Raw genomic sequence first — 57214 nt, 5'->3', positions numbered from 1 at the left:
TTTTTGGTTTGTCAAGCTTTTTTATAAATTGTTTCAGTAAGTTATCCAGGTTTGTTATATGTAAATTCACATATAAGTTATTCCGTTTGTCTTAATGAGGTGCGTATTATAGACGTTTAATTCAGTAAGTCAAGAAGTTATTTTATTTTAAATGAATCTAAAATTAGAAATAACTTACTTAAAGCTGGTTAGAATTATTTGAATGACAAGTCATTCTCAATCCGCCTTCCCTTCGACTGGGTGGCATTATACGCGGTTTGATGTGGGGGTCAAGGGGGTTTGAAGGTTTATTTCAGCAGTTATCTGCCATTATCATTAATACCACCTATTTATCAGTCAGTTAAGATTAAAAGTATTTTTACCTTTCATCATAAATAACCTTTTTGGTTGAAATCGCTTACCTCTTATGTATAACAGCCATCTATATAAACCTCTATATATGAGGCTTTCTATAGCTTACCTATTTTTTTAAAGAACTCTTTATAGGCAGCGACTTTCTTATCTAACGCTAAAGGGTATGCGCGTGACGTTGAAGGCAACCTATATAAGATAAGATTATTAACATCTGCTTTTTTGTTATTTTCACTTTGCCACTCATAAGGGTAATCCATACTTTGATTGGTCTTCGGATACTTAGACTTGGCAGGCGGCTGTGCTAATAAGTTCAGTAACACCTCGGTGGCTTTACCGCCCGTGGTAAATAACGTTTCAACCTTTGGTACCTGTGGCAAGATATTATCTAAGTCAACGGGTGTGACGACGGTTAGATTCTTATCTGAGGCATTGCCAGTTTCGCGAATAGCCTGATTAACCGTTGGACAAGAAGCAATGCCGCGCTCGAACATAAAGGCGCGAATACGCTCAGGATCAAAGCGCTTCTCATCCCCTACTCTAAAATAATCCACGTCATCAAAAAAAACACTACCATAGATACGCCACATATCATTATAAAAGTTAGGATAATGAAAGCGCATTGCCCATTTATCAGCGGTCGGTGGAAATGTGCCCATCATCATTACGGTGGCATCGGGTGGTAACACTGGACCGAACGGATGGGTTTCTACTTCTGCTGCGCGGACTTCGGACAATATCGAATTATTATCCATTTCATAAGTATTATCAGGCAGGTTGGATGGTTGTGTAGTCATAAGATTCTTCATCAGAAAAGCGGTTTTTTTGCTATCATAGCAAGCCTAAACACTACTTCATTTATTAGGGCGAGATTATAGTCAAACATAGTCGGCTTAAATAAAACCAATCTTTTTATAAATGCATTTGGCTTACTTTATTATTAAAGCATTTAGCTTACTATTTATGTGCTAGATATAGAGTTGAAGTGCAGTAAGTGTTTGTATCTTTTATACTAATGGCAACCGCATTAACTGCGCAAGCATCAGACCAAAAACCAAGAGAGAACTTATGAGCGACTTAAAAATCACTGTCATCGATCATCCGTTAGTTCGTCATAAACTCAGCCTTATGCGTGAAAAAGACTGTAGTACTTATAAGTTTCGTACATTGACCAAAGAGCTTGCACGCTTGATGGCATATGAAGCAAGCCGCGATTTTGAAATCGAAACCTTTCCAATGGAAGGCTGGTGCGGTGAAATTACTGGTGAGCAAATTATCGGTAAGACGGCAACAATTGTACCTATTTTACGTGCGGGTATTGGCATGTTGGACGGGGTGCTCGATTTAATTCCTACGGCAAAAATATCTGTCGTCGGCTTGCAACGCGATGAAGAAACTTTGCAACCTGTGCCGTTCTTTGAAAAATTTGTCAGCCATATGGACAAACGCCCAGCCCTTATCATTGACCCAATGCTAGCCACCGGTGGCTCAATGGTTGCAACTATTGAAATGCTGAAGAAAAACGGCTGTACCAATATTAAAGCATTGGTATTGGTTGCCGCACCTGAAGGCGTGCGTGTGGTCAATGAAGCACATCCTGACGTAACCATTTATACCGCCGCACTAGACAGCCATTTGGATGAGCACGGCTATATCATCCCAGGTTTGGGCGATGCAGGCGATAAAATCTTTGGTAAGCAACTATTTAACAAGTAAGAAAAAGCAAATAAATCAAGATAAGTCGTCATCATAAAAACTATGACCTAAGCACAAAACATCAATGATAAGGATATAAGATGAACGTATTGATTACAGGAGCAAGCGCAGGTTTCGGTAAAGCGTTGGCCGAACGTTTGGTTGCCAATGGTCATCGCGTGATTGGCTGTGCCAGACGCCTTGATAAGCTCAATGCTCTGGCAGACACTTTGGGCGAGGCATTTTTACCTATGGTTATGGATGTGAGTGACACGGCTGCTATCCCGCAAATCATTGCTGACTTACCTGCTGACTTTAGTCAAATTGATGTCTTGGTGAATAATGCGGGGCTAGCACTTGGCACAGAGCCTGCGCAAAATGCCAATCTTGATGACTGGATGCGTATGACCGATACCAATATTAAAGGTCTGATGGCGGTGACCCATGCGGTCTTGCCAGCGATGGTCGCACGCGATAGCGGTTATATCATCAATGTCGGCTCGATTGCCGGCAGTTGGCCTTACTTCGGTGGTAACGTCTATGGTGCGACCAAAGCCTTTGTCAAACAGTTTAGCCTCAATCTGCGGGCGGACTTAATCGGTACGCAAGTGCGCGTGACCAACCTTGAACCGGGTAATGTGGCTGGTACTGAGTTTTCAAACGTGCGCTATCATGGCGATGATGATAAAGCCGCCAAGGTTTATGATGGCTTTAAAACCATGACGGGCGATGATATTGGCGATATCTTATTATGGCTGATTGAATCGCCTGCCCATATTAACGTCAATCGTTTAGAAGTGATGCCAGTTGCACAAACTTATAACGGGCTGACGATTGCCAAGCAAGATTCTTAAAATTTTAGCCGACCGTTTGGCTCATTAACGTAATTCATAAGACCGAAGCAATATAGTCTCATCTATATTGCTTCTTTTTTTGGCTATGACATTCATCTCATTGACCAAGCGCAAATCCTGAAAGTCTAAAATTAGCACCTCATTACGCAAGCGCTCGCTGGTGCGTTTATTGTGACGTATCGGAAATCCTAAGACGTGCTTACTCTTAATCACTATCTGATTGATAATCATGGTCGAATTATTGATAGTAGATTTTGCACTTAACTGCTGAGCATTAATGATGACGGTGGCAGGGTTGAGCGTTGTGATTAACACCTTTGTCTGGCGTACGCTTTTTGGCATATCACCCGCAAAAAACAATACCTGCTCTAATGGTAAATACTGCGCGTGTCGCATTAATTCCTGACGAAATAGCAAAGGCATATCTGCATTAAAGCTATCTTCTGTTTGCTGAGAGAACGCCGTAAAATTACGATGCAAGTAACGTCCAAATACGCTGGCATTAATCCAGTCTTGATAAATGTCATTTGCTAGTAATTGCTTTGTGAAAGCGTCGGCATCTGCTGTGGTATCTGCCGTGAGCATGGCTAGCAATAGAGCTTCCGCATTGTTAAATATTTGCTGCTGCCAGATTTGTGGATATAGGCTGCTATCAAGCAATGCTAACATCGACTTGTTCATACCTTAATATCCTTATATTTCATTTACTGATACTTAATTCGATTGGTTACAGCGCATAATAAGTCGCTGCTTTTAAATCTAAGCTGCTTTCACCACTAAACGGATTTTATGCTATGGTCAGTTACCTACTCTAATATAACAGTCTTTCATTAGTGGAATAAGTACTTTTAAGATAACGCATTTCAGCTCGATCGGCTTTATAAAACCGTTTAATGAAAACAAGGGTTATCACCTGATGAAAACCAAATTAATTAACTTGCCTGCTAACTACCAGTTGAAAACGATTCATATCGCTTTGTCTGATGGTACTTTGCTACCAGTGTCAGTCATCGGCAGCGGCAAACCTGTAATATTACTGCATGCTTATGGTATGGATGCGCGTGAGTTTTTGCCGTTTATTTTACCCTTGGTTGGCAAATATGCATTTTATCTGCCGCATTTGAGAGGGTTTGGGGCGGCAAAAGATATCAAGCTGACCCAATTTGATTTTGTAAGGCAATATGCCGATGATATCAGTGTCGTGATTGAGCAAGTTTGCTTGGCACGCAATATAGAATCTGTGCCAGTTGCCGCTATCTCGATGGGCGCACAAGTGATGTGGGCTTATTTTGAGCGTTATGGTAGCGAAAGAGTCAGCCGCTATTTAAATATTGACCAAAGTCCTGCTATCCATAATCAGCCTGATTGGCAAGGTGGATTGTTTGGCACGCGGCAGCAAGAAGTATTCGATATCTTTCATGAGGTGATTGATAGGACGTTGCCTTATGCTGACGTCGAAAGCTTCACCCATTTGCCTTTTGCCCTTAAACGCCGTGCAACGGACGTCGAACGGCTATTTTCTCTGTTGTCCGTCAATCGCACGCGCTCAAAAGCTTTTATACAAGTGATGACTTATAAAAACGATCCCAAACTTGCGCTTTATGATCACAGTATTTGGCATCATAAGATGCGTTGCTTGCAAGCCTATTTGACATTGCCCTATGACTTTCGCGGCGCGCTAGAGCGGGTCACCATTCCAGTGGTCAATCTAATTGGCGGACGCTCTAAGCTGTATGATGCTAAGTGGCAGCAAAAAATCACCCAGATGCTACCTAATGCAACTGAGATAGTATTGCCGCGCTCAGGTCATGCGATACCGATGGATGAGCCAATTGGGTTTTATAAAGTATTAAAGAAGTTTTTGGGAACTTAACAAATAACTTTTACTATAACTCAATGAATAAAACCGCGAACAATTCGCGGTCTTATCAATATAAATGGTATTTTTAGTAGTATGGCTTTTCTGAATAGCTTTCATTATTACAGTTTTTAATCTTGATGTCTTTAATAACCTTTACAGAAGTATTACGAGGATAAATTTTTGAAAAAAAACTCATTACAGGATAGTTATATTTTTTTTCGAATTCAAACTCATCCTTCCTATTAATTAATATCGTCCTTTTGTCCATATCAATTTTCCTTCTAAGAATAGCGGAATTTTTTGATAGATTTTAAATGTAGCTCTAACTCAACTCTATCACTAATTTCCACAAAAAATTCTTCACAAACTCTAGTTTCTTCTTCACTGTGAGGAGCACATATTAATTCGCCATAAAGGCAAATTGTAAAAACATATTTAAACTCTCTATTGCCTACCTTCACTACTACAGGCTTGCAAAAAATTGAGCCATAATCTTTTTGAGATCTAGAGCGATCAGAAGAGAAAAACACTTCATTTTTTATGCCTTTTCTCATATCAGCAATAAACAAACTCTGACCATTGTCTAAACAGTAACGTGCTGTTGAGTTATTTTCCATTAATTTCTTTGCAGGTGTAAGCCTTGTTTGGTTGTTGCTTCGTAAAGCATACCACCACTTTCCATGCTCATCACCTTCTATAATAGTTATTGTAAGATTGAGTCGATTTACATCAAATATCGTTGCTACCGCTTCAATCGTTGCATCAAATATTGATTTTAGCTGTTCATCTGGTTTAGTGATTCTTTTAAAACAGTCCGCATTTGGAAGGATGCCAGCTGCTTCTTCATAGAATCGACGTTTCTTGCTGGCGACCAAACTATTAAAAATCTTTATTAAGTTTTTTAGTGCCTCTTCCTTTTTTCTATCTATATTCCTTGAAAATATTTCATACAATGCTTTGAACGCCACTACAAACATAGTAGTAATAAAAAGTAAACCAAATATATATTCATGTAACTGTCTGTAATTAGCAATCCAGCTCCAGTCATCGCCCCAGACATCTAGCGCTAAATAATAAAATGATATTAGTGCTGGTAATACTAGAGTTAAGACTGGATTTCTCAGTAGTTTCGCAAACCACGATTTTGCAAAAAACAGGTATGTAAATCTTTTAATTTTCTCAATCATATTAAGGTGTTATTCCATAGTTCTTTCGGAAAGATCATCTCCCATATGATATAAGAAAAATTAGATATCAATTCTATGGAATTTTTTCACGCTTTTAAAAAGCACGATTATAGTTCTTTAATCAACTTGAATCTAGCTACTTCTTTACCACCTATCATGACTATCTCAGAAAATATCGTGAGCGGCCGAACCCAAACGCCATATTCGCCATAAAGGCAGCGATAAACGACTAATGCTTCTTCGGTTTCAGAATGCTGTGCGGTATGCAAAACTTGGTAAAGATTACCTTTATAATGGCGGTAGATGCCTTGGGGGATGGTTTGAAGTTGTTTAGTCATAATTTTCTTACTTGTATTAATTATTATAAAAGCTTAGTGAGCATCATTAATTTTTTTCGTCAGCTCTAACTTTACTCGTAGCCACTCAGATTTTATTAAGCTATACATCACTGTATCTGAAATAACGCCATCGCGGCAGACTCGGTTGCCTCGAATCACCCCATCCTTTTTAGCACCTAAACGCTCAATGGCTCGTTGTGAGCGATGATTGCCAATATCCGTGCGCCAACCTACTGTCTGATACTCTAAAGCTTCAAATATATAAGTGAGTAGCATAAGCTTACAAGTCGTATTGACATGCGTTCGCCAATACGATTTAGCATACCAAGTATATCCAATCTCTAAGCGTTTGCTAGTTGGTAAAATATCATGAAAACTCGTTGTACCAATCGCTTTACCATTTGATTCATCAATAACGACAAATGCTTGTCTGTCAGGCATTGAATCTGCGGTATTGATATAGTCAATGACCTTATCTGGCTCTGGTACCGAAGTCTCGTTTATTTTCCATAGCTCACCGTCTTGGCAAGCTTGGGCTAAATCATTGGCATGAGTTAACATCAATGGCTTAAGAATAATGCCGTTACTTGATAACGTAGGAAGGTCTAACATCTATCTCTCCTTAAGCCATAATGAACTTACAACTCTCGTTACATAGCTCAATCTCTTAACTAAGCAACCGTGACTTTCGCATACGCCTTTTTACCTGCTTGGATAACCACCGTCTGACCAGAGGTTAAGCTAAAGCCTGCATCGACCACTTCGCCATCTACTTTCACCGCGCCGCGTTTAATCATATCTTTAGCAGATGAACTGTTTTTGGCAAGCTCTGCTTGATTTAATATCTGCGTGATAAATAATGCGTCCTGCCCTTCTAACTCTAACGTCACTTCTGGTAAATCGACTGGTAATTCGCCATCAGCAAGTACGTTACCCGCTGATTTGTGCGCATTAGCAGCCGCATCGGCATCATGGAAACGCTCGATTAACTCTTCAGCAAGAATGCGTTTGATTTCTTGTGGGTTGCGACCGTTTTCCATTTCTGCCATTAACGCTTCGACTTCTTCCATCGGCTTAAAGCTTAAAAATTCAAAGTAGCGACGGATTAAAGTATCTGGCATCGACAGCAGCTTTTGATACATGGTGCCCGGCGCATCGTAAATGCCCACATAGTTGCCAAGTGACTTAGACATTTTATTGACGCCGTCTAGCCCTTCTAAGATTGGCACGGTGATACAAACTTGTGGCTCTTGACCATAACGACCTTGCAAGGTACGTCCCATCAAAATGTTAAAAGTTTGGTCAGTACCGCCAAGCTCGACGTCAGCTTTAAGCGCGATAGAATCATAACCTTGTACCAATGGGTATAAAAACTCATGGATGGCAATTGGCGTTTGCGCCGCATAGCGTTTAGAGAAATCATCACGCTCAAGCATACGCGAAACAGTCAACTGGCTAGAAAGCTGGATCATATCGCCCGCTGACATGTCTTTAAACCATTCAGAGTTGAAGACAATCTTAGTTTTTTCTTTATCCAAAATTTTAAAAACTTGTTCCGCATACGTTTGCGCATTAACTTTGATTTGCTCGTCGGTCAATGGTGGACGGGTAGAGTTTTTACCAGAAGGATCGCCAATCTTGGCAGTATAATCACCGATTAAAAAATAAATCTCATGACCCAAATCTTGAAAATGCTTAAGCTTATTAATCAATACCGTATGACCTAAATGCAAGTCTGGTGCGGTAGGATCAAAACCTGCCTTGATACGTAGCGGGCGATTCAGTTTCAACTTCTTAACTAAATCCTCTTCAGATAGGATTTCTTGCGTGCCGCGCTGAATCAAGGCAAGTTGTTCTTCTAGGGTGTAGGTTTGAGTGGTCATGATGCTCTCTTTATTGTCTTTATTAAAAGGATAACGCATTTGGGCTATTTAGAATCTCGTAGCCAGTAAAAGATGTTAGAATTTGACAGATATACTAGCGTTTTTTAAGGTAAATTGCCATGACCAACCCTGCATCGATTGCTGATACTAATGATAATACTGATTCGACTATAAATTATGATAATGGTTTAGACAACATTTTAGACAATACTTTAGATGATGGTCTAGAAAATAGCTTAGCGCATATTGACGACTTAAATTATGCCACCTTGACCGATGCGCTTGAGCAAACGGTTTTCGAAAACTTCGATGATGGTTTATATATCGGCATGATGTCTGGTACCAGCCTAGATGGTATGGATGCCGTGCTTTGTCAATTTGGTAATAATAGTAGTGCTGAAACAGATACTCAGCAACCGCTGCGACTGTTAGCAACGCTTAGTCAGGACTTCCCGCCGCGACTGCGTGAAGTGTTATTGGCTTTATGTCAGCCAAATGGTGTCCAAGAATTAATACCCACAGTGGGTGAACCAAACAGCGAATTAGACTGGTTCGGTTGGGCTAGTAAAGCATACGCTGAGTTCGCCAGTGAGGTGGTCAATAATTTATTGCAGCAATCCAATACTGATGTAGAGTCGGTACTGGCGATTGGCTGTCACGGTCAAACGGTGCGTCATCGTCCGCAAATGGGTTTTAGCTTACAATTGGTCGATGCCAATATCATCGCCGAGCGTACTGGCATTAGTGTTGTCAGTGATTTTCGCCGCCGCGATATGGCAGTTGGTGGTCAAGGGGCGCCCTTAGTTCCTGCTTTTCACCAAGCATTATTTGCAACGCCTGATAGCACACGAGTGTTATTAAACTTGGGCGGTATTGCCAATATCACCGTCTTGCCAGCCAATGACAGTTCTGTTAATAATAGCTCAGTTATTGGTTATGATACCGGCCCTGCCAATTTATTACTCGATGCGTGGACAGCATTGCATACTGATAAAGACTATGATGCGGGTGGCGCGTGGGCGCAGTCAGGACAAGTCGTTGAACCGCTTCTTAACCAGCTGATAGAGCATCCGTTTTTTGCTCGAACGTATCCTAAAAGCACGGGGCGTGAAGACTTTAACTTAGAATGGCTACAGAATGAACTACAAAAATTCGATCAAGCCTCTGCTCATATTCGCTATTCGTCATCCGATGTACAGGCCACGCTTACTGAATTGACGGCGATGAGTGCCAGTATGCAAATTAATATGTTTATTAATGCGAAAAAAAATAGTTCGGTTTACGTCTGTGGTGGCGGGGCCCTGAATGATTATTTGATGACTCGCTTACAAGCGCATCTGCCCCATTGCACAGTAGAAACCACTGCCAGCTTAGGACTGAATCCCGCTTGGGTCGAAGCCGTCGCCTTTGCGTGGCTGGCACGGCAAACACTGATGGGTGAAACTGGTAACTTGCCAGCGGTGACTGGCGCAAGTAAAGGTGTGGTACTGGGACAAGTCTGTTTTGCTTAATTCCTGATTAATTGGTTAAATTTTAGTTTACATACGTACACTTATGTGTTTTATAATGGCTTCTGAAATAACATCCTCTTAGGACCGTAAGTACAGGATATAGCGCATGAGCCAGCACAGCAGTTTACCGACCGACTCAGTTACCGAGCAAGCGATAAATAATTCCGACACACAGGCGCATAAGCCAAGACGCGAAAAAAGACAGAAGCCACCGCACTACGAGCGCTCTGATGAGTTGCGCGTGGTGGTGACCGGTATGGGCGCGGTGACGCCCTTGGGATTGGATGTTGAAAGCTCGTGGGCAAGCCTGCTTAATGGTGAAAGTGGTATCGCACCGATTACCCATTTTGATGCCACTGACTACCGTGCGCGAATTGCCGGCGTGGTCAAGGATTTTGACGCCAAGCATTATATGAATGCCAAAGACGCGCGCCGCTATGATGATTTTATGCATTATGCCGTTGCGGCGTCTGCCATGGCATTAAAAAATGCTGGCTTTATCGATGAAGTCAGCGCTGCTGATGCGCCTGTGCACAATGTCGACCAAGAGCGCTTTGGCGTGATTTTGGGTTCAGGGATTGGCGGCATTCAAACCATTGAAAACAGTCGCGATACCCTGCGTGAAAAAGGCGCGATGAAAGTGTCGCCCTTTATCATCCCTGGCTCTATCGTCAATATGGCAGCAGGCTTGGTTGCCATTAAACACACTTTAAAAGGTCCAAACCTTGCGACATCGACTGCTTGTACTACCGCGACCCATGCTATCGGTCTTGCAGCGCGTTTGATTGCTTACGGCGATGCCGATGTAATGCTAGCAGGTGGCAGTGAAAAAGGCTCAAGTCCACTTGGTATATCGGGTTTTGGGGCGATGCACGCCCTCTCAACTCGTAATAACGAGCCGACCAAAGCCTCGCGTCCTTTTGATAAAGAGCGTGATGGTTTTGTGCTCGGTGATGGCGCAGGTGTAGTGGTGCTTGAAAGCCTTGCGCATGCTAAAGCACGCGGCGCGACAATATTGGCTGAGCTGGTTGGCTTTGGTATGAGTGATGATGCAAGCCACATTACCGCGCCACCAGAAGATGGTAGCGGTGCAGCACGAGCGATGCGTAATGCTCTAAACGATGCGGGTATTGAGCCATCGAGTGTTGGATACGTCAACGCCCATGGCACCAGTACCCCTGCTGGCGATGTTGCTGAATCCATTGCCATTGAAACCGTTTTTGCGCCCGTTAAAGACAGTATTCTGGTCAGCTCAACCAAATCGATGACTGGTCACTTGCTGGGTGCTGCTGGTGGTATCGAAGCGATATTCACCATCCTTGCCCTACAGCATCAGCATGTACCGCCGACCATTAATTTAGACAACGTCGAAGACAACTGTAATCTTGATTATGTGGCTAACCAATCGCGCAAAGTTGAGAATCTACAGTATGCGGTATCCAATAGCTTCGGCTTTGGTGGCACCAACGGCTCGTTGATATTTGCCCGTTGGCCTGTCAATCAGTAACACTCGAAAGCCTGGATTCTAGCTGTTGTAACCTTGGTGTCAGATTTACTACGTTTGACCACTTGCAGCCCCTTATCGTACTTGCGTATGATAAGGGGTAATTTTTGCAACATTTATGGACGATACCATGTCAAGCTACTCATTTTCTCCTCAATTTTATCAGCGCTGGACGTGTGCGCCGGACCTTATACGCGCCTCTATCATCCAAGAGCTCACCGATATCACCACCCTACTGCAGCATGACACGCCATTTGAAACTTTTGTTTTTAGCACTCATGACTTAGACGCCCATCTTGATAATCTTTATGAAAACCATGAAGCCGAACAAGCGATTGTTAAAGCCATTGCCGACAAAAAAGCCCAAGAGCAAGCGGCTGCCGAAAAACAACGTTTGGAAGCAGAACAGCGTTTAGAAAAAGAAAAACAGGCAAAAGCAGCAGCAGACACTAAGCTTAAAGAAGAAGCCAAATTAAAAGAAGTAAAAGCGGCGCAAAAAGAGCAACTCGCTAATCATAAATCTGCCAGTATTGATGACAAGGATATTAGCAAGAATGTTACTAGCAAAAATGATACTAGCGAATTAGAAAAGTCAGTTACTGATAGTAGAGTTGATAAAAATCAAAGCATTGAAACATCAGATGCAAAATCGGACGCGACGAAAACTGCAGCTGATACCAATGCTGATAAAAGGTCAATTCACGATACCACCAATGCTGTAAATATTGTGAACGATAATAATATGAAAACCGTTATCGATAAAGCGGTTGCAGACGCTGGCATTCATCTGTCTTTAAAAGACGCAAAGCTTGGCGCGACTCCGCCAGAATTAATCCGTGAGCTTGAAATACAAATTGATGATTATCTCAGTGAGCAGATGATGCTGATGTCAGAAAATCTAAAATCTTGGCTGCGTGCCGAAGTGACCCAACATCTCAGCGAAGATAAAGTAGGAACTAACAAAGATTCGAAAAAAAGCTAAATACTGCTTTCCGTTCAGAAACCGATAGCAACAAATTTCTAGCAACAAATCTTTAGAATAGAAAAAGCCTCGTAAATATTACGAGGCTTTTTTTTAATTACAAATCGCTATTTTAAATAGCTTTAGTACGCTCGGTTAGCCAGTCAAGTGCCGCACCTTCAACGCGGTCTTTTAGCTCTGCATAGACTTGGCTATGATAATTATTCAACCAATCAATCTCGACTTGAGTTAATAATGACGATTCAATCAAGCGTGTATCAATTGGGCAATAAGTGATAGTTTCAAAGTTTAAGAATTGACCAAATTCAGTCTCAGTAGGGTTGCCCACGGGCATATTAACCATCAAGTTTTCGATACGGATACCCCATTTGCCTTCGCGGTATAGACCCGGCTCATTACTGGATATCATGCCTTCCTTCATCGCGCGCTCTTTTGGCGTGCTAGCGCTATAAGCAATCACTTGCGGGCCTTCGTGGACGTTCAAGAAATAACCAACACCATGACCCGTGCCATGACCATAATCCATCTGCGCTTGCCATAATGGCGCACGGCAAATAGCGTCAATCAGTGGTGAGGCAATGCCATCAGGGAAATGTGCTTTTGCTAAAGCGATGTGGGCTTTGAGCACGGCGGTGAAATCGCGTTTATGCTCGCTGCTTACTTGACCAATACCGACCACACGCGTGATATCTGTGGTGCCGTTTTGATACTGGGCACCTGAGTCAATCAATAATAATCCGCCCTCGCCCTCAGCGACATCAAGGTAGCTGAATTTTTCTGGCGTCGCACGGTAATGCGGCAATGCGCCATTCTCATTGAAACCTGCAATCGTTGGAAAACTTGGCGAGACATAATGCGGCTGCTGACTCCGTACTTCGATAAGCATACTATCGACATCAAGCTCACTTAAGCGCTCGCCGGCTGCTAGACGCTGCTCAAATGTAGCAAAGAATTGACTTAATGCCGCGCCGTCTTGACGCATGGCTTCACGCACATGATCGATATCCGCAGCAGATTTAACCGATTTGAGCAAAGTACTTGGTGCCATTTGCTCGATAAAGCCAACATCATCCGCCATCTTCGATAGCGTGCCCACTGCCACTTTACTTGGGTCTAGTAATAATAAATCTTCTGGCGTTAATGTTCCTAATGCTTCTTGCACCGCTTCATAATCAGCGAGCGTGATACCACTGTCTTTTAGCGCTTTTTCAATGTCAGCACTAACTTTATTATTATCAATAAACAAGGTCGCTTTATCTCTATCGATCAGCATATGCGCCAAAAAGACAGGATTATAATCGACATCAGCGCCGCGTAAGTTGGTCAACCAAGCAATGTCATCTAAACTTGAAAGCAAATGATGGGTCGCGCCTGCATCCGCCATACCTGCACGCACAGCGGCAAGCTTTGAAGTGGCGGATTGCGCGACAAACTGCGCATCGTGTTGGTATAGTTGTGCTGATGGCAGTGCTGGACGGTCGCTCCATATGTCTGTCAATACATCACGCTCAGTGATTAAAGTAATTTCGTTGGCATCAAAAGCATCAAGCAATCTATCTTGCTCAGCGATAGACAGCACATTACCATCTACTGCCACGCTATCGCCCTCCGCCAAGTGCGCAGCGAGCCAATCAATGTGATTTGGCTGACCGGGAGCAAGTTTCTCTAAAGTAATACCCGTGCCTTCTAGCTGATGCGCGGCGTGTATCCAATAGCGGCTGTCCGTCCACAGTCCAGCAAAATCAGCGGTAACGACCAGCGTACCGACTGAACCTGTAAACCCTGATAACCATAAACGTGCTTGCCAATATTCAGGCAAGTACTCAGATAAATGCGGATCTGCTGACAGCACGATAATCGCCGTTAGGTCTTGCGCCGCAATAGCATCACGCAAGCTGGTAATACGCTGTTGAATTTCAATTTTCGAAGTTACTTCTTGAGTAGACATAACGTCCCTTATTTTATATAAAAATTTAGTATAAAAGCACGAGCACAATGCTGCATAAAACGCTACATAAGTAGGAAAGACTCATCTCACTACAGTGCCGCATAATCGATACGTTCTCGATATATTGTTATTATAAACTGACATCATCAGCTGATTATTAGCGGTTGATTAAGCGGGCGTTGATTAAGTCTGCTACAGATACAACCTAGCGCATATAACGATATGGGGATGATAACTGACTTATAAATACCTTTAACAGCAATACCTATTTAATCGTCAAAGAATTGTGAAAGAATCATAAAAATGACGGATGACTCAAAATAAAAGAAGCTACTGTTTAGTAGCTTCTTTTATTTTATCACTTATCAAGCGACTGCTATAAATAGTGCTAATACTCTTTTGCTTATATTAGCCTTTACTTACATTCTTTGCTTACATCCTGATATTACTACTGTTTTTAATCATATTGCTCATCGGTTTTGACAATGCTAATAAAATCAGCGCGGTCACTACCAAGAACATAGTCATAATAGAGAACAAATCGGGCAATCCTTCGATTTTATCAGCGGTGACATGGCTACCAAAGAAGGCGGCTACCAAATTACCCATCGCAATAGATGCAAAGAACAACCCCATGATTTGACCCTGCATACCCTCAGGTGCCAAGCGTGTCATTGACGACATACCAACAGGGCTTAATGCCAGCTCACCTAGCGTTAGTAAAAACAAACTGCCAACCAACCACAGTGGTGATGCCAAAGCACCAGGAGCAACCAAGATACTTTTTGAAGCCATAATCATTAGCCCAAAACCTGCAGCAGCTAACAACATACCGATAGCAAATTTCACCATACTGTTAGGCTCAAGACCTTTAGCACCGAGCTTCACCCATAAGATACTGATAATGGGCGCTAATAATAAAATAAATAAAGGATTTAATGACTGAAACCAGATACTTGGGATATTAAAACCCATGACTTCTAAATCAGTATAGCGATCAGCAAATAAGTTAAACGAGGTTGGCTGCTGATCAAAACTTGACCAAAACAAGGTCGAACCAATAATCAATAATAAACAAACCAATAGGCGTTTTTTATCAGAAGAGCTCAACCGTGATGACATAAACATCACCGCAAAATATAGCAGCACCACAGCTGCGATGGTATAGGTCATATACTCTGCGACCAATATCGGATTAAATGGCATCAAACCGGTGCTAATGAGCATAATCAATACCACCAAAACAGCAGCAAGGCCTAGTACCCAGCGCCCTATATTTTGGAAGCGGTCATTTGCATGCTCCCAATCAGCGTTGATGTTTTTGGCACGCGCATAACGATTTAATGTCTTTCTGGCTGAAAAACGGTAAATCAGTAAGGAAGCCAGCATACCAAGACCACCGACGCCAAAGCCTGCATGCCACATGCCTTTTTCTCTAAATACCCCAACAATCAGCGCTGCCAATAGCGCGCCGATATTGATGCCCATATAAAACAAAGTAAATCCTGCGTCACGGCGATTGTCTGATTCGGGATATAAAGCTCCAACCATGACTGTAATACAGGTCTTAAACAATCCTGACCCGATAACGATAAACATCAAACCGACAAAGAATAGCACCATGCCAAACATAGCTGACAACGCAATGCATAAATGTCCAAGCGCAATAATGATACTGCCCCACCACAGCGCGCGCTCTTGACCAAGCCAGTTGTCAGCGAGCCAGCCGCCCGGCACTGCCGCCAAATATAATGAACCGGCAAAAATACCGTAGATGGCAGAAGCCGTTGCTTCATCGAAACCAAAACCACCACTGCCAACTGTCGCCACCATAAAGAGTACTAATAATGGACGAATACTATAATAAGAAAAACGCTCCCACATCTCTGTGAAAAACAACGAGCTTAAGGGTTTAGGATGCCCCATAAAGCCATTATCTAATGCTTCTAATTCAGCAGCACTAGCGTTCGATTGTGAGTCTGTGCTCATAACTTTATTCCTTTAAAGACCACTGTAATGACGACCAAACTCCCAATTATTTAGATAAGCGGTCACATAGGCGCATTATTGTTTCACTTGGTTATAATCAAGTAAAGAAAAAGTTATTCAATAATTACACATATACCTACAAAAAAACCTGCGCTCAGTTAACCAAGCGCAGGTTTTTATTTTTAGCTTCTAGAGTGTTTTAACTCTTAGAATAAAGTATCGTCATAACAGTTGTACTTAATTATGGGTATCTAACTATGTTTATAGTTTATATTTCATCTTAATAACAAAATACTTAAGTAAAAAGCTTACTCTTCAGCCTTCAAAGTATGCGTTATTTCTCCAGTCTTACCGGCGTCCAAATCAGCATCGGCTGGCGTAGCGGTTAAGTCAGCATCATCAGCGACTGCTGCTTGATTAACTGTACCTTCAGCAGTTGCCGTACCAGATTCAGCGGCAACCACCGTACCGTCAGTATCTGCAGCTGGCGTTACCGTAGCATCTGCTGGCGTAGCGGTCGCTGCGGCATCCGTCTCTGCGACTGGCGCGGCAGCTGTTTCGGCTGTTGCTGCTTCAGCAGTCGCGTCGGTTTCAGCGGCGGCCGCTGCTTCAGTCGTCTCAGCAGTGATATGCTCACCAGCTGGACGTAAGAAGCCAGAAATACCAATCAATAAGACGATACCTAAAAATAACCCTACACCGCCTAAAGCAAACAAGAACTCTCTTTTAGGGTTGTTTTCGACAATATGTTCTGACATACCTTATCCACCTTGCACAAAATATTTAAAATATTGACCTATTATATCGCAATTTATGTCGATTTGTGAAAACCCTTAACTATTTAAAGGATTTATTAGCGAAAAAATTTAAATCAACTCTTTAACTGACTCTATACTGCCTGCTTTGATAAGCTGCTAATCGCGCTCTAAGCGTTTACGCGGGCTCGCACGCTTGCCAAGATAGCTTAATAATAGCAGAAGCGCAATAATGATTAAAACAGGATAATTACCAACGCGCATAAACGGCGTATTACCGACCCGCGCCTGTACATTACCGCGTAATACCGTGCGCTCAAACTGCGGCGCGCGCTTCACGATACGACCTTTGTGGTCAATGATGGCGGTGACACCGGTGTTGGTGGCGCGCATAAACCAGCGACCATTCTCAAGCGCGCGCATTTGTACCATTTGCAGATGCTGTAGCGGACCTGCCGAGCTACCAAACCATGCATCGTTTGAGATGGTCAATAAAAAGTCGGTATTAATGGCGTTTTTGCGGGTGGTATCAGGATACGCAACCTCATAGCACACTGCCGCGCCCAAGTTATGACCGCGTACCCGTAGCGGCGATTGATTGTCACTGCCCCGGCTATAGCTCATTATATCTTGGCTACCGGCAAGGTTTGGCAAAATATCTAGCATTCCTTCAAAAGGAATATACTCACCAAAGGGTACTAAACGCTGCTTTTTATACATGCCCTCTGCATCGGCACCTAAAGCAATGACACTATTATAAAACGGTGGGTATTTATCGATCTTAGCATCAAAAGCTGCTTCATCCTTATAAGGGATGCCAGTTACCCAAGTGGTATCGGTTTCTTTGGCCATTTTTACCATCTCATTGATAAAGCCTACCGCTTCATCTTGAAACATGGGAATGGAAGATTCTGGCCACAAGATAACATCGCTGCCCCATTCCGTACTGCTCAAAGTCGCATAAATTTTTAGCGTTTCTACCTGATATTCGGTTAACCATTTTAAATCCTGCGGAATATTGCCTTGGATTAATGATACCGATAAATCAGGTGTGCCTTTTGGTTTCGTCCATTGTGGATTTATCAACCATAATGCGCAGCTGACAACCAACAACGCGATGGTAGGAATCATATAACCACCGCGGCGACGCAGCAGCTCAACCAAACTTGCCGCCAGTAATATCGCAACAAAAGAGACCGCAAACACGCCAGCAACGGGCGCTAATGACGATAGCCAATACTGCTCAGTAAACGCATAACCGACAAATAACCACGGAAAACCCGTAAACAGCCAAGTTTTCATCCATTCTTGTAGTACCCAAAGCGCGGCAAATGATAACGGCTGCTTACCAACGACCCGATTGAAAATTAACGCCAAAAAGCCATGGAATAACCCCATACCTAAGCCCATCAGCGCAATCATAATCAGCGCCAGCCATACTGGGGTATCGCCATAAACATGGATAGAGGTATACAGCCAAAACGCTCCGACACACCAAAGCCCAGTGCCATAAGCTTGACCGATAAGAAAAGCACGCTTACCAGTCATATCAGGCATCAATAGCGCATACAAAATAGCAGGCGACACCAAGGCGACTGGCCAAAATCCATACGGCGCGAGCGCAAAGATAAATACTGCGCCTGCCAGCAACGCAATTAATATAGTCAGCACCATAGGTAAGCCCTTTGGCTTATCGGGGTTTAGACGTTTTTGCAAATCAACAGTAGACAGACGCATAGCAGTTATCCAAAACCTTATTATTCAGTCATTTAAAGCTTATAAAACTTAGATATTAACTTTGATTTATTCAGTTAGCGCTTAATTGACAGCCAGCCATGAATTGCTCAATACAGCGCTCAAAAATTAAACCTGCTCATGATACCAGTCTAAATCACTTAATAGGTAAATTTGCGTTGTACAAAAGCATTTTTAAAAGCAAAAAAAAACACGATTCGATCGTGTTTTTTTATGTTTAAGTCCAAAGCTTAAGTGGTAATCAATAATAAATTAATGACTGCCTATTAATATTTGCTGGTCAGGATTGACTTTGGTCAACTCTAAATTTTGAATAAAGCGTCCTTCGACATCGGTAATCGTGATTTGCCAATCATCGATAACCACGCTTTCACCTTCTAAATCACCCACGTAGCCAAGTGCGTGCATAACCAAACCACCCATGGTATCGACATCGGTATCATCAAAGTGACTACCGAGCTCATCGTTACAGTCTTCAATCACCGTCGACGCTTGCACGCGCCAGGTATTTGGCTTTTCGGGGTCGGCGACGATATTATTGATATCACTGTCTTCATCGAAGTCATCATGCTCATCGACGATATCACCAACGATTTCCTCGAGCAAGTCTTCCATGGTCACCACGCCGCCAAAGTTACCAAACTCATCAACGACAATCGCCATATGCACTTGGGTGCGCTGCAAGGAACGTAGCAAGGTATCAGAGCGCGCCGTCTCACTGATATAGAGTGGCTGACGCACAAGATCTCTGAGGCGTTTGCTGTCGATTTTGTCTTCTTGGTTGCGCACCATATGCACAAGGATAGGAATCAAATCTTTTGCCAATAAGATACCGATAACCGCGTCATCATCTTGGCTATCAAATACCGGATAGCGCGAGTGCGTGGTCTCAAGAATGATGTCCATTACTTCAGCAAGACTGGTGCTTTCATGCAGCCCAACCACTTGCGGGCGCGGGGTCATGATTTCGCGAACTTGGGTCGCAGGCAGATCAAGGACGCCTTCTAGCATATCGACGGTATCAGGCTCTAAGAATTGACGCGAGTCCTGTACCAAACGAATCAGTTCATCACGGGTTTCGGGGGCGGTCGATAGCCAGCGTTTTAAGCCGCGCATCGACCAACTACTCGGGCTGGGAGTGTCGTCAGACATGGTGATGTGATTTAACCTCTTTAGTTAATAGTAATTAGTTAATAGCAATAGTGAATATGATGTAAAATCATAAAAAATGTAGATGGGGATTAAAGTAATAAATAAAACAGGTCGTTTATCATTGGATGATTAAATAATAAATATAAATAGACCAGCTTAATAAGTTTCACTTTATCGCAAGGCTTACTGAGATTCAACGACAAATTCACTCAAATTGTATTGTCAGTGTGTTATAAACTTTGCTATGGTCAAAGCCTTTATACCTCAAAGTTAAATCTATGTCGCTACGTGCCTTTTTTTCTCGCCTGCTCACGCCGCTCTCAAATAGCAATCGCGCAGCTCATGGTCGCCAGCAAAAGCGGACTTGGCGCTACTACCTTGTGCAGTTTTTAATCGTTACTACGTTGCTATTATCTGCTATTTGGCTGTTAATGGCGCTTTGGTATCAGTTTGGGATGCGCTCGATCATCACATGGCTGGCAACTATCGTTATTTTTGGCATTTTAGCCACACTGGTTAAAACAGCTTATGGAACAAAAAATTATCGGTCAAAAAACCCAAAAAAACAGGCCGATAATCATTTAAATAACTTAACAACGTACGATAGAAAAACTGCTGCTAAATGGCTCTTAGGTTTATATGGAGCGATTTGGTTCGTCGGTCTTGGCTGGTTTATGTCTATCGAGCCCGAGCAAGATCGCGACTGGATGCCTGAGGTCAGTCAACGGGTTACTTATAGTCGTGATGCCACTAATTCTGATTTGGTTACTTTCAGCAATGTACGTAATTTCGATTGGCATACGGATAAGGAAGCAACCGCACATTGGGACACGCGCACCATTGATATGTCAAAGCTGTCTGGCGTCGATGTCACCAACTCTTATTGGATGGGGCCATTGATTGCGCATACTTTGGTCAGTTTCCGCTTTGAAGATGATAGACCGCTTGCCTTCTCGTTTGAGATTCGTAAAGAAAATGGCGAATCGTTTTCAGCACTGGCAGGATTTTTTAGACGTTTTGAGTTAAGCCTAATTGCCGCAGAAGAGCGCGATATTATCTACACGCGTACTAATGCGCGCGGTGAGCAAGTTTATCTGTTTCCGGTCAGCAACCTACAGCAGCATGAGGTCAAATCGTTATTCGAGTCTTATTTAACGGCTGCCGATGAATTGAATGCCAAGCCAGCTTGGTACAATACGTTAATGAGCAACTGTACCAATATTATTTTTTATATGGCACGTATTGTCAGTGGCGATCGTTTGCCGTGGGATTATCGAATTTGGGTATCTGGTTGGCTGCCAAACTACCTATACGATGTTGGCATGCTAGACGCCAATCCCCAATTAAATGAAGCACAGCAAAACAGACGGCCTTGGTCAATGGACACGTGGTACGAGCGTACTCATATCAACTCAAAGGTTCGCGGCTTTGATAATCAAGCAGGAAATAGCGTTACAAATAGCCGTAAATTCTCTGAGCAGATTCGGCAAGATATTCCTATACCGCCACTGGCTGATTCGCAAGCGGGTGCTGAAGCAAGTGCTAAATTGGCGGCTGATGCTAAGGATTAACCCAGTTGACCACGCGCGTTTCCATTTCTTCATCAGACATGCCAATCTCAGAAACACAGCGCCCTGCTACGCCAATATTGACGGCGCGCATTTGCTGCTGGGTTGCCACCGCATCCCTAGTCAATAACAAATGCCAACTTGGCAAATTTTGACCTTTATGCAAGCGCTTATAGGCACAGTGCGATGGTAGCCACATCATCTGCGGCAAATTCTCCATGGTCAACTGAATACAATCAGGCACGTGCTCTTGGCGCGTGTCGTAATGCTTGCAATAACCCGTCGCACAATCCATCAGCTGACAAGTCACATCGGTATATTCAACCATTTCTGCTTCATGATTATTGTCATCGCTGACGTTCTCATCATCGATATATTTAATGAGACAACAACTGCCACAGCCATCACACAATGCTTCCCATTCGCTATGGTTTAATTCTGACAGCGCAAAACGTGACCAAAACTGTGGACGCAATGTTTCAGTCGATTCGTTATCGCTGTTATTGTCGCTGCTAGTATTGCTAGCAGGAAATAGGCTCACGATTGGTTTTGACCCTGAATCTAGAACAGCCTCTGCAGAAGATTTCAGCGGCTGAACAGAATCAGCATTTAAATTGGCAGCAGATTGATTTAACAAGTTGATAGTCATAGCGTTATAGTCGATTTTTTATAAAGAGACATTTTGATAAAGAGCGTTACAGTATTATAGCTGTTTTTGACTAGATTGGGCGTTAAGGTAGTACGAGTAAGCAAAAGGATTGAGCAAACATACGCATTATTGATATTTATAAAACAACACTCATAACATAAAAAAGGATAACAACATGTCAATTAAGACCTTTGAATTAATCAGTACCACTGAAAATAACGTTCAACTTATCAGCTATGTGGCGCTACCAGAATCTGCCTCAGATGATCATCCGGTAGCAGGTATTTTGGTCGCGCCAGAATGGTGGGGCGTGGTCGATCATCCAAAATCAGTGGTTGAGCGCTTGGCAGAAGCCGGTTATGCCGCCGTGGCGATGGACGTCTACGGTGAAGGCAAACTGACCACCGATGCGGCCATGGCAAATATGTGGATGGAGCAAGTACTTGCCGATCAAGACATGCTGATGGCACGCTGCCGGTTGATTCTTAATGACTTTAGCGACCAGATGGCGGTTGATGGCGATAATCTAGGCGCTATTGGCTTTTGCTTCGGTGGCAAAGTTGTCCTTGATATGGCACGCGAAGGCATGCCATTAAAAGCAGTCGCTACTTTCCATGGTAATCCATCACCCAAGCAACCAGCCGATAAAAACTTCAAAGCCAAAGTATTGGTTGCTCATGGTCGTGATGATTCAATGGTCTCAATGGAGGCGATAGAGGGCTTAAAATCAGAACTAGATGCCGCCGATGTTGATTACACCATCGATGTCTATGACAACGCCAAGCATGGTTTCACCAATCCACATGCCGATGAACGCGCAGCCAAAAATGGGGTGGATTTGGGCTATAACGAAGCCGCTGCCAAGCAAAGCTGGGAAAATATGCTTGAGTTTATGAAAACCAACTTAGCATAAACCTCTGCAAAACACGCCTTATAAAAGATAATTAAAAAAGGGCCGCTTAATAGATAAGTGGCCCTTTTTATTTGTCTTATCGATTCCTATCTGAATGACTTATCTTGTACTTCTGAGTAAATCGCGTCATTATCACTTTACTATTGAGTGAATTGAGTGACGAGGATGCTATATCTATTAATAAACCCGTTGGGTTGGCTGGCTTTTACCATTTTATTAATTATCGTTGTCGTGCTCTACGTGAAAATAACTAGGCAAATTGAGCAGCTGCGCCATGACATGACAGAGCTGCAAGCTGAGCTTGAGCAGCATAAAGATAGCGTGAATATAGCATCACTTTCTCATTCTGCTCATATAAATGCTACTCAAGAGAGTCGTTCTGAATCAGCAGCGCCATCAACGGTAGAATTGGCTCCATCCGCTGTTATTATTTCTGAACCTACAGAGAAGCTGCAATCACAACCAACATCTCCTCCAGAACTGCCAAAACTAGCAGAATCAGTATTATCAAAACCACAAATCTCTACCTCAGCGATAGAGCCTGACGAACACTCCACCCCTATCGTTACCTCATTAATTCACTCTGTTAAAAACTGGTTTTTTGGCGGTAACTTGGTGGTCCGTGTTGGGGTATTGGTATTGCTCGTCGGTGTGGTGTTATTACTACGCTTATTAAGCGACTATATTGAAATTCCGGTTGCCCTGAAGCTTATGAGCATCGGCATCATTGGCTTAGGGCTTGCGGCGCTAGGATTAAAACTAGCCAAAAACCGTTTTGCTTATGGCATTACTCTGCAAGGCGCAGGCTTAGCGATTGCTTATTTAACGACCTTTTTCGCTTATAGCGTCTATCAGGTGCTGGCGAGTGTGCCCAGCTTTATTGGACTTGGCATATTATCAGCCATCACTATTGGCTTAGCTGTACGCCAAAACGCTTTACCGTTGGCACTGTTGGCACTTTCTGGTGGTTTCTTTGCGCCTATTTTAACCAGTAGTGATATCGGTAATTTAGTGACATTATTTAGCTACTATCTATTATTAAACGTAACGATTGCCGTCATTGCTCATTACCGTACTTGGAAAATGCTCAATCTGCTCGGTGTGGTGGTCACTTTTGGATTGGCATACTATTGGGGTGCAACGGAAAACTTAAGTGCTGTTATTGAGGCGCAGCGCTGGTCATTGGTGTCGCTAGTCGCGCTGCATGTACTGCTGTATTTATTTGTCGTCATTCGCTATGCGCAACAACTCATCGCCTATAACGCCCTTAATGAAGAAGGTTTTACTTGCGCAGACAGTGTACATAACATAAATACCGTAGATAAGGTTCACAGAGCAAACAACCTTTATATATTTCCTATTGATACCGGTTTATTGTTTTCAGTACCGATATTGGCCTTTGGTTTATTTGCTGCGCTATTAGAGGGTATTTCTAACGCTTTGACCATTACCAGTGCTGTTTTAGCGGTGATTTATTTGAGCATTGGCTGGGTATTTGTGCAGCGTAGTCAGCGTTATGCCTTAATTACTGAGGGCATGTTGGCGTTAGGGTTTGGTTTTTTGGCCTTGGTGATTCCGCTAGCATTCGATGCTGAATGGATTGCCTTCGGCTGGTCAGTGCAAGGGCTGGCTTTGGTATGGTTTGGACGGCGCTCGCTACGTGCATGGTCAGTACTATTTGGGTTGTTATTACAGCTACTTAGTATCGCCATGCTAATGATAAATATACTCTTTACTATCAAAGACTATCCAACGCTAGCCTTGACGATTTCGGCGCTCAGCTATCTAGCAACGATGTTTATTTTACGCGCCAGCAACTCGCCTGCCGTTTTAGACGATACTGAAAATCTTCCTGCACAGCAAAATACAACTGCAGCTTCAATGTCTGACTCAACAACAACCGTCGCTCAATCGATAGGTATTAGTAGCCAAGCCGCTCAGCAATGGCTGACCAGTATTGATAGCCAAAGCGTGGTGTTTAAGGTAATGTGGCGCAGTCCAATTTTGAGTCGTTTTTTGACCTTTACCGCGATGGGTTGGCTGCTGTATGTATTGATCATCGATTTTGACCAATGGTTTGTAAGCTGGCAATTGGCAACAACGGCGCTACTAGGATTAGCCACGTTAACCAGCCTAATTATTTATCAGGCAATTAATCACTATCATTCGTGGCGCGAGATTAGGCAGTTTAGTCATGGGTTATTGCTGATATTTTATGCGATGCTAATATTTCAACTGCCGCAAAATTATGAGTTTAGCTATCAATGGACAGCCTTTCATTGGCCGATATTTATCACGCTACTCATAGGGTGGTTGGTGGTTGGGCAATTGTGGTTAAGAACATGGCATAAAGAAGCGGAATTGAAAGCCTACGATAGCGCGAGCTGGCTTGGGGCGGGAATCATCCTATTGGCAGAAGCTATGCATTATGGCTTGCCTGATTCAAAAGGCGTCATGACTATTTTGGTTCCGGTTGCCTTTATGCTAATAGGACTGTATGTAACTTATCGACATATCCAATCTCAAAAATTTAAAGACGATAATATAGAACCAAAAACTCCTTCGTCAGCATTTGCACCTTATTGGTTTGATTGGCATCAAGCACTGTTAGACAGTGCCAAAATCTTTGTACCTATGACTTTAGGCTGGGCTATTTTTACCAACTTCACTTACGATGGCGTGATTTGGAGACTACCCTATTTTCCCTTATTTAACTTGTATGATGTGACGTTATGGTTGGTGGTGTTTTACGGCTTGAGCATTTATTTGCTCCGTCAGCCACATGGAATGCAATCGAGAAACCTATTAGGCGCCATTCCTAAAAACGATATGCTATTAATTATCTTAGCGCTGATTGGCCTTTGGATAGGCTCTAGTATGCTAGTCAGGACGCTGCATGCATTTATCGGTACGCCGTTATGGATTGGCGGTTTATACAACGTTACAGGAGGCGCTTGGAATAGCGAGAAAGTACAGACGGGACTAACCATTTTATGGACGCTTATTGCTTTGGTCGCCACTATTATTGCTAGCCGCTATGGGCAGCGTACGCTATGGTTTATGGGTATTGGCTTATTGGGTATTGTGGTCTTAAAATTGGTCTTGGTAGATTTGTCACAGACTGAGGCAATTTGGCGAGTAATTTCCTTCCTTGGCGCGGGTAGCTTAACCTTGGTCATTGGTTATTTAGCACCGCTGCCGCCAGCACGCGAGGATTTAGCAGACGAGCCTGAATGATAGTATGCTCTGAGCATTAAATGAAATGTTAACGTGAGCAATTTTAGCATCATTACTTTGCTTATGTAGTAAACTGGACGCCATTAAAAAGTAAATGACGATCGTCTTACTTTTAGCATTTTTTATAAAAGGTTATAAAAGCAGATGGATAAGAGAGCAAGTATTCAGTGGTTCCCTGGGCATATGAACAAAGCCCGTAACGAAATCAAAGAAATCATGCCGCAAATGGACGTCGTCATTGAAGTGATTGACGCGCGTATTCCTTATAGTAGCGAAAACCCCATGGTTGCGGCATTACGCGGCGAAAAACCGGTCATCAAAATCTTAAATAAAGCCGACCTTGCTGATCCGGAATTGACCAAAGCGTGGATGGAATACCTTGAGCAACAAGATGGTGTTAAAGCCATTGCTTGTGACGATAATAAAGCAGACGACGTCAAGCGTATCATCGCAATCTGTAAACACCTGGTGCCTAATAAAGTTGGCACCGGTCGTCAAATCAAAGCTATGATTATGGGTATTCCAAACGTTGGTAAATCGACCCTGATTAATACCTTAGCAGGCCGCGCGGTGGCAAGAACCGGTGACGAGCCCGCTGTGACCAAGTCGCAGCAGCTGATTAAACTTGACGATGACATCATGCTCTATGACACCCCCGGTATGCTGTGGCCAAAGGTTGAAAACGAAAACTCTGGCTATCGCTTGGCTGCAACCGGCGGCATTCGTGATACCGCTTTTGACTTCGCCGATGTGGCCAGTTATACCGCTGAGTACCTAATGCAAGCCTATCCTGAGCTTCTAAAAACCCGCTATAAAATTGAAGAATTACCTAAGACAGATTGGGAGTTTTTTGAAATCGCTGGGCGTAATCGCGGCTGCGTACGCTCAGGCAATAAAGTCGATACTTACCGGATGTCTGAGATTCTCGTGAATGAATTACGTAGCGCTAAAATTGGACGCATTACGTTAGAAACACCAGCAATGACTGAAGCTGAAGAGCTTGTAGTCGCTGAACAACGCATCGCTGCAGAAGAGAAAAGACTCGCTAAAGAAGAAGAAAAACGTTTGCGTCGTTTAAAGACACGTAAAAATCGTAAGTAAACTTTATAAAAAATACTGGCTACTATGAATCCGTTAATACCTTCAGCTAAAACCATTCAAATCTATCTGCCAAAAGGCAATCCTCGCGGGTTGCGCTTGGCAGAGATGACCACGCGGACAGTGCGCCTGATTGAGATTCCGCGGATTCATATTGATGACTTTTTTACGATGCCAGATGCCAATCAAGTTGGCTTATATTTTTTGATTGGCGACACCGACAGTATAGATAAGCCATTACTTTATATCGGGCAAACTGGCGATTTGAAAGCTCGCCTCAATCAACATCATAAAAAAGACTTTTGGACGCGGGCTTTTGTCATGCTTTCAACCAATAATTCTATGACCCAAACCCATTCGCTGTATATGGAACATAAAGCTATCGCTACTGCGCTTGAAGTTGGCCGCTATGAGCTAAAAAACGGTAATAGTGGTAATAAGCCACATACGCCTGACCCGTTAAAAGCTGACTGCGAAGAGTTATTTCATACTCTTGATGTTTTGCTATCAACCTTGGGGCAACCTATCTTCGAATCCTTAGCTATCCATGATAGCTTTTATAGCGACAAGTCTGATTTAAGTAAACTGACAACACCTAGTGGTTTTAAAGTTGAAAAAGCAGCTGAAGTGTCTCCAATTAAACCTACCCCAGTATTGTTCTATTACAAGGTAAAAGATGGCGATGCACAAGGCTATTATGATGACGATGGCTTTGTAATATTGGCAGGGTCTCTCATAAGGCAAGAACAAGCACCATCAGCTCCGCCATTTGTGGCCACATTAAAAGAGAGTTTGCTTAGTAGCGGCAAACTCATAGCGGTAAATAATACAAGCTACAAGCTCACTGAAAATCATTTATTTAAGACACCCAGTGGAGCTAGCGCATTGGTAGCAGGTCGTTCTACAAATGGTTGGATTGAATGGAAAAATGCTGAGGGACAAACTTTAGACAGTATCTATCGCTAACGCCTTTAATATCAACGCGCTACCCTCATATAACCTTCATACTTTTGAATTGCTCGCCCATTGCCTATGACAGCCCCTACTTTTATCCATACAGATACCAACCTCAACTCCTTCGCACCCCGCCTTCTCGATTGGTTCGCTAAAAACGGTCGCCACGATTTACCTTGGCAACAGCACCAAACTGACACGCCCAATCCCTATATTGTTTGGCTATCCGAAGTCATGCTCCAGCAAACGCAAGTAACGACAGTGCTGCCCTATTTTGCCCGTTTTATGGCATCCTTTCCGACGGTGCAAGATTTAGCAGCTGCAGAATGGGATATGGTGGCGGAGCATTGGGCGGGGCTGGGCTACTATGCGCGGGCGCGTAATTTGCATAAAGGCGCGAAGCAGTTAGTTGAGGTTATCAATGAAACGGGCGACTTTCCGCAGACACTAGCAGGTTGGGAAGCGATTTCTGGCGTTGGGCCTTCTACCGCTGGGGCGATTATGGCAATGGGCTTGCATCGTTATGGTGTGATCTGTGATGGCAATGTCAAACGCGGCCTCACACGCTGGGCAGCTATCGATGGTGATATTACTAAATCTGCTACTACCAAAGAGCTGTGGGCATTGGCGGAGCGTTTAACGCCTAGGGAAAATTCAGGATTATTTGCGCAAGCCATGATGGATATGGGCGCAACCTTATGTACCCGTAGCAAGCCTGCCTGCCTATTATGTCCGCTGCAAGAGGATTGTCTTGCCCATGCGCAAGGTCGCGAAACCGATTATCCAGTCAAAGCAAAAAAGCAGCCCAAACCTAGTAAGTTTAGCAATGCCTTATTGATTAAAGATGTAGATGGCAATATCTTATGGCTACAACGTCCTGATAATGGTATTTGGGGCGGACTATGGAGTTTGCCGCTAGAGTTTGTAGAAAAGATTAGCAGCAAAGTGAATGCTAAAACTGCCGCAGAAAAAACTACTGAAATTGACGATATATCATCAAAAGTTGCTAGTAATGAAAAAGTATACGAAACAGAATTTACGACTGCCGAGCAGATTATCAATGAGTGGCTAGACAAAAATGAATTAATAGGAAAATCGGTTAACAAAACCTTATTGGACGATGCACCGATTAAGCATTCACTCACCCATTTTCATTGGTATTTAACGCCGCAATCACTGACTTTAGATAATGAGCAAGTGACTGATTTAACCAAAGCATTACAGGCAGCAGAAATTAATATTAATTGGTTAAATGCGGATGATGCGCAGACAACACTTGGATTGCCACGAGCGATGGTTAAAATTTTAGAATAATAGGTTATTGCAACCAAATAAAACTCCTAAAAAAAGCGACTCAAAATATATTCTGAGTCGCTTTTTTTTATTATCGAAGCTTTTTTATTATAGAACTGAAAAGCTTAAGACTTCGGTACCCGCAACCGCATCAAACCTTCTTGTTGTACCGTCGCTACCAATCGACCATCTTGCCAAAACTGCCCATGGTTTAAGCCTTTGGCATTAGAAGTGGTATCACTCCACATGTCATATAGCAGCCAATTATTCAAATCAAACTCACGATGGAAATGCATCGAATGGTCGATACTGGCCGCTTGCAAGCCACTGGTCATAAAGCTAACACCGTGCGACATCAGCCCGGTACCTACCAAGTAGAAATCAGACGAAAACGCCAACAGTGCCTGCTGAATGGCCACTGGCTGCTTGCCCAGTTCGCGAATACGCAGCCAGTTTGCTTGTTTCGGTTTCATCGGTTCTGGATGGATAGGATCACGCGGCTTAATCGGCTTAATCTCGACATGACGGTGACGCATAAAGCGCGCTTTGAGAGCATCTGGGACTTTGCCGACATATTCTTCTTTTAAATCTTGCTCGGCAAGCAAATCTTCTGGCGGCGGATAAACGGGCATATCTTCTTGATATTCCAAGCCCTCTTCCATCGGTGAAAATGAGGCAATCATCGAAAATATCACTTGCTCGACAGGCGCTTTACCGCGTACTTCTTTATACTGAATTGCCGTTACTTCACGCGCAGACAGACTGCGACCATCACGCAGGCGGCGTACTTGATAAATCACCGGCTGATTGATATCACCACCGCGCAAAAAGTAACCGTGCAGCGAATGACAAGGTTTGTCTTTATCGAGCGTATGCGAAGCGGCCATAATTGCTTGCGCCAGCACTTGCCCACCAAAAATACGACTGCCCACATAGTCGTGGCTTTTACCTTCAAAAACATCAGGGCTGACTTCGATAAGCGCGACGGTAGCCAGCAGCTCATCGATCAGTTGCGGATAATCAGACATGACGATAGGTTTCCTTATTTTGATCAATAACGCCAAGCATTTGGATATAAGCACTCAACGATATCAATACGATATGGCTTAAGCCAATTCGGCATTTTAATTTAAAATAATATGTAATGGCTTGCAGTAATCTACAAGATAACGCTTAGAGCGCACAATAGATGACCAGTAAAATGATTACTGGTAACTCATTATAAAGCGAAAAGACAATCATCTTAACGAATATTAAGGATTTTGACTAGGCAGTCGCCGCTTAGTGGTTCGGTCTAGTAGTTTAATAGTTTATTTTAGTAGCTTAATCATAATGAAAAAACCACTATCTAGCACAGCAAACATAAGCTAAGACAGTAAACATAAATAAAAAACGAGATGATGAGACACCTCGTTTTTTATTGGCCTTAAAACTATGGTTTTACAGCGACCAGCACACGAATAGAGTCTGGCACGAGCGATAAATTACCTAATGCTTGTTCACCTTGAGCTTTTAATTGCTCTAAGCGCTCAATCTCTTCTGGGCGGACGTTAGGATTAATCGTTTGCAGATGCTTTAGGCGTTTGATTTCACGCGACCACTGCTGGCTAAAACGGGCACTGGCTTGTTCGCCAATATCAGCCAACTGCTGACGGGCAATGTCCTCTGCTTCATAATAGCGCTGCTCAATCACATCGCCGCGTACTTTAATCACTTGGCGGGCGCGGTTTTTATCCAAACGCTCAATATGCGGCATAATCATATCGGCGCTGATACGGGCGGATAAATCACTGCCCTGCTCACTGATAAAGACACGGATATTTTGTGTGGTCAACGTCGCTGGCAAATTAAGCAATCTTGGCGCAATGGCTTCGACGCGGAAGTTCACCTCAAGCAATACCATACCTTGTGGTACGGCAGCGCTTTTTAGCATCGCAACCGTAGTATTACCAAAGGTACTGGTACTTGCCAACTCATAAATGGCGCGCATCAATGGATGCTCATGGGTGATAAATTCGATATCTTCACGCTGCAGCGCTTGCTCACGCTCAAAGGTCAAGGTCATGCCGTCTTCATCACCAAGTGGCAGACCGTCGATATAATCGCTAATCTCAGTGCTATCAATCGGCGCAATCACCCACGAACCATCACGCTGGATATTATGGTCAATATTGGCGGAAGCAAAGAAGCGCTCGATAAATTGCGGCAATAGATTATGCCCATCGAATTCACGCATGGCATCAGCGATACGCCCTGCAACACGCGGACGGCACGAGTTGTACTCTAAAAGACGATCGCGACCCGCTTGCAACTGCCCCTCAAGATCCAAACGCGTCTGTAACGCCGCATCAATGATATCTTGCAATGTCGTACGGTTAGTGTCGTTATCAGCGCCTTCGAGCATCGGCTTTAGGTCTTGGATATATTGCTCTTGCACGCTTTGAGCGGTCGGTGAAATCTGATTAAACATATTTAGCGCATCGTTATACCACCGATAGAGACGCTCTTGCGCGGTGCCTTGGACATAAGGCACGTGCAGCATGATTTGTTGCGTTTGCCCGATACGGTCTAGACGACCGATACGCTGCTCTAAGGTATCTGGATTGGCGGGTAAATCCCATAATATCAATTGGCTTGCAAACTGGAAGTTACGACCTTCTGAACCAATCTCCGAGCATAATAATATCTGCGCGCCCTCACTATCAGCAAAGAACGCCGCCGCTTGGTCACGCTCAAGTAAGGTCATTTGCTCAGTAAAGATAGCGGTCTTAATACCGGCATGCAGACGTAATACCGCCTCTAAGCTTTCAACCGTTGCACCACTACGGGCAATCAGTAGCACTTTTTTATGCTTAAGCTCGCCCTTTAAGATATCAATCAACCATGGCACACGCGGGTCATCTTCTAACCAGCTACCATCAGGTTGATTTTCTTCGCCCCAAAGCTGCTCACGCAATTTACCATTGGTTTGATAGCTATCGACCCATGCTTCAGGTAGCGGTAATGGATACGGCTGGCTGCTACGACCATAAAAGCCTTTGACGCTTTCACGGGTATTACGGAATAAAATACGCCCAGTACCATGACGGTCAAGGAGTTCATTGAGCGCATAAGTACGTAGTTTTTCGTCTTCGTTAATGTTTGCTAATTCATCGATACTAATAGTGAGTAAGCTGCTTAATGCCGCAATTTGACCGTCGCTTAAGGGTTTATCTTCGATTAAGACACTAGCAACCGCTGCCGTTTCTGCAAAGGCTTGTTGACCATCGATAAATTCATCCAAGTCATCAAAGCGATCGGGGTCTAATAAACGCAGACGGGCAAAGTGACTTTGCGCGCCAAGCTGTTCAGGCGTAGCGGTTAGTAGCATCACACCCGGTGTTTCTTCGGCAAAATCAGCGATTAAGTCATATTTATCATTGCCACCTTGCATCTCATCCCAATGCAGGTGATGCGCTTCATCGACCACCAATAAATCAAACCCTGCTTCCATCGCTTGGTCATACAAATCAGGATGGTCGAGCAATAAATCCATACCAGCGATGATACATTGCTCAGTCGTAAAGACGTTTTGCTCAGGGTCGTGTTCTTTAATCGCTGCCGTACGTACCAAATCAAACAAGGCAAAGTTTAGGTTAAAACGACGGCGCAGCTCAATCATCCACTGATATTGCAAACTGTCTGGTACAAGGATTAATACGCGCTCAGCTTTGCCGGTCAATAGCTGCTGATGAATAATCAAACCTGCTTCAATGGTTTTACCCAGACCTACTTCGTCAGCAAGCAACACACGTGGCGCGATACGTTTGCCAACTTCATGAGCGATATAAAGCTGATGCTCAATAATATCGACGCGCGCACCCATCAAGCCTTTGAGCGGATGACCAGCTAGCGCCGATTGCATGCGTAGAATATCTTGGCGCAGCTCGTACCAATCACCGCGCTCAATACGACCAGCGAGTAGGCGCTCAAGCGGCTTAGCAAGCGTGATATTAGCCGCCAGACGGGTTTCCATAATGCCGCGCTCGTGCTCATCGACACTATATTTGAGCACACCCATCACTTCTTCGACCGCTGTTACGGTATAGGTTTTACCGGCTTGGTCAGAAATGCTATCGCCTTCTTTGAACACCACCCGCGATAACGGTGCAGAATTTTTGGCATAGACGCGGGTCTCTTCACTTTGCGGAAATAGGATATGCACACAGCGGTCATCGACATCGATGACCACACCCAAGCCAAGCTCAGACTCCGTATCAGATAAATAACGTTGACCAACGGCGAATTCGGTGCTGTGCAATGAAGCGATAGAGATAGTCATAAGGCGATGTCTTTTGTACTCAGATGATAAGAAAATAGATAGTTAATGAGGCAAGCTATGTTTACTGGTCAAGCTAGCATTACTGGCTTAATTAATAGCTCGATAGCTCAATGTCATTAATAAGCTGCTGGTCATTAGCGATATCAGGAGCACCCAACTTAAAAGCTAGGTCGAATGATAAAACAGACCATTATATAACGTTAGCATGTAGATGAGTGCTTTAAGTTGACTTTTCAAGAGCAGTTTTTGGCAAGATTATTGCAACACTCAGCTTAAGTAACTTTTTAGAGATCAACATATAACGACTCGCAAGTACGTAAAAACCTCGCAACTAAGCACAAAATATTGCTATCATAAAATTGTTTCTATATTGTTAAGATATGCAATATAACATTTCTTATTGTTATTAAAATTTATTAGCCAATCTCATTCTCTATTTATTCCATTTATTTTATCAGCTTATTGATAGCCGTTTTAGTAGTAGCGCTTAATCTCTATAGCTTTTAAACCCTTAAAAACGATTATGAACGTCTCTTAAATCACCAAATGGGCCTAATATTGTTCGATATATTCTATTAAGTTATGATTTAATAATTTTTAAATTCCTATTAGTTATAAAAATTTTACCCGATTACAATGCTGTATTGATGCTCAAATCCCATTTTTATAGAGCTGATGTATAACCACATCATCGATTGCTAGCAGCAAATATTATCCGCAGTCTGCTTTGTGGTCACGATCATCCAAGGACAATCCCCTCATGAGTGCCTCCAAAAAAGTTGGCTTTTTTAACCAAGTCAGTACCCAAGTGACGACCATTCTATTTATTGCTTTTGCGGTCGTACTAGCGGTTGTTGTGTATGTTGTTGATAAAGAAGGCTATGAAAAAATTCGCCTTGAATCAGCAAAACTGGTCGCTGAGCGTGGTAATACAGCGGTAAATAGTATTTCAGCTGATATCAATCGCGTGATGCGTAGTGCCTTGCTATTGCAGCAAAGCGCGCAAACGCTGCCACCACAAGAAGCGATTTTGCAAGCCAGTACCGCCAACGCCTTTGATAAGCGCGATTATAACTTATTAGGTAGTGGCGGCATTTGGCCTGAAAAAGGCGCACTGGGCGCAAATACTACCACCCATCCGTTTTTGATGGTGCGTCAAAATGGCGATTATCAAGCGGTACTCAGCGATCCAAATCCTGCCAATCCTTATTATCAAGAAGATTGGTTTAGCGCGCTAAAACTGCTCAAACCTGAAAGCTGTATCTGGAACCATGTACGCGCGAGCCAAACCAAAGGCGAGCTTGCGATGAGTTGTGGTGTCGCCATCGAGCGTGACAACCAGTTCTGGGGTGCCAGTACGGTCAACTTTACCCTAAACCAGCTACAAGAAAACATCGTTAAGTTAAGTGAAAGCTCTGGTTCAGGTTATATTTTACTCTTGGATAACAGTGATAAAGTTATCGCCTCATCTAACCCTGAGCGCTTAAGCTATATCGACGAAAAGACTGGTACACCGCTTGATATCAAGCAAGTTATTAACTCTGACCCTGCTTGGAATCCGGTACTAAACTTCTTAGATACTCAGCGTAACGAAACTATCGAGCGCGTTGCCGCTAGCGTATCACCGCAAGTACAGCAAGTATTGAATACGGTTGATAAAGCAGAAACAGGTGATTCCAAAGGTTATTATCTCGTCAACTACGCCGCTTACTTAAATAACGGTAAAAATAAGCAAAATGCGATGGACAGCCGTTTATTGCAGAGCTTTGAGTTAGAAAAAGACAGCTACTATAATGGTAGCCAAGCCTATGTGTTTGAAATTCCTGAGACTTACTGGAAACTTATCGTCGTCCAGCCTGACGCTGAAATTAACGCTATCGCTGACAATCTAAGTAAAAATCTGATTAACTGGATTGCACTGGCGCTACTCATCACCGCTGGTTTGATTTATTTTATGCTCACTTATTTAGCGTTTAAACCGTTAAAAGAAACCACCGATAAAATCTCGCAAGCGGAAAATCTGATTAACGATAAGCAATATAATAAGCTAAGCGACGTTAAATTCGCGGAAGGTCGCAACGAGATTGGACTGGTGAACGGCTCTATTAATGACCTACTAGACCGAATCCAATCTAACGAAGGTAAGCTTGCCAATATCAATCAGCAGCTAGAGATTAAAGTTGAAGAACGTACGGCTGAGCTACAAGACACGCTAAAAGAGCTGAAAAACTCACAGCTGCAATTGATTCGTTCAGAAAAAATGGCTACGTTAGGTCAAATGGTGGCTGGTGTTGCTCATGAAGTGAATACGCCATTGTCTTATGTACAGAACAACCTTGAAATTATCGGTCAGTTGACTGAGCAATATGAAGAGCTGATTGAACTGGTACAGGGGTTAAAAGCCGTTAAAACTGACGCCACTGCTGATGGCAAAATTGATAAGCTATTGGCTGATATCGTCCGTGCGTCGGATGAAATACAAGAAGATGATTTATCTACTGAGCTTAAAGAGCTGATTAAAGATTCGTTATTTGGTGTCGAGCAAATCACCGAAATGGTCCTAAATCTACGCAACTTTGCCCGTCTTGATGAGTCAAAAGTGAAAACCATCGATGTGCGCGAATGTATCGAAGCGTCACTTAAAATCGCCGGTAACTCTATTAGACATCAAGAAATTGTTACTGATTTTGCTCCGACGCCTGAGATTAAGTGCTCACCGTCGCAAATTAACCAAGTCTTGGTAAACTTGCTCAATAACGCCGCGCAAGCCATGGGCGAAAAACCGGATGGCAAAATCGAAGTACGCACGCGCGCCGATGACAGCAATGTCTATATCGATGTCAGCGATAACGGTAAAGGCATGAGTACAGAGGTTCTGAACCAAATATTTGAGCCGTTCTTTACCACCAAAGGCGCAGGCGAAGGTACTGGACTTGGAATGGCAATCAGTCAGCAGATTATGGAGCAGCATAATGGCGACATTAAAGCCATCTCGACCGAAGGCGTTGGCACCACCTTTACCTTAACGCTACCAATTGATAATGATTTAACGGAACAAAGCCTAGCGGCGTAAGCGCTGGGTTAAGCTTGGTCGCGTAAGCCCCAAATTAAATAAGTTAAACATGGCTACGCGCCATGCAGTATAAATAATCATTGGCATTTGTAGCACTATTCTTCATCATAAGGATAACATCATGAATGAATTTGAAAATGAAATGGAAACCTCTAGCGCTGAGCTAGGATCTGAAACGAAGCCGAAGTTGGCGTTTATTGACGATGAACAACGTATTTTACGTTCGATGAAACTGTTGTTTCGTAAAACGCATGACGTTTTTATCACTACTGACCCGACTGAGTATATCGACTATATCAAAAACAATCACGTACACGTCGCGGTCAGTGACCAACGTATGCCTGAGCGTGTCGGCGTTGATATCTTGCGTGAAGTCAAAGAAGCATCGCCGTCTACCATGCGCATTTTATTAACCGGCTACGCTGATTTGAATGCCATTATCGGCTCTATTAACGATGGTGAGATTTATCGTTATTTGACTAAACCTTGTAAATCTGAGGAGCTACTTGCGGTCATCGGTCGCGCCACCGAAATTGCTTTGACCTATAACCCAGATGAAGACGCTGAGCAATTCGACAGCTCAGGCAACAAGCAAACGCTATTGGTCATCGATGAGACCAACGATCTGATTGAGCAAATACGTAAGCAATTTTCTAACAGTTATAGAGTATTGCATGCTAAAGGCTTGGAAGAAGCTTACGATTATTTGGCGAATGAAGATATCGGCGTGTGTATTACCGACATCAATGTCAGCGGCGAAAATATCGCGCCGATTATCTTTACCTTAAAACAAGATGCGCCGCACTTGGTGGTCTTGGTACAGACTGAGTTCCAAGATGCGGGTTTGCTCATTGATTTGATTAATAAAGGTCAGGTCTATCGCTGCTTACCAAAACCAATGCGCGCCAGCCTACTTGAGATTAGCGTCAATCGTGCATTCCAACATCATGCAAAACTCAAAGCCAGCCCTGAATTGGTCAAACGTTATGAAGTCGAACATGATCCTGAAAACGACGTGCGTATTGATTTAAGCAGTCGCGTACGTAGTCTGATTGGTAAATTGCGTAAGCGTTTTTCTTTATAAATGTAAAAAAAGTCAAGTAAGCTCAAGAAATTACTATCTCAATAAATAAAACCTCTATTTCAACTTGAAGTAGAGGTTTTTTACTGTGCGCTTTTTGACGTGATTTTTGACTAAATGCTGCAACGTGCTACATTAAGCGGATAACTATGTCAGCCTATTTAAAATACAAAACCATTTAAAACGTAATCTATTTAAAATAACAATGAGATAAGGAATCATCATGCAAGCGGTTTTTTTAGACAAAGGTACTTTCTCTGACAATGTCGACTTGCCAGCACCCGCCGGCGTTACTGACTACATTACCTACGATGATACGCCTCGGGAGCTGATTATTGAGCGCTGTCAAGATGCCGACATTATTTTTACCAACAAAGTCCAAATCAGCGCTGACATCATCGCCAATTTGCCCAAGCTTAAGCTTATCCAACTGACCGCAACTGGTATGAATAACGTCGATCAAGACGCTTGTACTAAGCATAATATCGCGCTATATAACGTCGCCGGTTACGCGGTCAAAAGCGTGCCCGAGCATACCTTTATGCTGATGCTAACTGCCATGCGCGCCGGTATTCACTATCATGAAAAAGTCGCTGATGGTACGTGGGCAAACAATGGTAATTTTTGCTTGCTCGATATACCGCTGATAGATTTGGAAGATAAGACGCTTAGTATTATTGGTGTTGGTCACATTGGAAAACGCGTCACCGAAATCGCCCGCGCCTTTGGTATGACGGTATTGTGGGCGGAGCACCAAGGGCGTACGCCGCGTAATGATGACTACATGGCGTTTGATGAAGTACTGGCGCAGTCTGATGTATTAAGCTTACATTGCCCATTAAACGAGCAAACCAAGCATTTGATTAATAAAGACACCTTGGCGAAGATGGTTAAGCAGCCGTTGATTGTTAACGTCGCCCGTGGCGGTATCGTCGATAGCCAAGCGCTGACCGATGCGATTAACAACCAGCAAATTATCGGTTATGCCACCGATGTATTTGAGCAAGAGCCGATTGTCAAAGACGACCCTTTATTAACCCTTGCTAATCATCCGCGGGTGATATTTAGTCCGCACAACGCGTGGGGCAGCAAGAGTGCGCAAGAAATCCTATGGCAAATATTAAGCAAGCAAGTCTCAGAATTTATCGATAAGCATTAAAAGATAACCACTAATAAAGATTAACGACTAAAGCGTAACCAATCGTCTTTTATTTTACGATATTTTAGCATCACGCGGTCACTCAGATAATTATTGGTGACCCGCCAAGGATAGATGTCGCCTTGTTTCGGTAGCTCATGTTGCGCGCGCTGCACATAACCTGCCGCTAGCGCACCCATGACCGTATCTGGCTGCGTATGCGCCTCGCTATGTGCAGTTTTTGCTTGCGGTAATGCCACCTGATAACGGTGCTTATGCATATGGTTGAGCAAGCGCAGCACATACTGACAAGCCAAGTCAATTTTTAGCGTCCACGAAGCATTGGTATAACCAAATAGCGCCACCATATTTGGCACGCCTTCAATCATCACCGCCTTATAGGTCATGCGCGAGCCGATATCGATTGCTTGCCCATCAATATATACTTTAGCGCCGCCAAGCATTTGCAGCTTTAGCCCCGTTGCGGTCACAATAATATCAGCATCGAGGTGTTTACCAGAATCAAGCATGATGCCAGTTTTGGTAAAGTGGCTGATTTGGTCGGTCACCATGGCGGCTCTGTTGCCATGTAATGCCATAAATAAATCACTGTCTGGCACCGCACAAAGCCGCTCATCCCACGGATTATAAGCAGGCATAAAGTGCGCAATATCAACATCGCTGCCCTTTAATTCGGTTTTAACGCCACGTTTTAATAATGCTTTCATCACCTTTGGCGCAAACACAGCCGCTCGATAAGTCCCCTGTTGCATCAACACATTACGCGCACGCAGTAGCTTATAAGCTTGCGTTTTTGATAATGGCGAAAACTTACCTGCCAACCAATCAAGCGCATAATCATCGCCCGGTACACTTGCTACATAGGTTGGCGACCGTTGTAGCATGGTGACGTGCTGCGCGCATTGCTCGCCCGCCTCGTCCACTAGCGCTGGTAATAACGTCATCGCTGTCGCACCACTACCAATAATGACGACTTTTTTATCGTCATAATCAACATTTTGCCAATGCTGCGGATGGACGATTTCACCTTGAAAATCTGCTTCATTTTCAAAAATAGGGCGATAACCTTGCTCATAATCATAGTAGCCTGTGGCACCCACGACAAACTTTGCCGTTAAGGTAAATACCTCACCACTTACATGATTTTTTACCGTCGCTGTCCACTGCTGGTTATGGCTTGACCAAGACAGCTGCTGAACCTCATGCTGATAGCGGATATGCTCAGTGACACCAAACTCGCGCGCCGTATCGGCAATATATTTTTTAATATCATCGCCTTTTGCCAATACCCGATGGTCCAACCAAGGTCTAAAACTATAACCAAAGGTCAAGGCATCAGAGTCGGAACGAATACCAGGATAAGTAAACAAATCCCAAGTACCACCCAAGTCTGCGCGTTTTTCTAATACCACAAAGCGCTGTGTGCCTTTTTTCTGCTTCTTTTTTACTAGCTGTTTTAAGTGACTTGGACTTTTATGGCCAAACAGCGCTTTGTACTTTTGCTGCTGTAATCGACACGCCATACCGATACCGGCAATACCAGCGCCGATAATAAGCACCTCACAATCGACTGGCATATTTGAGGTTGCTGGCGATGATTTGGACTTAAAGCGCTCTTTAAGCGCATTTTTGGCGGTATTCATATCAAGCATAATACGTTCCTTGTTTTTGCATGATGGGTTTTAATTTGTATGATGGCTTTTATATAATCAGTGTAATAGCAAGCCACTTAAAAAGGACTTGGGCTTTCCCAATCCATCCACGCGCCAAGTGTAGGATGTTTAAGTCGCAATTGTTGGGCATGTAAATTGAGCCGTGGCGCAATGGTTAATGCCGCACCTTCGGCGTAAATTGGGTCGCCAATCATCACATGACCGATGTGCACCATATGCACGCGCAGCTGATGACTGCGACCGGTCACAGGCTTTAGCAGCACGCGCGTGACGGTTTGACCGTTGCATTCTTCATGCGCCAGTACTTCATATAGTGTTAATGCATGCTTAGACCAATTAGGATCGACGATATGACGCGGTTTGGTTGTAGGCTCATAACGTACTGGCACCGATATCTTCCCTTTAGTACCGACGCTTTGCCATTGACCAAATACTCGTGCCTGATAGCTTTTTTGCGGTAATCGATTAATAAACTGCTTACTGATATTGGTTTGTGCCGCCGCATTTTTAGCAAAAATCAGTAGCCCTGAGGTATCCATATCTAGACGATGAATCAACTTAACCGCCGGATTGGCGCGCTCAAGCCGCGCCAATAAACTCACCTTGAGCGTTTTACCATCGACACTCAATAAGCCTGCAGGCTTATCGACGACCCAAACATCATCATCCTCATAAACGGTCACAGCTTGCGCAAATTCTTGAAAAAACTCCAGTGGATACGCATTTTCTTCAGCGTTGAGGGCGTCTATTTTTTTATCAGTAAAAGGCATAAAATTTAGCTACTTATAGTAATGGGTTATATATTGATAAGGTTTTGATATTCATTAACTTCAATACCAAAGCCATTGTTAATAAAACTACTCTTAATTTTGGATAAAATTCACTTTGAACAAAATCGACTTTGAATGACCTATTAAATATAATAATAAATCAGTATTTGACCAGTATTAAAAGCGACGACTGGATTTGCGTTAAAAATGACGACAGCGATGACAAGTGACAGATAAAACATAACCTGTATCGTTATGTTTCGATTTATTGTGCTAATAGTAATTGTTAAACAATTTAACCGGCCTGCGTCTGTCAACTTTGAGCAAACATGTTAATATAATGGCAGAATTTCACCCCTGGTTAACCATTCTTTAGCCACTCATCTGTTTAATATGACCCTCATATTTATATCGATGGTTGGTACTAGAAATAATAAAACAAGAGAGATAAATTATGTCAGACCTTATTGTTAACACCACCGATGCAAACTTTGACCAAGATGTACTACAATCAGACGTGCCAGTTCTAGTAGACTTTTGGGCAACTTGGTGTGGTCCTTGTAAAGCCATTGCGCCTATTTTAGAAGATTTAGCGACTGAGTACCAAGGTAAAGTTAAAATCGTTAAAGTCGACGTTGATAATAACCCACAAGCGGCTAGCCGTTTTGGTATTCGCAACATTCCTACCTTATTTGTCTTTAAAGACGGCGAAAAAGTCGATTCAGTGATGGGTCTGCAGCCAAAAGCAGCATTGGCAGCCGTACTAGATAAACATCTATAATCGTTTTCTAGTAGTTGTTTACTAAAAGGTTTTTATATAAAAACCGACATCAAAAAAGCCATTGTCTGCAGCAGATGATGGCTTTTTTGCTGCTTTTCTGAGCAAAAAACGAGATTATGCGAATTTTTTGGCAAAAATTATTGACAATGCCAGCCTGAAGGCCGTATAGTCTGCTGACAAGAGAAAACTAACTATTTTCCTAAGTGTCTTGTCGCTATTCTCCTCGTGTTTATCAACAAAAACACAATCGTCATTATAAAACACCACTACTGAACGCAATGATTAAACACAATTAATGATATTGAGTTTTTGACGCAGACTCTTATGTAGACTTCTTTATTTTTACCTCTTATGAGCGTGCCTATATTTCTTGCAACGCTTCCATAAGCTGGCACATAAAATCTATCCTACATAAACCCCAATGCTGTGTATATACCTGTATCGCCCTATACCCCCTTGTTTAATCAATGTCTTGATTTGTGCTGATAATGGCATCTCTCATCTGACCAACTGCTAATGACCTATCTATGAATCTTACTGAATTAAAGAAAAAATCAATCGCTGAGCTTTTGGCCATCGCCAAAGACATGGGTCTTGATAATATGGCGCGTAGCCGTAAACAAGACATTATATTTGCTATTTTAAAAACCCATGCCCGTAACGGTGAAGCCATTTATGGTGACGGTGTGCTTGAGGTTCTTCCTGATGGTTTTGGCTTTTTGCGCTCATCTGAAGGCTCTTATTTAGCAGGTCCTGACGATATCTATGTCAGCCCAAGTCAAATCCGTCGCTTTACCTTAAAGACTGGCGACAGTATCGCTGGCACCATTCGTCCACCAAAAGATTCTGAGCGTTATTTTGCGCTATTAAAAGTCGGTGAGATTAACTTTGATACGCCTGATCGCTCGCGTCATAAGCTGATTTTTGAGAACTTAACGCCGCTATTCCCTACTGAGCAGTTAAAACTTGAGCTGGGTAATGGTACAACTGAAGATTTGACTGGTCGTATTATTGACCTAATTGCACCGATTGGTAAAGGTCAGCGCTCGATTATCGTCGCCCCGCCAAAAGCTGGTAAAACGATGCTATTGCAGACCATCGCGCAATCGATTACCCGTAATAACCCTGAATGTTACTTAATCGTACTCTTGATTGATGAGCGTCCAGAAGAAGTCACTGAAATGGTACGTACCGTACGCGGTGAAGTCGTGGCCTCTACCTTTGATGAGCCGCCACAACGTCACGTCCAAGTGGCTGAAATGGTCATCGAAAAAGCAAAGCGTTTGGTTGAGCATAAACAAGATGTGGTCATTTTACTGGATTCCATTACTCGTCTTGCCCGCGCCTATAACACTGTGATTCCATCATCAGGTAAAGTATTGACCGGTGGTTTGGATGCCAATGCCCTTGAGCGTCCAAAACGCTTCTTTGGTGCGGCGCGTAACATCGAAGAAGGCGGCAGCTTGACCATTATTGCCAGTGCACTGATTGATACGGGTAGTAAAATGGACAGCGTTATCTTTGAAGAATTCAAAGGAACCGGTAACCAAGAGATTACCCTTGAGCGTGACTTGGCTGAAAAACGCGTCTTCCCAGCGATTAATATCAAAAAATCGGGTACGCGCCGCGAAGAGCGCCTGCTTGATGAAGACAAGCTACGTAAAGTTTGGATTTTACGTAAACTGCTTCAACCAATGGATGGCGTCCAAGCGACTGAGTTCTTGCTAGACCGTCTAAAAGAAGCAAAGACTAACGACGAGTTCTTTGAGCAAATGAAACGTAAATCACAAAACTAATTGATAGTCGTATTTTATTAACTTGATTAGATAATGAATATGCAAAAATAAAGACTGCCTTAGGGCGGTCTTTTTTATTTTTCAAATGCTCGTTTAAAGACTTTCTTCTTATAGTTTTAAAAACCATCAACTATTTTAGAAATAGCTATGATAGTCCTTAAAAAGAGTTAGCGGACTTTCATTATTAATACAATGACTGTGAGCAAAAGCCCTACCGACGATATAGTAAAGCAACATACTTTACAGATTATTTGCAAAGATTAGCCTTTTTACTACGACTAGAAAGAGATAAACAGGCTATTATGCAAAGTAGTACAGACATATTTAGATACATCCTGTATATTGGATTTCAAACTTGACGACTTAATAGGTGACACCATGAAATTTGCTAAAACTTTTGCACTAACAGCTATTGCTAGCTCTGCTCTTATGATGGGCGGTTGTGCTAATAACGGTTATGGTTATAACTCTGGCTTAAACAACACTGCTAAAGGCGCAGCCGCTGGTGCAGCTGCTGGTGCCCTTCTTAAAAGTGGCAGCAATAGTAAAGGTATTGCGCGCGGTGCCTTAGGTGGTGCTGCAATTGGTGGCGCTGGTGCGTACATTCTTGACCAAACTCGCCGCTAATTTATTTTAAGATTTTAATAGCTATCTTATAAGATTTTATATTACGAAATTTTCAGCTATTAAAGCAAAAAGCCTGCAATTAAATTGCAGGCTTTTTTATGCTTATCAATTACGCAAGACTTTTACAATACTCTAGTGCTTATAGGGCTCCACTAAAAGTATCGCAAGATTGAATATTGCCACTTTCTAATCCACGAGTAAACCACTGAACGCGCTGCTGGCTGGTGCCATGAGTAAAGTTATCAGGAACTACCTCACCACCACTGGCACGCGCTAAGCGATCATCACCGATTTGACCAGCAGCGTTAATAGCTTCATCGATGTCGCCCGCCTCTAAGAACTGCACTCGCTCTTGATTACGCTGTGCCCAAACGCCGGCAAAACAATCCGCTTGTAGTTCTTGCAATACCGACAGCTTATTGGCTTGGGCGCGCGTCACTTGACGGCTCGCTTCATTTACTTGCTGGGTAATACCTAACAAGGTTTGTACATGATGACCAACTTCATGAGATATGACATACGCTTGAGCGAAATCTCCCGCTTTTCCTTGATTTTCACTATCACCAGAGCCTTGCTCATCGCCAGTAATGCCTAAGTTTTGGCGCATTTCTACAAAGAAAGACGTATCCAAATACACCGTTTGATCGCCTGGGCAATAAAAAGGTCCGGTTGCCGCACTAGCGCTACCACAAGCGGAACTGACTTGCCCATTAAATAAAATCAGTGATGGCTCTTTATAAGTACTGCCCGCTTCATTAAATATTTGATGCCAAACTTCTTCCGTATCCGCCAATACTACTTTTACAAAGCGTGTATCACGATCATCGCTGGTTGCAGGCTCAGTAGAGGTATTACTGCCACCGCCCGCGACCACTTGCCCTGTTTGTAGTGCGGTCATCGGATTGACCCCAAATACCAACCATAAAATACCAGCGATAATAATACCGCCGATACCGCCACCTATCATCTTACCACCGCCAGTGCTTGTGCGTACATTGGAGCTACCGCGTCTGTCTTGCCATTTCATACTGTTTCTCCTAAAAAATACGATAGATATTGCTATACATATCGTCGTTAGTGCTGTTATATAGTTATGGATATTAGATAATATTGCGCCCAATCCCTTGATTGCATATTTTATTTTACCGCTTTTAATTTTTTATTGACCATTAGCAGTAAAAAAAGAGATCAAACCGTGCTTCTGAAGTCCATGCTAATGGATTCCTAAAGATTAATTTCTTATCACTTTTATTAATAGCTTTTACAAATACCATTACTATTTATACCTTGCTAATATTCATCATTCAATAGCTATATTTGACAGTATTTGTACTAACAATAGTCAAAAAATGGGTATAAAATAGCATCCTAGTCATTAGAGAAAACCTTTTATAGGAAAGCTCTTAAATCACACTGATGTCATTGATTATACGTCGATTAATTTGGCTAGTTGTATTAAAAATTATAGTAAATAGGCAAAGTAAAACCTTATTTACAATTTTATTGTTACTTAATTGTACAGGCCCTTTCTATCTAGAAAGAAATCATATAGAATGCGTGGAAGCTGAGTAGCTGTGATTAATACTAGTTGAATTCTGAGACATCTTGGATATTCAACCTTTTTTGCTGCTACTGATCATTTCATTTTCCCGGAGAAAACCTTATGAACTTAAAATTACTTGCTCTAGCTGGTATCATGACTGCAACTATGGGCCTTACTGCCTGTGATAGCAACAAAGAAAACGCTGCTGAAGATTTATCTGACGCGAAAGAAGAAGTAACTGACGCGCAAGAAAATCTAGACCAAGCTGCTGTTGAAGGCGAAGCTGTTCCTGCTGATGCTGTTGAAGCTGTAGACGCTGCTTCAGCTGACATCGCTGATGCACAAGCTAATACTGCTACTAACGAAATCGATGCTGAAGTACCTGTAGACGGTACTACTACTAGCGTTGACGTAGCTAGCGAAACTCCTGCAGTTGACGCAGCTGACGAAGTTGTAGTTGAAGAACCAGCTCAGTAATTTTTATTTTTCATAATAAAAATACTGCAGTGAAAAAAGAGAGCTTAGGCTCTCTTTTTTTATGTCTGTTATTTAGGATTCTATCAGCTTTTAAAAGTTTAAGCGAAAAAGGGAATAGGTAAAAAATACGTTAAGCTATGGCGCTAAAATAACCGGATAGTATTCATTACCCTATCTGTTAATTCCTTGGCTTTATAAATCTAAAAAGCCAATAAGATGACTTTAATCATCGCTATTGGCTCAACAGAAATAACCTATTAACAAAACTTACTCATCAAATAAGCGCTCATCCACCTGCTGACGAAATTTTTGACCAGTTTTAAAGGTGACGACGCGGCGTGCCGATACTGCAACAGGCTCACCTGTCTTTGGGTTACGACCGGGACGGCTATTTTTATCTTTAAGCTCGAAGTTGCCAAAGCCTGAAAGCTTGACCTCTTTGCCATCAATCAAACTCTCTGACAACTCATCAAAAAAGTTCTCCACCAAACAGCGGCCTTCTTGACGTGTCAGATTCAGATGACTCATCAAATGCTCAATCATGTCAGATTTGGTTAAGGTGCTCACAGTACGACTCCTATGCTATGTCGTGATGTCGAATATCATGGTTTAGCGGTATGAAGATTAATGTTAGCTATTATAAAGGTTTTTTGCCGTCATTTTAATAAAATCCTTTATTAATAACCACTTAACGTAATTTATGTATAAAAATATCTATTAGTTATGTGTTTCTACCAATAGCAAAGCGCCATAGCCTCACTTATCAGGAGGCTATAGGGAACTTTATATTTTTATGAGTAGATATTAGCTGTCACGCAACTGGGCAGCATGCTGTTCGGTTAGGGCTTGCACTACCTTATCGGTTGCTGCTTTTACCGCTTCATCAGATAGTGTCTGCGTTCTGTCCTGCCATATCAAAGCAAAAGCCAATGAACGCTGACCGGTTGGCACTTTATCACCTTGATAAACATCAAATAGCCATAAATCTGTCAATAGTTCACCAGCTACCGCGCGTATCGTCGACTGCAAAGTCTGTAAGCTAATATCGCTATCGACTAAGATGGCAATATCACGACGTACTTGCGGGAATTTGCTTGGGGTGGTGATGGCATGCTGCTCACGTACAAGAGTCAGTAGCGGCGCAAGTGCTAATTGAGCCACCCAAGTAGCTGGCAAATCTAACTGCTTGGCCGTATTAGGATGCAGTTGACCCAACCAACCAACATATTGGTCATCGATATAGAGTTTGGCGCTTTGACCAGGATGCAAGAAGGCAAGCTCACTACGCTCATAACGGATACGCGCACTATCCACTTGCGCAGGTAATAACTGCTCAATATCATGCTTAAGATCATAAAAGTCTAAGTCGCGGTTTTGATACGCTTGCTCGTCCCAAATATCACCGACTGCGACCAAAGCAATACTTGGTGTTTGTACCAATTCGCTAATACTTTGACCAACGAAGCTAAGACCCGTTTCGAAGAAACGTACCCGTGGCTGCTGGCGATTTAAGTTGTATTGCACACAAGGTAATAAGCTTGACAGCAAAGTACGGCGCATTACTGCTAAATCACTAGAGATAGGATTGGCCAGTGCCAACACTTCTCCTAGTGCTTTGTCATCGAGCAAAGCTTCTATTTTTGCATCACTAAAGCTAAAGCTTATCGCTTCCATATAACCGTTATCGACCAGCGCCAGCTTCATTTGGTGAGTCAGGTCCGCCGTATCGTCATAATCCATACTGACTTGCAAATGCGGCAATACGCTTGGAATATTATCATAACCATAAATACGGGCAATCTCTTCAATCAAATCTTCTTTGATACTCATATCAAAACGATATGATGGCGGCGTGCAAAGCAGGCTATCTGCTTGCTGCTCGACCTCAAAGCCTAATTGAGTCAAAATACGCACCATGACTGCTGGCTCAATCTCGATACCGATGACATCACGAACTTTAGTGATTGGCAAGGTAATGGGCGCACGTGCTGGCAGGTTTTCATTACTTTCTGCTTTTACTATTTGCCCCGCTTGACCACCAGTAACGCTAGTAATCAAATCACAAGCGCGTGCCAGTGCTAGCTCTGGTAATTCAAAGTCTACCCCGCGCTCAAAACGTTGTGAGGCATCCGTATGCAGACCAAAACGGCGTGCGCGTGCAGCAATAGCTAACTGATTAAAGAAGGCACTCTCTAACACAATATTGGTGGTACTATCGGTGACACTGCTACGTTGACCGCCCATGATACCAGCAAGTGCAAGCGCGCCTTTATCATCAGCAATGACCAATTCATCACCGGTTAGAGTAATGGTTTGCTCATTTAATAAGGTAATGGTCTCGCTAGGCTCTGCCAAACGAACCACGATATCACCAACAATGGTATCAGCATCAAACGCATGTAGCGGTTGACCCAACTCCATCAACACATAGTTGGTCACATCGACCAAGAAGTTGTGCGAACGTAACCCTGACTGCACTAGTGCATCTTGCATCCACTTTGGTGTATCGATGCTACGATCAATATTGCTAATCGACTGTAATAAATAACGTGGGCACGCCTCAACCGCACTAACGGTGACAGCAAGAGTTGCGCCGTTATCCGTCACCGCTACATTAGTTGGAATCTCAGGCGGCTGCATCGGCAAATCGTTAATGACTGAAATTTCGCGCGCAATTCCGCGTACGCTAAAGCAATCACCACGGTTTGGGGTAATAGAGATATCTAAGATTTGATTGTCTAAACCCAAATACTCACGAATATCCATGCCAATCGGCGCATCAGCTGGCAACTCAAGCAGACCATCGATGCTATCGGTTAAGTCAATTTCAGACGCACCGCAGAGCATACCATTAGAGTCGACACCGCGTAGGTTACCATTTTTAATTTTAAAACCTTTTGCATCATCGCTTGGCAACACTGCACCGACGGTCGCAACAGGTGCTTTCATACCGATAGTCACATTGGGTGCACCGCAAACAATTTGTAATGGCTCAGCTGCACCAATATTAACCTGAGTCACGCGTAATTTGTCGGCATCTGGATGCTGCTCGACGCTGATAACTTCACCAACCACCACACCGCTAAAGGCGCGGGCGACTGCAAAGCGATCATCAATCTCTAGCCCTGCCATCGTAAGTTGTTCAGCCAATTGCTCACTGCTATTGTTGGGATTTACCCATTGACGTAGCCACTGTTCGCTAATTTTCATAAATATCTCGGATCAGAATTTTATAATAAAGATTTTGAATTAAAGGTTTGACGATTAATAATGAAAATCTAGCCAAACTGCTTTAAAAAACGTACGTCGTTTTGGAAAAATAAGCGCAAATCATCAATACCGTAATACAGCATCGCAAAGCGCTCAATACCCATCCCAAAAGCAAAGCCAGTGTATTTATCGCTATCAATACCGCAGTTGGTCAGCACTTGTGGATGCACCATACCGCAGCCCATGACCTCAAGCCATTTGCCATTATCATCGAGGATATCGACTTCAGCAGAAGGCTCAGTGAATGGAAAAAATGACGGACGGAAACGCACGGTCAGTTCTTTGGCAAAGAACGCCTCTAAAAATTCACTAATTAAACCTTTTAACTCAGCAAAGGTACTCGACTCGGTAACCATCAAACCTTCTAGCTGATGGAACATCGGTGAGTGGGTTTGATCGGAATCATTACGATAGACGCGACCGGGGCAAATAATGCGAATCGGTGGTTCGTTCTTTTCCATGGTACGAATCTGTACTGGGCTGGTGTGCGTACGTAGTAGATAGTGCGCATCAAAATAGAAGGTGTCATGCATCGCACGTGCTGGGTGATGCGACGGAATATTAAGCGCTTCAAAATTATAATAGTCGCTCTCAACTTCAGGGCCAGTAGCGACATTAAAACCTGCTTGTATAAAATACTGCTGCATACGCTGGGTAATCATCGTCACTGGATGCAAATGACCTTTTTGACCACCACGAGCTGGTAAAGTGATATCAATACTCTCGCTCGCAAGCTTGGCATTTAATGCTGCGACTTCTAGCTGCTGCTGCTGCGCTGTTAACGCATCTTGAATACGGCTACGCACTTCATGTAACCAGCCGCCGTAAGTTTTTTTATCATCGCTACTCAGTTTCCCCATCTGCTTCGACCAGACAGTTAAGGGGCTCTTTTTACCCGTCAGCTGCACACGCAAATCTTGCAGTGCACGCACATCCGTCAGTTGTAGAACCAATGCTTCAGCGGCACTGGCAAACTCACTCAGCTGAGCTTCAGTTAGCTCGCTTAGCTCGGTGGACAAGGTCGGTAGCGCCGACAAATCGGTGGTAGCAGCAGGGTTAGTCATAAGACGCATTCTTCCTGATTTAAACGGACTATTAATTATAGTGATAGGTAATTGTAGGGATTTGACCAAATATTGCAAACCATTTACCCATTCATTTTAATATAAGGGCGAGTTATATGAATGGCTTGAATATTTAGACAATGAGAAGCGCAACTTGAGAAAAAAATACTGCATCTTAACAATAATAAAACTGGCAATAAAATAATTTAATATAAAAAAAGCCACCGACCAGCGGTAGCTTTTATTAATATCGCACTATTAATCAATATTATCCCTATCCATATAGATAACCACTTAGAAAAAATTACTTATAAATAAGCACTTGGCAAGCAGACTATCCTAAAGGACGGTTAATATTTATGCTAGTTCCGCTTTTGCTTTTTCAACCAATGCTGTGAAAGTCGCTGCATCATGCATAGCGATGTCAGCAAGTACGCGACGATCGATTGCAATGTTAGCTTTTTTCATGCCATTGATAAAGCGGCTATAGCTTAAGCCGTTTAAGCGTGCACCAGCATTGATACGTGCAATCCAAAGACGACGGAAAGTACGTTTTTTGTTGCGACGGTCACGATAAGCATACTGACCAGCTTTGGTCACTGCTTGTACCGCTACGCGGTAAACACGTGAACGGGCACCGTAGTAGCCTTTTGCGCGTTTTAGGATTTTTTTGTGACGACGATTCGCCTGTACACCACGTTTTACACGGGCCATAAATTACTCCAAGATTTCTTTAATTACTGTTAAGCGAGTCACGATGTCATTAAATAGTTGAATAACAGACATCGTTATCAGATTGCAAAGTCAGGTACTTTTAATTCAGTAGCTATTAATTAAACAGCGCTTAATTAAAGATAAATGACGATAGCCTATTAGATGTATGGGCACATACGACGAACTGCTGCTTCGTCAGACTTGTCCACCATCTTCAGACCGCGCAACTGGCGAATACGCTTAGCTGATTTCTTGGTCAAGATATGGCTTTTGAATGCTTGCTTACGCTTAAAGCCGTTCGCTGTTTTTTTGAAGCGTTTAGCTGCACCGCTTCTGGTTTTCATCTTAACTTTCATGATGATTTGCCTCTTTGTCTTTGATAGAACCTGGTCGTCAAATAGTAAAAACGAATAGTGGCTGTGAAAACAAGCACTAAACCTCTATTTGCCTCGAGGTGGGAGGCGCTATTTTAACAGATCATGCGCAGTTTTGCCAAGGAAAGTTTTGGCCGCCTTTATCGTATGTTGTTCTTTCTAATAACAAATACCCTACCACTTATTTTTATCTTCCAAACCTTGATTGTTAGCCGCTTAAAGTACAAGCTTAAAAGTAAAAACTGAGCTACAAAAAAACTATCAATAGACAGTTAATAGAAACTAAGGTTAGCTAAGTAAATAGTTGGGTATTATTTACAATTATTGGTTTATCAAAACTCCGCTCAGGTATAATTGTGCTTTAATGACTGATTTAACATATTGAATGTCAGCTTAAGCTGTGTTTAAGTAGAGATTGCGCGTTGATAAAGCGCTCACATAAATGATAGATAGGCTGAATGACCTTTATTTAGCGAATACTTAGCGGCTTTTTATTACTGACTACTTTCTACTTATAAGACGATAGATGATGACTTTACCTGCTTGGCTGGCTGCCGTGAATTTTAATGCTGATGGTTTGATTCCTGCAATTGCGCAAGATCATGTGTCAGGACGTATTTTGATGATGGCGTGGATGAACGCCGAATCCCTACAATTGACCGCGCAAACGCAGACGGCGGTGTACTTTTCGCGTTCACGTGCCAAGTTATGGCATAAGGGTGAATCCTCTGGGCATACCCAACGTGTGCATGATATTCGTCTAGATTGCGACGCCGATGTGATTGTGCTGAGTGTGACTCAGGCAGGTGGTATCGCTTGTCATACTGGTCGTGAGTCTTGTTTTTATCAGCGTTTGGATGTATCAGGGCAAACCCCTGAGTGGCAAACGGTCGACAAAGTATTGAAAGATCCAACAGAGATTTATCATTCAAATGCTACAGCACAAGCTACTCCTGAAATTAATGAAGTACCATCTCAAAATAGAGTTCATTCGAACACCAATCAGAATGACAGTAGCCTCACCACGCGCTCTATTTTGCAACAGCTCGATGGTGTATTGGCAGAACGTAAGCAAGCAGATGCTGATAGCTCGTATGTAGCAAGCTTATACGCCAAAGGTCTCAATAAAATATTAGAAAAAGTGGGCGAAGAGAGTACAGAAAGTATCATCGCTGCCAAAGACTTTGCTAATTGCAATGAAAATACGGATAAAATCCAGTATGACGAAGCACGCAATGAGCTCATTTATGAAGTGGCAGATGTTTGGTTCCATACCTTAGTGGGACTGGCATGGTTTGATATAGAGTCAGATGCCGTATTACATGAGTTGGGTCGACGCTTTGGTTTATCCGGTATTGATGAAAAAGCCGCTCGCTAGCTTTTGTAAGGTTAACAATATTTATAACATGAATATGTTTTGCCATTTGAAGAGTGTTAACAGTAATAACAAGCGAAACCACTGCCCTGTTTGATTATTGTTGCTTTCACCTTTTTGTCACAAGTGCAGGTTATAATATAGTGACGTTTCACTTCGCATAAGATGTCGATATCTTTTGTTTACGATAGCAATATTCTATACACTCAACGTATTCATATAAAGACTGAAAACCAAGACATAAGGATAGCATTATGGGCAGTTTTTCCATTACGCATTGGCTGATTTTATTGGTCGTGGTTGTTGTTGTATTTGGCACCTCCAAACTAAGAAATGCCGGTAAAGATTTGGGCGGCGCGGTCAAAGGTTTTAAAGAAGCCGTCAAAGACGAGAATATCGAACATGCTAAAAAGCAGGTGGTGCTCGATCATGATGGTAATGCACACCCTGAAGAGCGCCCAACAACCACCAAGGTTGATGACACACATAATGTATAGCATTTAGACAGTGGCATTGGAACATTATGTTTGATATCGGGTTTTCTGAATTATTACTTTTTGGCGTCATTGCCTTAATCGTCTTGGGACCAGAAAAGCTGCCCCAAGCGGCACGCACCGCTGGGCAATGGTATGCCAAAATTCGCCGTACGGTGTCTACCTTGCAGTCTGAAATCGAAGCAGAACTTGATTTGGCTGAAACTCGCCAACTAATGCAAAAAGAGCTTGCCAAAATTCGCCAAACTGAAGCAGAAATGCGACGTGAAATGGCAGAAATGCGCGGCAGTATGCAACAGTTTGAATCCTCGCAAAACCAGCATCTAAAAGCAGCGCATCAGCCTACAACCGATAAAGTGGATAATACGAATCATAAAAATGATGGTGAAAAAGGCGATAATTCGTCCGCGTTGCCAAAAGAGTTTGACTATACCTATGACAGTTATGGGTCAGATAGAAAGTCAGAAGAGTCTGAGCAAGCAGAATCAGCGGCTCAAGATAATGACGATAGTCTAAAAACTAACTGTAGTGACAATGCCAAGCAAGTGATTCAAACCGTCACAACTAGACCATGGGAAAATATGTGGTTCCGTCTTGGCGCTTATGATAAAGCAAGGCGTCTGCCGCAACCGCCCTATTTACCCAATTATAAAGCCGACATTTTATTAAACAGCGCTATCAACCGTTTAGAGAATCCTTTACATAAACAGGCTTCTGTTAATAAGCAGGAGATTGAGTAGTGGGTTTATTTAAACGTAAAAAAAGCCGTCAAGAAAAGCTGACAGACTCAGTCATTGAAACCGAGACAGAGTCAGCAAACAGTAATGATTCGGACGATATATTAAGCTCATTGGCTGATATGCCTATTACCGAACATTTGATTGAATTACGTCGACATCTGATTAAGATATGCGTCGCCGTGTTGATAATATTTTTGGCGTTGGTCGGATTTTCGCGCGAGCTCTATAACTTTTTATCTGACCCTTTGGTTGCACAGCTACCCGCCAATTCGACAATGATTGCGACAGACATCACCTCCAATTTTATGGCACCCATACGCCTTACCGTCTTTGTCGCCGCATTTTTTGCCATGCCGTATATCTTGTATCAAATTTGGTCGTTTGTGGCACCTGGGTTATATAAAAAAGAGAAGAAAGTCGCTATTCCCGTACTGATGTCTTCCATATTTTTATTTTATGCCGGCGTGGCTTTCTCTTATTTTATTGTACTTAAAGGCGTTTTAAAGTTTTTTATCATGTTTGCGCCGCAGAACGTCTTGCCAATGACAGATATCGACAGTTATTTAAGTTTTGCCCTCAAACTCTTTATGGTATTTGGGCTGACATTTGAGATTCCTGTGGTCACTTTACTATTGATATTGGCGGGTGTCGTCTCCATTCAGAGCTTAGAAGACAAACGCCGTTATATTATCGTTGGCTGTTTTGCCGTCGCTGCAATCGTTACACCACCTGATGGCGTGTCGATGTTGATGCTCGCCATCCCGATGTGGTTGTTGTTTGAGCTGGGATTATTTTTAGCGAAAATCTTGATTAAAGAAGAGCGTAGCCTTGATTTGACAAACGATGCAGGATTAAAGAAAGAATAGCTCTACTTATCAGGCACTTATTCCAAAAACAGCCTACACGCTAATCTGTTAATATAATCCGCTTACTTCCACCGTTATTTTCTATTAACTTTTTTATTATTGTCATGTGCGATTGCAAATATTTTGCAATCAACCTCATCTGACCAGTCAGCCATTGTCTATGCAGTGGCTTTTTTTACCCCCGTTATTTTTGCCCCCACTCTAGTTTTTTAGGTAGCTTTATTATGTCCGCATCTATGCCAGCTTATATGAGCGATCCCACTGATGAGCAGCTGAACGCGCTAAATATGGCGATGGATCATAAGTCATTTAAAGTGGTCGCTTATGCGGGCGCAGGGAAAACAACAACGCTCAAATTAATCGGTGAGCGTCTGCGTGGCCGCGGCTTATATTTAGCCTTTAATAAAGCCATTGCCAATGATGCGCGGCAGAAATTCCCCGGTCACGTCGATTGTCGTACTTTTCACTCACTAGCCTATCGTCATGTACCACGTGATATTACCGCCAAATTGTCGTTGCCGCGTTTTTCACCCAAGCGTCTTGGTGATGATTTGGGCTTACAACCGGTACAAGTTCGTCGGCAAATGGATGGGATTAATAAATATATTACTCTCACGCCAGCACGGCTAGCACGATTCGTGAGTGATGCGGTGAGCAATTTTTGTAGTACACACGCCAGTTATCCTGCCCCAAGGCATATTGAATTTCCAAGCTGGCTCGATGACTCTGATGCCGAGCAGCTGCGTGAAATGCTCTACCCTGCTGTTGAGCAGCGCTGGTTACAGTCGATTGATGCACGCCATCCTGCTGGCATCGGGCATGATATTTATCTCAAACTTTGGGCACTATCGAAGCCTAGTATTCCAGCAGATTTTATTTTATTTGATGAAGCGCAAGATGCTGATCCCTTGATGATGGGTATTTTGACCCAGCAGCCGCGGCAAGTCATTTACGTTGGCGACGCTCACCAGCAGATTTATGAGTGGCGCGGGGCGGTTAATGCGATGAAAAAACTGCCATTGCCGCAGACTTTATTAACGCAGTCATTTCGTTTTGGCGAACCGATTGCTGAGATTGCCAATACTTTGCTCAAAGCACTGCAAGAAGATATTCCCTTAAAAGGCAATCCTAATAAGCAATCTTCTACCGAAAAAGGTATGGTTCATAGTAAAAAAGACGCCATTCTCTGCCGTACCAATGCTGCTGCAATGTCGCAACTATTAACGGGTTTAAAGCTCGGTCATAGAGTTGCTCTGCAAGCAGATACTGATCGTATGCTTAAATTCTGTCAGGCAGCTGAAAACTTAAAAAATGGCAAATCGGCATATGGTGTGCCCGAATTAGCCTATTTTTATAATTGGAGTGATGTACAAGAATATTCTGAAACCAATGAAGGCAGCGATCTAAAAACCTTAGTAAAATTGGTCGATGATCATGGTACTAATGTACTCAGCCAAGCGGTGAATAGTTTATCCAGTATTGAAAATGCCGATTATGTCATCTCAACCGCACATAAAGCCAAAGGGCTTGAATGGGGCA

The 57214-nt window shown here is 43.0% G+C and carries 46 protein-coding genes (1 of these 46 only partly in view); 24 read left to right on the top strand and 22 right to left on the bottom strand.

Annotation, left to right across the window (positions count from 1 at the left end; translation table 11 throughout):
• Nucleotides 1–449: 449 nt before the first annotated feature.
• Nucleotides 450–1106 carry a DNA glycosylase gene (locus JMW39_RS09030; protein WP_201546170.1) on the bottom strand — a complete coding sequence of 219 codons (657 nt, stop codon included), beginning with the start codon at nucleotides 1104–1106 and terminating at the stop codon, nucleotides 450–452.
• A gap of 313 nt (nucleotides 1107–1419) precedes the next feature.
• Between JMW39_RS09030 and upp the strand changes: the two genes are divergently transcribed.
• Together upp and JMW39_RS09020 are read left to right on the top strand one after the other, a co-directional pair.
• A complete protein-coding gene (upp, locus tag JMW39_RS09025) occupies nucleotides 1420–2067 on the top strand; it encodes a uracil phosphoribosyltransferase (RefSeq protein ID WP_149490868.1) in 648 nt (215 codons plus the stop codon).
• An 80-nt stretch (nucleotides 2068–2147) separates the two neighbouring features.
• Nucleotides 2148–2900 (top strand): SDR family NAD(P)-dependent oxidoreductase, encoded by a 753-nt coding sequence (locus JMW39_RS09020; RefSeq protein WP_201546136.1) that lies wholly within the window; start codon nucleotides 2148–2150, stop codon nucleotides 2898–2900.
• Between the two features lie 24 nt (nucleotides 2901–2924).
• Here the strand turns inward: JMW39_RS09020 and JMW39_RS09015 are convergent, their stop codons facing one another.
• A complete protein-coding gene (locus JMW39_RS09015) occupies nucleotides 2925–3581 on the bottom strand; it encodes a hypothetical protein (RefSeq protein ID WP_201546126.1) in 657 nt (218 codons plus the stop codon).
• 235 nt (nucleotides 3582–3816) lie between these two features.
• Between JMW39_RS09015 and JMW39_RS09010 the strand changes: the two genes are divergently transcribed.
• Nucleotides 3817–4773 carry an alpha/beta fold hydrolase gene (locus JMW39_RS09010; protein ID WP_201546124.1) on the top strand — a complete coding sequence of 319 codons (957 nt, stop codon included), beginning with the start codon at nucleotides 3817–3819 and terminating at the stop codon, nucleotides 4771–4773.
• Between the two features lie 269 nt (nucleotides 4774–5042).
• Here the strand turns inward: JMW39_RS09010 and JMW39_RS09005 are convergent, their stop codons facing one another.
• The 4 genes from JMW39_RS09005 to tyrS form a co-directional block, all read right to left on the bottom strand.
• Entirely contained in the window at nucleotides 5043–5948 is a 906-nt protein-coding gene (locus JMW39_RS09005; protein WP_201546122.1) for a hypothetical protein, read from the bottom strand.
• A gap of 107 nt (nucleotides 5949–6055) precedes the next feature.
• Nucleotides 6056–6286, bottom strand: a complete 231-nt coding sequence (locus tag JMW39_RS09000) for a DUF1653 domain-containing protein (protein WP_201546120.1) — start codon at nucleotides 6284–6286, stop codon at nucleotides 6056–6058.
• A 33-nt stretch (nucleotides 6287–6319) separates the two neighbouring features.
• Nucleotides 6320–6898 carry a GNAT family N-acetyltransferase gene (locus JMW39_RS08995; protein WP_201546118.1) on the bottom strand — a complete coding sequence of 193 codons (579 nt, stop codon included), beginning with the start codon at nucleotides 6896–6898 and terminating at the stop codon, nucleotides 6320–6322.
• A 59-nt stretch (nucleotides 6899–6957) separates the two neighbouring features.
• Complete coding sequence (gene tyrS, locus JMW39_RS08990; protein ID WP_191692242.1) at nucleotides 6958–8169, bottom strand: tyrosine--tRNA ligase; 1212 nt, start codon at nucleotides 8167–8169, stop codon at nucleotides 6958–6960.
• Between the two features lie 119 nt (nucleotides 8170–8288).
• Here tyrS and JMW39_RS08985 point away from each other — a divergent pair, with 119 nt between their 5' ends.
• From JMW39_RS08985 to JMW39_RS08975, 3 genes are all read left to right on the top strand, one after another.
• Nucleotides 8289–9680 (top strand): anhydro-N-acetylmuramic acid kinase, encoded by a 1392-nt coding sequence (locus JMW39_RS08985; RefSeq protein WP_201546116.1) that lies wholly within the window; start codon nucleotides 8289–8291, stop codon nucleotides 9678–9680.
• A gap of 106 nt (nucleotides 9681–9786) precedes the next feature.
• Complete coding sequence (fabF, locus tag JMW39_RS08980; RefSeq protein WP_201546114.1) at nucleotides 9787–11187, top strand: beta-ketoacyl-ACP synthase II; 1401 nt, start codon at nucleotides 9787–9789, stop codon at nucleotides 11185–11187.
• Nucleotides 11188–11314: 127 nt separating this feature from the next.
• A complete protein-coding gene (locus tag JMW39_RS08975; protein ID WP_227679472.1) occupies nucleotides 11315–12166 on the top strand; it encodes a hypothetical protein in 852 nt (283 codons plus the stop codon).
• 112 nt (nucleotides 12167–12278) lie between these two features.
• Here JMW39_RS08975 and JMW39_RS08970 read toward each other — a convergent pair whose 3' ends face one another.
• The 5 genes from JMW39_RS08970 to JMW39_RS08950 all read right to left on the bottom strand — a co-directional run bounded on the left by JMW39_RS08970 (nucleotide 12279) and on the right by JMW39_RS08950 (nucleotide 19765).
• Nucleotides 12279–14114, bottom strand: coding sequence for an aminopeptidase P family protein (locus tag JMW39_RS08970; RefSeq protein WP_201546103.1), 1836 nt, complete (start codon nucleotides 14112–14114; stop codon nucleotides 12279–12281).
• A gap of 432 nt (nucleotides 14115–14546) precedes the next feature.
• Nucleotides 14547–16103, bottom strand: a complete 1557-nt coding sequence (locus JMW39_RS08965; protein WP_201546101.1) for a peptide MFS transporter — start codon at nucleotides 16101–16103, stop codon at nucleotides 14547–14549.
• A gap of 308 nt (nucleotides 16104–16411) precedes the next feature.
• Nucleotides 16412–16861 (bottom strand): hypothetical protein, encoded by a 450-nt coding sequence (locus JMW39_RS08960; RefSeq protein WP_201546099.1) that lies wholly within the window; start codon nucleotides 16859–16861, stop codon nucleotides 16412–16414.
• A 156-nt stretch (nucleotides 16862–17017) separates the two neighbouring features.
• On the bottom strand, nucleotides 17018–18595 hold the full coding sequence (lnt, locus tag JMW39_RS08955) for an apolipoprotein N-acyltransferase (protein ID WP_201546097.1): 1578 nt from the start codon (nucleotides 18593–18595) through the stop codon (nucleotides 17018–17020).
• 270 nt (nucleotides 18596–18865) lie between these two features.
• A complete protein-coding gene (locus JMW39_RS08950) occupies nucleotides 18866–19765 on the bottom strand; it encodes an HlyC/CorC family transporter (protein WP_201546095.1) in 900 nt (299 codons plus the stop codon).
• A gap of 278 nt (nucleotides 19766–20043) precedes the next feature.
• On the opposite strand from JMW39_RS08950, the gene JMW39_RS08945 reads away from it, so the two are divergent.
• Entirely contained in the window at nucleotides 20044–21336 is a 1293-nt protein-coding gene (locus JMW39_RS08945; RefSeq protein WP_201546086.1) for a DUF4105 domain-containing protein, read from the top strand.
• Here the strand turns inward: JMW39_RS08945 and JMW39_RS08940 are convergent.
• On the bottom strand, nucleotides 21326–21808 hold the full coding sequence (locus JMW39_RS08940) for a YcgN family cysteine cluster protein (RefSeq protein WP_227679473.1): 483 nt from the start codon (nucleotides 21806–21808) through the stop codon (nucleotides 21326–21328). The genes JMW39_RS08945 and JMW39_RS08940 overlap by 11 nt on opposite strands.
• A 349-nt stretch (nucleotides 21809–22157) precedes the next feature.
• Between JMW39_RS08940 and JMW39_RS08935 the strand changes: the two genes are divergently transcribed.
• The 5 genes from JMW39_RS08935 (at nucleotide 22158) to mutY (ending at nucleotide 29498) form a co-directional block, all read left to right on the top strand.
• Nucleotides 22158–22895 (top strand): dienelactone hydrolase family protein, encoded by a 738-nt coding sequence (locus tag JMW39_RS08935; RefSeq protein WP_201546082.1) that lies wholly within the window; start codon nucleotides 22158–22160, stop codon nucleotides 22893–22895.
• Nucleotides 22896–23060: 165 nt separating this feature from the next.
• A complete protein-coding gene (locus tag JMW39_RS08930; RefSeq protein ID WP_201546080.1) occupies nucleotides 23061–26132 on the top strand; it encodes a DUF2339 domain-containing protein in 3072 nt (1023 codons plus the stop codon).
• 144 nt (nucleotides 26133–26276) lie between these two features.
• Nucleotides 26277–27233, top strand: coding sequence for a ribosome biogenesis GTPase YlqF (ylqF, locus tag JMW39_RS08925; protein WP_201546078.1), 957 nt, complete (start codon nucleotides 26277–26279; stop codon nucleotides 27231–27233).
• 24 nt (nucleotides 27234–27257) lie between these two features.
• Nucleotides 27258–28196, top strand: coding sequence for a GIY-YIG nuclease family protein (locus JMW39_RS08920; protein WP_201546076.1), 939 nt, complete (start codon nucleotides 27258–27260; stop codon nucleotides 28194–28196).
• Nucleotides 28197–28262: 66 nt separating this feature from the next.
• Nucleotides 28263–29498 (top strand): A/G-specific adenine glycosylase, encoded by a 1236-nt coding sequence (mutY, locus tag JMW39_RS08915; protein ID WP_201546074.1) that lies wholly within the window; start codon nucleotides 28263–28265, stop codon nucleotides 29496–29498.
• A 104-nt stretch (nucleotides 29499–29602) separates the two neighbouring features.
• Here mutY and JMW39_RS08910 read toward each other — a convergent pair whose 3' ends face one another.
• Together JMW39_RS08910 and rapA are read right to left on the bottom strand one after the other, a co-directional pair.
• Nucleotides 29603–30505, bottom strand: coding sequence for an acyl-CoA thioesterase (locus JMW39_RS08910; protein ID WP_201546073.1), 903 nt, complete (start codon nucleotides 30503–30505; stop codon nucleotides 29603–29605).
• Between the two features lie 404 nt (nucleotides 30506–30909).
• The gene (rapA, locus tag JMW39_RS08905) at nucleotides 30910–33798 is read right to left on the bottom strand and encodes an RNA polymerase-associated protein RapA (protein ID WP_201546072.1); all 2889 of its coding nucleotides are present in this window, start codon (nucleotides 33796–33798) and stop codon (nucleotides 30910–30912) included.
• 760 nt (nucleotides 33799–34558) lie between these two features.
• Here rapA and JMW39_RS08900 point away from each other — a divergent pair.
• The 3 genes from JMW39_RS08900 to JMW39_RS08890 all read left to right on the top strand — a co-directional run bounded on the left by JMW39_RS08900 (nucleotide 34559) and on the right by JMW39_RS08890 (nucleotide 39111).
• Nucleotides 34559–36871: a sensor histidine kinase gene (locus JMW39_RS08900; protein ID WP_201546071.1), complete on the top strand. Its 2313-nt coding sequence runs from the start codon at nucleotides 34559–34561 to the stop codon at nucleotides 36869–36871.
• A 121-nt stretch (nucleotides 36872–36992) separates the two neighbouring features.
• The gene (locus JMW39_RS08895; protein WP_201546070.1) at nucleotides 36993–37955 is read left to right on the top strand and encodes a response regulator; all 963 of its coding nucleotides are present in this window, start codon (nucleotides 36993–36995) and stop codon (nucleotides 37953–37955) included.
• Nucleotides 37956–38175: 220 nt separating this feature from the next.
• Complete coding sequence (locus tag JMW39_RS08890; RefSeq protein WP_201546069.1) at nucleotides 38176–39111, top strand: D-2-hydroxyacid dehydrogenase; 936 nt, start codon at nucleotides 38176–38178, stop codon at nucleotides 39109–39111.
• Nucleotides 39112–39131: 20 nt separating this feature from the next.
• On the opposite strand, the gene JMW39_RS08885 is transcribed toward JMW39_RS08890, so the two are convergent.
• Nucleotides 39132–40688: a flavin-containing monooxygenase gene (locus JMW39_RS08885; protein ID WP_413786227.1), complete on the bottom strand. Its 1557-nt coding sequence runs from the start codon at nucleotides 40686–40688 to the stop codon at nucleotides 39132–39134.
• A gap of 152 nt (nucleotides 40689–40840) precedes the next feature.
• Nucleotides 40841–41554 carry an RluA family pseudouridine synthase gene (locus tag JMW39_RS08880; protein WP_201546066.1) on the bottom strand — a complete coding sequence of 238 codons (714 nt, stop codon included), beginning with the start codon at nucleotides 41552–41554 and terminating at the stop codon, nucleotides 40841–40843.
• A 454-nt stretch (nucleotides 41555–42008) separates the two neighbouring features.
• Between JMW39_RS08880 and trxA the strand changes: the two genes are divergently transcribed.
• The 3 genes from trxA to JMW39_RS08865 all read left to right on the top strand — a co-directional run bounded on the left by trxA (nucleotide 42009) and on the right by JMW39_RS08865 (nucleotide 44758).
• Nucleotides 42009–42335 (top strand): thioredoxin, encoded by a 327-nt coding sequence (gene trxA / locus JMW39_RS08875; protein ID WP_183620986.1) that lies wholly within the window; start codon nucleotides 42009–42011, stop codon nucleotides 42333–42335.
• Between the two features lie 527 nt (nucleotides 42336–42862).
• Nucleotides 42863–44131, top strand: coding sequence for a transcription termination factor Rho (gene rho, locus JMW39_RS08870; protein ID WP_201546064.1), 1269 nt, complete (start codon nucleotides 42863–42865; stop codon nucleotides 44129–44131).
• Between the two features lie 378 nt (nucleotides 44132–44509).
• A complete protein-coding gene (locus JMW39_RS08865; protein WP_201546062.1) occupies nucleotides 44510–44758 on the top strand; it encodes a hypothetical protein in 249 nt (82 codons plus the stop codon).
• 139 nt (nucleotides 44759–44897) lie between these two features.
• Here the strand turns inward: JMW39_RS08865 and JMW39_RS08860 are convergent, their stop codons facing one another.
• Nucleotides 44898–45785 (bottom strand): neutral zinc metallopeptidase, encoded by an 888-nt coding sequence (locus tag JMW39_RS08860; RefSeq protein WP_201546060.1) that lies wholly within the window; start codon nucleotides 45783–45785, stop codon nucleotides 44898–44900.
• A 636-nt stretch (nucleotides 45786–46421) separates the two neighbouring features.
• Here JMW39_RS08860 and JMW39_RS08855 point away from each other — a divergent pair.
• On the top strand, nucleotides 46422–46778 hold the full coding sequence (locus tag JMW39_RS08855; protein ID WP_201546058.1) for a hypothetical protein: 357 nt from the start codon (nucleotides 46422–46424) through the stop codon (nucleotides 46776–46778).
• Between the two features lie 267 nt (nucleotides 46779–47045).
• Here the strand turns inward: JMW39_RS08855 and JMW39_RS08850 are convergent, their stop codons facing one another.
• From JMW39_RS08850 to rpmI, 5 genes are all read right to left on the bottom strand, one after another.
• Nucleotides 47046–47345: an integration host factor subunit alpha gene (locus tag JMW39_RS08850; protein WP_079692789.1), complete on the bottom strand. Its 300-nt coding sequence runs from the start codon at nucleotides 47343–47345 to the stop codon at nucleotides 47046–47048.
• Between the two features lie 237 nt (nucleotides 47346–47582).
• Nucleotides 47583–49988, bottom strand: a complete 2406-nt coding sequence (gene pheT, locus JMW39_RS08845; protein WP_201546056.1) for a phenylalanine--tRNA ligase subunit beta — start codon at nucleotides 49986–49988, stop codon at nucleotides 47583–47585.
• Nucleotides 49989–50056: 68 nt separating this feature from the next.
• A complete protein-coding gene (pheS, locus tag JMW39_RS08840) occupies nucleotides 50057–51112 on the bottom strand; it encodes a phenylalanine--tRNA ligase subunit alpha (protein WP_201546054.1) in 1056 nt (351 codons plus the stop codon).
• A gap of 357 nt (nucleotides 51113–51469) precedes the next feature.
• Complete coding sequence (gene rplT, locus JMW39_RS08835; RefSeq protein ID WP_011281252.1) at nucleotides 51470–51826, bottom strand: 50S ribosomal protein L20; 357 nt, start codon at nucleotides 51824–51826, stop codon at nucleotides 51470–51472.
• 158 nt (nucleotides 51827–51984) lie between these two features.
• On the bottom strand, nucleotides 51985–52182 hold the full coding sequence (gene rpmI, locus JMW39_RS08830) for a 50S ribosomal protein L35 (protein WP_011281253.1): 198 nt from the start codon (nucleotides 52180–52182) through the stop codon (nucleotides 51985–51987).
• 547 nt (nucleotides 52183–52729) lie between these two features.
• On the opposite strand from rpmI, the gene hisI reads away from it, so the two are divergent.
• The 5 genes from hisI to JMW39_RS08805 all read left to right on the top strand — a co-directional run.
• Nucleotides 52730–53578, top strand: a complete 849-nt coding sequence (gene hisI, locus JMW39_RS08825) for a phosphoribosyl-AMP cyclohydrolase (RefSeq protein WP_201546169.1) — start codon at nucleotides 52730–52732, stop codon at nucleotides 53576–53578.
• Nucleotides 53579–53829: 251 nt separating this feature from the next.
• Nucleotides 53830–54072: a Sec-independent protein translocase subunit TatA gene (gene tatA, locus JMW39_RS08820; protein WP_201546052.1), complete on the top strand. Its 243-nt coding sequence runs from the start codon at nucleotides 53830–53832 to the stop codon at nucleotides 54070–54072.
• A gap of 26 nt (nucleotides 54073–54098) precedes the next feature.
• The gene (gene tatB / locus JMW39_RS08815; RefSeq protein WP_201546050.1) at nucleotides 54099–54809 is read left to right on the top strand and encodes a Sec-independent protein translocase protein TatB; all 711 of its coding nucleotides are present in this window, start codon (nucleotides 54099–54101) and stop codon (nucleotides 54807–54809) included.
• Nucleotides 54809–55675, top strand: coding sequence for a twin-arginine translocase subunit TatC (gene tatC, locus JMW39_RS08810; RefSeq protein ID WP_201546048.1), 867 nt, complete (start codon nucleotides 54809–54811; stop codon nucleotides 55673–55675). Before tatB ends, tatC begins: the two co-directional genes overlap by 1 nt.
• A 224-nt stretch (nucleotides 55676–55899) precedes the next feature.
• Nucleotides 55900–57214 carry the 5' portion of a UvrD-helicase domain-containing protein gene (locus JMW39_RS08805; protein ID WP_201546037.1) on the top strand. Its footprint extends 185 nt past the window's final position, so 1315 of the gene's 1500 nt are visible here — the first part of the coding sequence; the start codon lies at nucleotides 55900–55902; its stop codon lies beyond the right edge, outside the window.

This window comes from Psychrobacter immobilis (assembly GCF_904846175.1).
In the GTDB taxonomy this organism is placed as follows: Bacteria; Pseudomonadota; Gammaproteobacteria; order Pseudomonadales; family Moraxellaceae; genus Psychrobacter; species Psychrobacter immobilis_E.
This window is presented reverse-complemented; position numbering and strand designations above follow the sequence as displayed.

Excerpts from the sequence above, each read along its gene's own strand:
- trxA (WP_183620986.1), top strand. The coding sequence starts at position 42,009 with ATGTCAGACCTTATTGTTAACACCACCGATGCAAACTTTGACCAAGAT.
- JMW39_RS09020 (WP_201546136.1), top strand. The coding sequence starts at position 2,148 with ATGAACGTATTGATTACAGGAGCAAGCGCAGGTTTCGGTAAAGCGTTG.
- JMW39_RS08975 (WP_227679472.1), top strand. The coding sequence starts at position 11,315 with ATGTCAAGCTACTCATTTTCTCCTCAATTTTATCAGCGCTGGACGTGT.
- JMW39_RS08935 (WP_201546082.1), top strand. The coding sequence starts at position 22,158 with ATGTCAATTAAGACCTTTGAATTAATCAGTACCACTGAAAATAACGTT.
- upp (WP_149490868.1), top strand. The coding sequence starts at position 1,420 with ATGAGCGACTTAAAAATCACTGTCATCGATCATCCGTTAGTTCGTCAT.
- pheS (WP_201546054.1), bottom strand. The coding sequence starts at position 51,112 with ATGACTAACCCTGCTGCTACCACCGATTTGTCGGCGCTACCGACCTTG.
- JMW39_RS09010 (WP_201546124.1), top strand. The coding sequence starts at position 3,817 with ATGAAAACCAAATTAATTAACTTGCCTGCTAACTACCAGTTGAAAACG.
- JMW39_RS09030 (WP_201546170.1), bottom strand. The coding sequence starts at position 1,106 with ATGGATAATAATTCGATATTGTCCGAAGTCCGCGCAGCAGAAGTAGAA.
- rho (WP_201546064.1), top strand. The coding sequence starts at position 42,863 with ATGAATCTTACTGAATTAAAGAAAAAATCAATCGCTGAGCTTTTGGCC.
- fabF (WP_201546114.1), top strand. The coding sequence starts at position 9,787 with ATGAGCCAGCACAGCAGTTTACCGACCGACTCAGTTACCGAGCAAGCG.
- JMW39_RS08985 (WP_201546116.1), top strand. The coding sequence starts at position 8,289 with ATGACCAACCCTGCATCGATTGCTGATACTAATGATAATACTGATTCG.
- JMW39_RS08900 (WP_201546071.1), top strand. The coding sequence starts at position 34,559 with ATGAGTGCCTCCAAAAAAGTTGGCTTTTTTAACCAAGTCAGTACCCAA.
- pheT (WP_201546056.1), bottom strand. The coding sequence starts at position 49,988 with ATGAAAATTAGCGAACAGTGGCTACGTCAATGGGTAAATCCCAACAAT.
- JMW39_RS08945 (WP_201546086.1), top strand. The coding sequence starts at position 20,044 with ATGTCGCTACGTGCCTTTTTTTCTCGCCTGCTCACGCCGCTCTCAAAT.
- JMW39_RS08885 (WP_413786227.1), bottom strand. The coding sequence starts at position 40,688 with ATGCCAGTCGATTGTGAGGTGCTTATTATCGGCGCTGGTATTGCCGGT.
- JMW39_RS08965 (WP_201546101.1), bottom strand. The coding sequence starts at position 16,103 with ATGAGCACAGACTCACAATCGAACGCTAGTGCTGCTGAATTAGAAGCA.
- JMW39_RS08930 (WP_201546080.1), top strand. The coding sequence starts at position 23,061 with ATGCTATATCTATTAATAAACCCGTTGGGTTGGCTGGCTTTTACCATT.
- tatA (WP_201546052.1), top strand. The coding sequence starts at position 53,830 with ATGGGCAGTTTTTCCATTACGCATTGGCTGATTTTATTGGTCGTGGTT.
- rapA (WP_201546072.1), bottom strand. The coding sequence starts at position 33,798 with ATGACTATCTCTATCGCTTCATTGCACAGCACCGAATTCGCCGTTGGT.
- tyrS (WP_191692242.1), bottom strand. The coding sequence starts at position 8,169 with ATGACCACTCAAACCTACACCCTAGAAGAACAACTTGCCTTGATTCAG.
- JMW39_RS08910 (WP_201546073.1), bottom strand. The coding sequence starts at position 30,505 with ATGTCTGATTATCCGCAACTGATCGATGAGCTGCTGGCTACCGTCGCG.
- hisI (WP_201546169.1), top strand. The coding sequence starts at position 52,730 with ATGACTTTACCTGCTTGGCTGGCTGCCGTGAATTTTAATGCTGATGGT.
- JMW39_RS08880 (WP_201546066.1), bottom strand. The coding sequence starts at position 41,554 with ATGCCTTTTACTGATAAAAAAATAGACGCCCTCAACGCTGAAGAAAAT.
- JMW39_RS08995 (WP_201546118.1), bottom strand. The coding sequence starts at position 6,898 with ATGTTAGACCTTCCTACGTTATCAAGTAACGGCATTATTCTTAAGCCA.
- JMW39_RS08950 (WP_201546095.1), bottom strand. The coding sequence starts at position 19,765 with ATGTCTGACGACACTCCCAGCCCGAGTAGTTGGTCGATGCGCGGCTTA.
- JMW39_RS08895 (WP_201546070.1), top strand. The coding sequence starts at position 36,993 with ATGAATGAATTTGAAAATGAAATGGAAACCTCTAGCGCTGAGCTAGGA.
- JMW39_RS08970 (WP_201546103.1), bottom strand. The coding sequence starts at position 14,114 with ATGTCTACTCAAGAAGTAACTTCGAAAATTGAAATTCAACAGCGTATT.
- tatB (WP_201546050.1), top strand. The coding sequence starts at position 54,099 with ATGTTTGATATCGGGTTTTCTGAATTATTACTTTTTGGCGTCATTGCC.
- mutY (WP_201546074.1), top strand. The coding sequence starts at position 28,263 with ATGACAGCCCCTACTTTTATCCATACAGATACCAACCTCAACTCCTTC.
- rpmI (WP_011281253.1), bottom strand. The coding sequence starts at position 52,182 with ATGAAAGTTAAGATGAAAACCAGAAGCGGTGCAGCTAAACGCTTCAAA.
- ylqF (WP_201546078.1), top strand. The coding sequence starts at position 26,277 with ATGGATAAGAGAGCAAGTATTCAGTGGTTCCCTGGGCATATGAACAAA.
- JMW39_RS09005 (WP_201546122.1), bottom strand. The coding sequence starts at position 5,948 with ATGATTGAGAAAATTAAAAGATTTACATACCTGTTTTTTGCAAAATCG.
- rplT (WP_011281252.1), bottom strand. The coding sequence starts at position 51,826 with ATGGCCCGTGTAAAACGTGGTGTACAGGCGAATCGTCGTCACAAAAAA.
- JMW39_RS08860 (WP_201546060.1), bottom strand. The coding sequence starts at position 45,785 with ATGAAATGGCAAGACAGACGCGGTAGCTCCAATGTACGCACAAGCACT.
- JMW39_RS08920 (WP_201546076.1), top strand. The coding sequence starts at position 27,258 with ATGAATCCGTTAATACCTTCAGCTAAAACCATTCAAATCTATCTGCCA.
- JMW39_RS08960 (WP_201546099.1), bottom strand. The coding sequence starts at position 16,861 with ATGTCAGAACATATTGTCGAAAACAACCCTAAAAGAGAGTTCTTGTTT.
- JMW39_RS09000 (WP_201546120.1), bottom strand. The coding sequence starts at position 6,286 with ATGACTAAACAACTTCAAACCATCCCCCAAGGCATCTACCGCCATTAT.
- lnt (WP_201546097.1), bottom strand. The coding sequence starts at position 18,595 with ATGCGTCTGTCTACTGTTGATTTGCAAAAACGTCTAAACCCCGATAAG.
- JMW39_RS09015 (WP_201546126.1), bottom strand. The coding sequence starts at position 3,581 with ATGAACAAGTCGATGTTAGCATTGCTTGATAGCAGCCTATATCCACAA.
- JMW39_RS08890 (WP_201546069.1), top strand. The coding sequence starts at position 38,176 with ATGCAAGCGGTTTTTTTAGACAAAGGTACTTTCTCTGACAATGTCGAC.
- JMW39_RS08855 (WP_201546058.1), top strand. The coding sequence starts at position 46,422 with ATGAACTTAAAATTACTTGCTCTAGCTGGTATCATGACTGCAACTATG.
- JMW39_RS08865 (WP_201546062.1), top strand. The coding sequence starts at position 44,510 with ATGAAATTTGCTAAAACTTTTGCACTAACAGCTATTGCTAGCTCTGCT.